The organism is Paratractidigestivibacter faecalis (genome assembly GCF_003416765.1).
Taxonomy (GTDB): domain Bacteria; phylum Actinomycetota; class Coriobacteriia; order Coriobacteriales; family Atopobiaceae; genus Paratractidigestivibacter; species Paratractidigestivibacter faecalis.
Map to the genome: position 1 here is coordinate 749076 of NZ_QSNG01000001.1, position 56226 is coordinate 805301.

The 56226-nt window shown below is 67.0% G+C and carries 55 protein-coding genes (2 of these 55 running past the window's edge); 46 read left to right on the plus strand and 9 right to left on the minus strand.

The genetic code is table 11. The features are described 5' to 3' along the window. From DXV50_RS03145 to holA, 12 genes are all read left to right on the plus strand, one after another. Positions 1 to 512: the 3' portion of an aspartate carbamoyltransferase catalytic subunit gene (locus DXV50_RS03145; protein WP_117204752.1), read on the plus strand. The gene continues 424 nt to the left of window position 1, outside the view; 512 of the gene's 936 nt are visible here — the last part of the coding sequence; its start codon lies beyond the left edge, outside the window; it ends in the stop codon at positions 510 to 512. Beyond that, positions 496 to 1797 carry a dihydroorotase gene (locus DXV50_RS03150; protein ID WP_117204753.1) on the plus strand — a complete coding sequence of 434 codons (1302 nt, stop codon included), beginning with the start codon at positions 496 to 498 and terminating at the stop codon, positions 1795 to 1797. Before DXV50_RS03145 ends, DXV50_RS03150 begins: the two co-directional genes overlap by 17 nt. Positions 1798 to 1806: 9 nt before the next feature. After that, positions 1807 to 2598 (plus strand): dihydroorotate dehydrogenase electron transfer subunit, encoded by a 792-nt coding sequence (locus tag DXV50_RS03155; RefSeq protein WP_117204754.1) that lies wholly within the window; start codon positions 1807 to 1809, stop codon positions 2596 to 2598. Beyond that, positions 2598 to 3527 (plus strand): dihydroorotate dehydrogenase, encoded by a 930-nt coding sequence (locus DXV50_RS03160; RefSeq protein ID WP_232817437.1) that lies wholly within the window; start codon positions 2598 to 2600, stop codon positions 3525 to 3527. The genes DXV50_RS03155 and DXV50_RS03160 overlap by 1 nt, the downstream gene beginning before the upstream one ends. Beyond that, a complete protein-coding gene (pyrF, locus tag DXV50_RS03165; RefSeq protein ID WP_174233334.1) occupies positions 3521 to 4243 on the plus strand; it encodes an orotidine-5'-phosphate decarboxylase in 723 nt (240 codons plus the stop codon). The genes DXV50_RS03160 and pyrF overlap by 7 nt, the downstream gene beginning before the upstream one ends. 161 nt (positions 4244 to 4404) lie before the next feature. Next, a complete protein-coding gene (gene mihF / locus DXV50_RS03170; protein ID WP_117204755.1) occupies positions 4405 to 4713 on the plus strand; it encodes an integration host factor, actinobacterial type in 309 nt (102 codons plus the stop codon). A 1-nt stretch (position 4714) separates the two neighbouring features. Next, complete coding sequence (gmk, locus tag DXV50_RS03175) at positions 4715 to 5293, plus strand: guanylate kinase (RefSeq protein WP_174233336.1); 579 nt, start codon at positions 4715 to 4717, stop codon at positions 5291 to 5293. 1 nt (position 5294) lies between these two features. Continuing rightward, a complete protein-coding gene (locus tag DXV50_RS03180) occupies positions 5295 to 5579 on the plus strand; it encodes a DNA-directed RNA polymerase subunit omega (protein WP_117204757.1) in 285 nt (94 codons plus the stop codon). A gap of 2 nt (positions 5580 to 5581) precedes the next feature. After that, positions 5582 to 6853, plus strand: coding sequence for a tRNA uracil 4-sulfurtransferase ThiI (gene thiI / locus DXV50_RS03185; RefSeq protein WP_117204758.1), 1272 nt, complete (start codon positions 5582 to 5584; stop codon positions 6851 to 6853). 315 nt (positions 6854 to 7168) lie between these two features. Then, entirely contained in the window at positions 7169 to 7825 is a 657-nt protein-coding gene (locus tag DXV50_RS03190; protein ID WP_117204759.1) for a ComEA family DNA-binding protein, read from the plus strand. Continuing rightward, positions 7818 to 10223 (plus strand): ComEC/Rec2 family competence protein, encoded by a 2406-nt coding sequence (locus DXV50_RS03195; protein ID WP_117204760.1) that lies wholly within the window; start codon positions 7818 to 7820, stop codon positions 10221 to 10223. Before DXV50_RS03190 ends, DXV50_RS03195 begins: the two co-directional genes overlap by 8 nt. A 62-nt stretch (positions 10224 to 10285) precedes the next feature. Beyond that, a complete protein-coding gene (holA, locus tag DXV50_RS03200; RefSeq protein ID WP_117204761.1) occupies positions 10286 to 11251 on the plus strand; it encodes a DNA polymerase III subunit delta in 966 nt (321 codons plus the stop codon). Positions 11252 to 11377: 126 nt separating this feature from the next. Here holA and rpsT read toward each other — a convergent pair whose 3' ends face one another. Then, positions 11378 to 11641 carry a 30S ribosomal protein S20 gene (gene rpsT / locus DXV50_RS03205; protein ID WP_117204762.1) on the minus strand — a complete coding sequence of 88 codons (264 nt, stop codon included), beginning with the start codon at positions 11639 to 11641 and terminating at the stop codon, positions 11378 to 11380. Positions 11642 to 11748: 107 nt separating this feature from the next. Here rpsT and lepA point away from each other — a divergent pair, with 107 nt between their 5' ends. From lepA to hflX, 29 genes are all read left to right on the plus strand, one after another. Further along, complete coding sequence (lepA, locus tag DXV50_RS03210) at positions 11749 to 13560, plus strand: translation elongation factor 4 (protein WP_117204763.1); 1812 nt, start codon at positions 11749 to 11751, stop codon at positions 13558 to 13560. Beyond that, a complete protein-coding gene (dusB, locus tag DXV50_RS03215) occupies positions 13560 to 14660 on the plus strand; it encodes a tRNA dihydrouridine synthase DusB (protein WP_117204764.1) in 1101 nt (366 codons plus the stop codon). Before lepA ends, dusB begins: the two co-directional genes overlap by 1 nt. Next, the gene (locus tag DXV50_RS03220) at positions 14653 to 15915 is read left to right on the plus strand and encodes a coproporphyrinogen-III oxidase family protein (protein WP_117204765.1); all 1263 of its coding nucleotides are present in this window, start codon (positions 14653 to 14655) and stop codon (positions 15913 to 15915) included. Before dusB ends, DXV50_RS03220 begins: the two co-directional genes overlap by 8 nt. 69 nt (positions 15916 to 15984) lie before the next feature. Continuing rightward, entirely contained in the window at positions 15985 to 16455 is a 471-nt protein-coding gene (locus DXV50_RS03225) for a deoxycytidylate deaminase (RefSeq protein WP_117204766.1), read from the plus strand. 113 nt (positions 16456 to 16568) lie between these two features. After that, entirely contained in the window at positions 16569 to 17660 is a 1092-nt protein-coding gene (locus tag DXV50_RS03230; protein WP_117204767.1) for a DnaJ domain-containing protein, read from the plus strand. A 135-nt stretch (positions 17661 to 17795) separates the two neighbouring features. Continuing rightward, complete coding sequence (gene dnaJ, locus DXV50_RS03235; RefSeq protein WP_117204768.1) at positions 17796 to 19052, plus strand: molecular chaperone DnaJ; 1257 nt, start codon at positions 17796 to 17798, stop codon at positions 19050 to 19052. Next, positions 19049 to 20338 carry a MiaB/RimO family radical SAM methylthiotransferase gene (locus DXV50_RS03240; RefSeq protein ID WP_232817438.1) on the plus strand — a complete coding sequence of 430 codons (1290 nt, stop codon included), beginning with the start codon at positions 19049 to 19051 and terminating at the stop codon, positions 20336 to 20338. The genes dnaJ and DXV50_RS03240 overlap by 4 nt, the downstream gene beginning before the upstream one ends. Positions 20339 to 20417: 79 nt before the next feature. Continuing rightward, positions 20418 to 21365: a PhoH family protein gene (locus DXV50_RS03245; protein ID WP_117204769.1), complete on the plus strand. Its 948-nt coding sequence runs from the start codon at positions 20418 to 20420 to the stop codon at positions 21363 to 21365. 18 nt (positions 21366 to 21383) lie between these two features. Continuing rightward, entirely contained in the window at positions 21384 to 21890 is a 507-nt protein-coding gene (gene ybeY, locus DXV50_RS03250) for an rRNA maturation RNase YbeY (protein ID WP_117204770.1), read from the plus strand. Further along, on the plus strand, positions 21890 to 22270 hold the full coding sequence (locus DXV50_RS03255; RefSeq protein WP_117204771.1) for a diacylglycerol kinase family protein: 381 nt from the start codon (positions 21890 to 21892) through the stop codon (positions 22268 to 22270). Before ybeY ends, DXV50_RS03255 begins: the two co-directional genes overlap by 1 nt. A gap of 68 nt (positions 22271 to 22338) precedes the next feature. Beyond that, a complete protein-coding gene (gene era, locus DXV50_RS03260; RefSeq protein ID WP_117204772.1) occupies positions 22339 to 23250 on the plus strand; it encodes a GTPase Era in 912 nt (303 codons plus the stop codon). A gap of 3 nt (positions 23251 to 23253) precedes the next feature. Next, positions 23254 to 24003 carry a DNA repair protein RecO gene (recO, locus tag DXV50_RS03265; protein ID WP_117204773.1) on the plus strand — a complete coding sequence of 250 codons (750 nt, stop codon included), beginning with the start codon at positions 23254 to 23256 and terminating at the stop codon, positions 24001 to 24003. Positions 24004 to 24151: 148 nt separating this feature from the next. Continuing rightward, on the plus strand, positions 24152 to 24427 hold the full coding sequence (gene rpsO / locus DXV50_RS03270) for a 30S ribosomal protein S15 (RefSeq protein WP_117204774.1): 276 nt from the start codon (positions 24152 to 24154) through the stop codon (positions 24425 to 24427). 138 nt (positions 24428 to 24565) lie between these two features. Beyond that, the gene (locus DXV50_RS03275; RefSeq protein WP_117204775.1) at positions 24566 to 26806 is read left to right on the plus strand and encodes a polyribonucleotide nucleotidyltransferase; all 2241 of its coding nucleotides are present in this window, start codon (positions 24566 to 24568) and stop codon (positions 26804 to 26806) included. 245 nt (positions 26807 to 27051) lie between these two features. Beyond that, entirely contained in the window at positions 27052 to 28716 is a 1665-nt protein-coding gene (locus tag DXV50_RS03280; RefSeq protein WP_117204776.1) for a ribonuclease J, read from the plus strand. A gap of 6 nt (positions 28717 to 28722) precedes the next feature. Then, positions 28723 to 31350, plus strand: a complete 2628-nt coding sequence (locus tag DXV50_RS03285) for an FtsK/SpoIIIE family DNA translocase (protein WP_117204777.1) — start codon at positions 28723 to 28725, stop codon at positions 31348 to 31350. 3 nt (positions 31351 to 31353) lie between these two features. Beyond that, positions 31354 to 33033 (plus strand): RodZ domain-containing protein, encoded by a 1680-nt coding sequence (locus DXV50_RS03290; protein ID WP_117204778.1) that lies wholly within the window; start codon positions 31354 to 31356, stop codon positions 33031 to 33033. A gap of 56 nt (positions 33034 to 33089) precedes the next feature. After that, positions 33090 to 33587: a YajQ family cyclic di-GMP-binding protein gene (locus DXV50_RS03295; RefSeq protein ID WP_117204779.1), complete on the plus strand. Its 498-nt coding sequence runs from the start codon at positions 33090 to 33092 to the stop codon at positions 33585 to 33587. 9 nt (positions 33588 to 33596) lie between these two features. Next, a complete protein-coding gene (gene rimO, locus DXV50_RS03300; protein ID WP_269801600.1) occupies positions 33597 to 34949 on the plus strand; it encodes a 30S ribosomal protein S12 methylthiotransferase RimO in 1353 nt (450 codons plus the stop codon). 2 nt (positions 34950 to 34951) lie between these two features. After that, the gene (pgsA, locus tag DXV50_RS03305; RefSeq protein ID WP_117204780.1) at positions 34952 to 35551 is read left to right on the plus strand and encodes a CDP-diacylglycerol--glycerol-3-phosphate 3-phosphatidyltransferase; all 600 of its coding nucleotides are present in this window, start codon (positions 34952 to 34954) and stop codon (positions 35549 to 35551) included. Positions 35552 to 35553: 2 nt separating this feature from the next. Continuing rightward, positions 35554 to 36072: a CinA family protein gene (locus DXV50_RS03310; protein WP_117204781.1), complete on the plus strand. Its 519-nt coding sequence runs from the start codon at positions 35554 to 35556 to the stop codon at positions 36070 to 36072. A gap of 218 nt (positions 36073 to 36290) precedes the next feature. Further along, positions 36291 to 37388 (plus strand): recombinase RecA, encoded by a 1098-nt coding sequence (gene recA / locus DXV50_RS03315; protein ID WP_117204782.1) that lies wholly within the window; start codon positions 36291 to 36293, stop codon positions 37386 to 37388. A gap of 8 nt (positions 37389 to 37396) precedes the next feature. Further along, entirely contained in the window at positions 37397 to 38071 is a 675-nt protein-coding gene (locus tag DXV50_RS03320) for a regulatory protein RecX (protein ID WP_117204783.1), read from the plus strand. A 261-nt stretch (positions 38072 to 38332) separates the two neighbouring features. Beyond that, positions 38333 to 39889 carry a ribonuclease Y gene (gene rny, locus DXV50_RS03325; RefSeq protein ID WP_117204784.1) on the plus strand — a complete coding sequence of 519 codons (1557 nt, stop codon included), beginning with the start codon at positions 38333 to 38335 and terminating at the stop codon, positions 39887 to 39889. 11 nt (positions 39890 to 39900) lie between these two features. Continuing rightward, entirely contained in the window at positions 39901 to 40983 is a 1083-nt protein-coding gene (locus tag DXV50_RS03330) for an ATP-binding protein (protein WP_117204785.1), read from the plus strand. 77 nt (positions 40984 to 41060) lie between these two features. Next, positions 41061 to 41378 (plus strand): stage V sporulation protein S, encoded by a 318-nt coding sequence (locus DXV50_RS03335; RefSeq protein WP_117204786.1) that lies wholly within the window; start codon positions 41061 to 41063, stop codon positions 41376 to 41378. A gap of 1 nt (position 41379) precedes the next feature. Then, positions 41380 to 42747, plus strand: coding sequence for a tRNA (N6-isopentenyl adenosine(37)-C2)-methylthiotransferase MiaB (miaB, locus tag DXV50_RS03340; RefSeq protein WP_117204787.1), 1368 nt, complete (start codon positions 41380 to 41382; stop codon positions 42745 to 42747). Then, positions 42744 to 43697, plus strand: a complete 954-nt coding sequence (gene miaA, locus DXV50_RS03345) for a tRNA (adenosine(37)-N6)-dimethylallyltransferase MiaA (protein WP_117204788.1) — start codon at positions 42744 to 42746, stop codon at positions 43695 to 43697. Before miaB ends, miaA begins: the two co-directional genes overlap by 4 nt. Further along, positions 43694 to 45010: a GTPase HflX gene (gene hflX, locus DXV50_RS03350; protein ID WP_117204789.1), complete on the plus strand. Its 1317-nt coding sequence runs from the start codon at positions 43694 to 43696 to the stop codon at positions 45008 to 45010. The genes miaA and hflX overlap by 4 nt, the downstream gene beginning before the upstream one ends. Here the strand turns inward: hflX and DXV50_RS03355 are convergent. Next, the gene (locus DXV50_RS03355) at positions 45007 to 45750 is read right to left on the minus strand and encodes a heparan-alpha-glucosaminide N-acetyltransferase (RefSeq protein ID WP_117204790.1); all 744 of its coding nucleotides are present in this window, start codon (positions 45748 to 45750) and stop codon (positions 45007 to 45009) included. The two genes, hflX and DXV50_RS03355, sit on opposite strands and share 4 nt — an antisense overlap. 6 nt (positions 45751 to 45756) lie before the next feature. Beyond that, positions 45757 to 46401, minus strand: coding sequence for a transcriptional repressor LexA (lexA, locus tag DXV50_RS03360; RefSeq protein WP_117204791.1), 645 nt, complete (start codon positions 46399 to 46401; stop codon positions 45757 to 45759). 190 nt (positions 46402 to 46591) lie between these two features. Between lexA and DXV50_RS03365 the strand changes: the two genes are divergently transcribed. From DXV50_RS03365 to DXV50_RS03385, 5 genes are read left to right on the plus strand one after another with little or no spacing between them, the layout of a single operon-like run. Then, a complete protein-coding gene (locus tag DXV50_RS03365; RefSeq protein ID WP_117204792.1) occupies positions 46592 to 47023 on the plus strand; it encodes a LysM peptidoglycan-binding domain-containing protein in 432 nt (143 codons plus the stop codon). Between the two features lie 55 nt (positions 47024 to 47078). Continuing rightward, positions 47079 to 47528 carry a transcriptional regulator NrdR gene (gene nrdR / locus DXV50_RS03370; protein ID WP_117204793.1) on the plus strand — a complete coding sequence of 150 codons (450 nt, stop codon included), beginning with the start codon at positions 47079 to 47081 and terminating at the stop codon, positions 47526 to 47528. After that, positions 47525 to 47974 carry a dUTP diphosphatase gene (gene dut / locus DXV50_RS03375; protein WP_117204794.1) on the plus strand — a complete coding sequence of 150 codons (450 nt, stop codon included), beginning with the start codon at positions 47525 to 47527 and terminating at the stop codon, positions 47972 to 47974. Before nrdR ends, dut begins: the two co-directional genes overlap by 4 nt. 45 nt (positions 47975 to 48019) lie before the next feature. After that, positions 48020 to 49288, plus strand: a complete 1269-nt coding sequence (locus tag DXV50_RS03380; RefSeq protein ID WP_198666398.1) for a hypothetical protein — start codon at positions 48020 to 48022, stop codon at positions 49286 to 49288. A 54-nt stretch (positions 49289 to 49342) separates the two neighbouring features. Beyond that, positions 49343 to 50305 carry an NAD(P)/FAD-dependent oxidoreductase gene (locus DXV50_RS03385; RefSeq protein ID WP_117204796.1) on the plus strand — a complete coding sequence of 321 codons (963 nt, stop codon included), beginning with the start codon at positions 49343 to 49345 and terminating at the stop codon, positions 50303 to 50305. A 79-nt stretch (positions 50306 to 50384) separates the two neighbouring features. Here DXV50_RS03385 and DXV50_RS03390 read toward each other — a convergent pair whose 3' ends face one another. The 6 genes from DXV50_RS03390 to DXV50_RS03415 all read right to left on the minus strand — a co-directional run. Then, positions 50385 to 51983, minus strand: a complete 1599-nt coding sequence (locus tag DXV50_RS03390) for a ClC family H(+)/Cl(-) exchange transporter (protein WP_232817439.1) — start codon at positions 51981 to 51983, stop codon at positions 50385 to 50387. Positions 51984 to 51989: 6 nt separating this feature from the next. Then, entirely contained in the window at positions 51990 to 53231 is a 1242-nt protein-coding gene (locus DXV50_RS03395) for a coiled-coil domain-containing protein (protein WP_117204797.1), read from the minus strand. Between the two features lie 31 nt (positions 53232 to 53262). Beyond that, positions 53263 to 54459, minus strand: coding sequence for a coiled-coil domain-containing protein (locus tag DXV50_RS03400; RefSeq protein ID WP_117204798.1), 1197 nt, complete (start codon positions 54457 to 54459; stop codon positions 53263 to 53265). Between the two features lie 129 nt (positions 54460 to 54588). Beyond that, the gene (locus DXV50_RS03405) at positions 54589 to 55125 is read right to left on the minus strand and encodes an adenine phosphoribosyltransferase (protein WP_117204799.1); all 537 of its coding nucleotides are present in this window, start codon (positions 55123 to 55125) and stop codon (positions 54589 to 54591) included. Positions 55126 to 55166: 41 nt separating this feature from the next. Further along, positions 55167 to 55898 carry a transcriptional regulator FtsR gene (ftsR, locus tag DXV50_RS03410; RefSeq protein WP_117204800.1) on the minus strand — a complete coding sequence of 244 codons (732 nt, stop codon included), beginning with the start codon at positions 55896 to 55898 and terminating at the stop codon, positions 55167 to 55169. Between the two features lie 5 nt (positions 55899 to 55903). After that, a protein-coding gene (locus tag DXV50_RS03415) for an FHA domain-containing protein (RefSeq protein WP_117204801.1) crosses the window boundary here: on the minus strand, positions 55904 to 56226 show its 3' portion. Its footprint extends 109 nt past the window's final position; only the last 323 of its 432 coding nucleotides appear in the window; its start codon lies off the right edge, out of view; it ends in the stop codon at positions 55904 to 55906.

Here is a 56226-nt window from a genome sequence, read left to right on the forward strand (position 1 = left end):
ACCTCTACACCATGCGCAAGAACTTCGGCCACCTGGACGGCCTGAAGGTCGCCATCGTGGGCGACCTCTCCCACAGCCGCGTCTGCGGCTCCCTGGTGCCGGCCTTGAAGACCGTCGGCGCCGACGTCACCCTCGTCGGCCCCCCGACCTTCCAGGTCGACGACCCTGACTACTACGGCGTGCCGCAGACCGCCGACTTCGACTCCGTCATCCCCGAGGTCGACATCGTCTACATGCTGCGCGTCCAGCTCGAGCGCATGGAGGGCGCGTCCATCCCGTCCCGCCGCGAGTACAACCGCCTCTGGGGCCTGGACATGGCCCGCGTCAACAAGATGCGCCCGGAGGCCATCATCTGCCACCCCGGTCCCATGAACCGAGGCATGGAGATCAACGCGGACGTCGCCGACTGCGCCCGCTCCAGGATTCTGACCCAGGTCAACGCCGGCGTGCTCACCCGCATGGCCGAGATGTACCTGCTGCTGGGAGGAGAGAACAATGGCATTTCTGCTTAGGGGCGCCCGCGTCGTAGACCCGCAGGAGGGCATCGACGACGTCCTCGACGTCCTCATCGACGGCGAGAAGATTGCATGCGTCGGCAAGGACCTCGAGGCTCCCGCCGACGCCGAGGTCATCGATGCCGCCGGCAAGTACCTCGTTCCCGGCCTGGTGGACATGCACGTCCACTTCCGTGACCCGGGCTTCGAGTACAAGGAGACCATCGAGACCGGCTCCGCGGCCGCGGTCCACGGCGGCTTCACCGACGTGGCCACCATGCCCAACACCGACCCGGTCACCGACACCGGTGCCGAGATCCGCTACCAGATCGACCGCGCCCACGCCGCCGGCCTGTGCCACGTCCGCCCCATCGGCGCCATGACCCGCGGCGAGAAGGGCGAGTCCCTCGCCGAGATCGGCGACATGGTCATCGAGGGCGCCGCCGCCTTCTCCGACGACGGCCACGGCGTCCAGAGCGCCGGCATGATGCGCACCTGCATGGAGTACATCGCCCAGTTCGACCGCGTCGCGCTCGCCCACTGCGAGATCGAGTCCCTCTCCGGCCACGGCGTCATCAACGAGGGCCGCGCCTCCACGCGTCTGGGCATGTTCGGCTGGCCGGCGCTGGCCGAGGAGCTCGAGATCTACCGCGACATCGAGCTCGTCCGCCTCACCAAGTGCCCGCTGCACATCTGCCACATCTCCACTCGCAAGGGGCTTGACCTGGTGCGCGCCGCCAAGGCCGACGGCCTGCCCGTCACCTGCGAGGTCACCCCGCACCACCTCTTCCTCTGCGAGGACGACATCACCGACGCCTATGACACCAACCTCAAGATGAACCCGCCCCTGCGCACCGCCGACGACGCGGCCGCGCTTCGCGAGGGCCTTCTCGATGGCTCCATCGACTGCGTGGTCACCGACCACGCGCCGCACGCCCCGCACGAGAAGGACTGCGAGTGGGAGATCTCCTTCTTCGGCATCGTGGGCCTCGAGACCTCGCTTCCGCTCATGCTGCAGAACCTCGTGGCCAGCGGCAAGATGAGCTGGGCGCGCCTCGTCGAGGTCATGGCCGTCAACCCGCGCCGCCTGCTGCGCCTTGACCCCGTCAGCGTCAAGGCCGGCTCCGCCGCCGACCTCACCCTCATCGACCCGGCCAAGTCCGTCACCGTGACCCCCGAGTGGATGCAGAGCCGCTCCAAGAACTCCGCCTGGCTTGGCCAGACGCTTACCGGCGTCGCCACCGACGTCTTCGTCTCCGGCAAGCGCACGCTCACCGACGGCGTCGTCACGCCGCGGCACTAGGGGACAAAGATGACCCTCATGTCCAGGGTGCGAGAGCACGCCTACACGGTGCTCGAGAACGAGGCGGTCGGTGACGGTATCTGGCGCATGGTCTTCAGCGCGCCGGAGCTCGCCGGCTCCCTCGAGCCCGGCCAGTTCATGAACTTCCTCGTCCCCGGCGCCAAGCAGATCCTGCGCGTGCCCCTCTCGTTCGCCTCCGCGGACGCGGAGTCAGGCACCGTAGAGGTCATCTACGCGGTCGTCGGCGACGCCACCCGCGCGCTCACCAGGATGGCGGCGGGCGAGTCCTCCTCCGTCCTCGGGCCCTCCGGCAACGGCTGGGTCGTCCGCAAGGGGCAGGGCCGCTCCGTCGTCGTCGGCGGCGGCGTGGGCGCGCCCCCGGCCGTCGCCGCGGCCGGCCTCCTCGCAAAGAAGGGCGTCGCCTTCGACGGCGTTCTCGGCGCGCAGACCGCCTCCAAGCTCTGGGGCGTCGAGCGCCTGGGCGAGCTCGGCGCAGGCCTTGCGCTTGCCACGACCGACGACGGGTCCTTCGGCATCAAGGGCTTTACCACCGACGCCCTGCGTGAGCTGCTCTCGCAAGGAGACTACGACACGGTCTACACCTGCGGTCCGCAGGTCATGATGCGCGGCATCGCCGCGATTTGCCGTGAGGCGGGCATCAAGTGCCAGGTCTCCATGGAGCGCATGATGTCGTGCGGGTTCGGCGCGTGCAACACCTGCAACGTGCTCATGGCCGACGGCACCTACAAGTCGTGCTGCATGAACGGCCCCGTCTTCGACGCCGAGGAGGTGGCGTGGTAATGGCGAAGAGCTGCGTGAACATGGCCGTCGACCTCGGCGGCGTGAAGATGCAAAACCCCGTCAACACCGCGTCGGGCACGTTCGGCTTCGGCTGGCAGTTCGAGGGCTTCTTCGACGTGTCGCGTCTCGGCGCCATCACGACGAAGGGGTGCTCCGCCGAGCCCTGGCTCGGCAACCCCGAGCCCCGCATGTGCGAGGTGCCCTCCGGCATGATGAACACCGTCGGCCTCGCCAACCCCGGCGTCGGCGGCATGCTCGACGCCTGCGGCGACTATCTTCGCGAGCTCGAGGGCCGCGGCTGCCGCGTGATCTTGCAGGCTGCCGGCCACTCCCACGAGGAGTACATCGCCGCCGTCGAGAAGATCGAGGAGCTTGCGCCGTGGTGTTCCGGCATCGAGCTCAACATCTCCTGCCCCAATATCGCACGCGGGGGCGCCCTTGTGGGCGGCACCCCGGAGTCCGCCTCCGAGGTCGTCGAGGCGGTGCGCGACCGCGTGCACAGGCCCCTCTTGGTAAAGATGGCCCCGGTGCGCGTGCCCGAGATCGCCCGCGCGTGCGAGGCGGCGGGCGCAGACGCCCTGTGCCTCATCAACACCATCAACGGCATGCACCTCAACGTCCACACGCGCAGGAGCATGCTCTCCAAGCCCACCGGCGGCGTCTCCGGCCCCGCCATCCACGCCATCGCCGTGCGCATGGTCTGGGAGGCCGCCAATGCCGTGAAGATCCCCATCAACGGCATGGGTGGCGTCGCCACCTGGGAGGACGCGGCCGAGATGATCTTGGCTGGCGCGACTTCCGTCACTGTGGGCACCGCCAACTTCTACGACCCCTGCGCCGCTAGCAAGATCGTGGACGGACTGGCCGGCTGGGCCGTCGAGCAGGGAGTATCCGACATCAACGAGCTGATTGGAGCCGCAGAATGCTGACGTATGAGCAAGCCTCCGACAAGGTCATCATCGCACTGGACTGCAGCCGCGAGCGCGCCTTCGAGCTTGCGGACATGCTCGCCGGCAAGGCCACCTGGGTCAAGGTCGGCATGACTCTCTTCTACGCCGAGGGCCCCGCCATCGTGGAGGCCATGCGCGAGCGCGGCCTCAGGGTCTTCCTGGACCTCAAGGTCCACGACATCCCGTTCCAGGTCCAGGGCGCCGTGCGCTCCGCCGCCATGACGGGAGCCGACATCATCTCCATCCACGGCCTGGGCTCCTCCGCCATGGTCTCCGCCGCCCGCAAGGGTGCCGAGGAGGCCGCCGAGAAGTGCGGCCGCGAGCGCTGCCGCCTTGTCGCCATCTCGGTCCTGACGAGCATGGACCAGGACGCCCTGGCAGAGATTGGCGTCACGTCCCCCATCGCCGAGGAGGTGGCGCGTCTCGCCAGCCTTTCCTATGGCGCTGGCGCCGACGGCATCGTGTGCTCCCCGCAGGAGGCCGCCCAGATGCGCGAGCTGCTTGGCCCCGACGCGCTCATCGTCACCCCGGGCGTGCGCCCGGCGGGCTCCGCGGTGGGGGACCAGAAGCGCATCGCCACGCCCGCGGCCGCCATCCAGGCCGGCTCCTCCAAGCTCGTCGTCGGCCGCCCCATCACCGCCGCCGACGATCCGGTGGCCGCCTTTGACGCCATCTGCGAGGAGCTCATGGCCTAGGGGCTTCAGCTTTTTGCACAAAACAGACCGTTTAGCTGCGGTTTTTGAAAATAGTGCTTGCATTGCCGCAGCTAAATGGGCAAACTATCACAGTGCAAAGCCGACCGAGTGTGTTTCCGCAGGTCAGCGGCAATCAAGTGTTTTCGATGTTTGGAGGAACCATGGCTCTACCCCAGCTTACCGACGAGCAGCGCAAGGCCGCCCTCGAGAAGGCTGCCCAGGCCCGTCACGAGCGCGCTGAGCTGCGCGAGAAGATCAAGAGCGGCAAGGTCACCCTGGAGGAGGTCCTCGACTCCGACGACCCCATCGCCTGCCGCATGAAGGTCTCCACGCTCATCGAGTCCCTCCCCGGCTATGGCAAGGCCAAGGCCGCCAAGATCATGGACGAGCTCGGCATCTCCGCCACCCGTCGCGTCAAGGGCCTCGGCGCCCGTCAGCGCGAGCAGCTCATCGAGCAGCTCTCCAAGTAAGTTGGCCAGAAGAGCTCGCCTCTTCGTGGTCTCGGGGCCGTCAGGTGTGGGCAAGGGTACCCTGGTCGCGCGTCTGCGCGAGCAGGAGCCGGGCCTGGGCCTGACGGTCTCGGCCACTACGAGGGCACCCAGGGAGGGCGAGGTAGAGGGCACCTCCTACTACTTCCTCACCGAGGACGAGTTCGACCGCCGCGTGGCGGCCGGCGAGTTCCTGGAGTGGGCCCACGTGCACGGGCACCGCTACGGGACGCTGCGCGCCGAGGCACAGCGCCTCATGGACCAGGGTCGCTCCGTCGTTCTTGAGATCGACGTGCAGGGCGGCATTAACGTCCGCCGCGTTCACCCCGACGCGGTTCTCGTCTTCATCGAGCCCCCCTCAGCGGAGGAGCTCGAGAGGAGGCTTCGGGGCCGTGGCACCGAGGACGAGGCGTCCATCCAGATGCGCCTTGCCAACGCCACCAAGGAGTTGGGCTACGCGGACTCCTACGACGTCCGGATCGTCAATGACGACCTCGACCGCGCCGTGGCTGAGCTGGCCCATGTGATCGATACGTACGAGACTGACGGAGGTCCCTTCTAAGATGTCTGTTACCAAGCCCCAGATTGACGGCCTGCTCGAGAAGACCGAGCAGAACCCGTTCCTGCTGTGCTCCCTCGCCTCCAAGCGCGCCTGCGACATCAACAACATGATTCGCGGCCAGCACCTGCGCGTGGCTGCCATCCAGGACTTCGATGACATCACCACCATGGTCTCCGGCAAGGACACCGTCTCCATTGCCATGGAGGAGATCAAGGATGGCACCCTGAGCTTCGTCAAGGAGGACTTCGACGAGGACATCAAGGGCGCCAACACCATCTCGATGTAGCCATGACCCAGAGACTTTGCCTGGTCCACTACCACGAGATCGGCCTCAAGGGCAAGAACCGCGCGACCTTTGAGAACCAGCTCGTGACCAACCTTCACCGTGCGCTCAAGCCGTTCGACGTGGCCAACATTGGCCGCATCTCCGGCTACATCGTCGTGGAGGCCGCCGACCACCGCGCCACCGACGCCATGGCCGCGGCCATCCGCCAGGTGCCCGGCGTCGCTCGCGTGAGCCTTGCCTACAAGTGCGGGCTTGACGAGGACGAGTACAAGGCGGCCGCCGTCCAGGCGCTCTCCGAGGCGGGGGACTTCTCCACCTTCAAGGTGCATGCCAGGCGCTCCTCCACCACCTATCCGGTCCACACGCTGGAGATGAACCAGCTCGTGGGCTCGGTGCTGTGCGAGGCCTTCCCCCAGAAGAAGGTCGACGTGCACAACCCGGACGTCACCGTGGTCGTCCACGTGGTCCAGGGCTCCACCTACGTCTACGCGGCCTCCGCGCCGGGCGTGGGCGGCCTTCCCGTGGGCACTGCTGGCAAGGTCGTGACGCTGCTCTCCAGCGGCTTCGACTCGCCGGTCGCCACCTGGATGGTCGGCCGTCGCGGCGCCACGTGCATCCCGGTGCACTTCTCGGGGCGTCCGCAGACCTCCGACACGAGCGAGTGGCTCTGCCAGGACATCGTTGACGCCCTGGCGCCCTCCGGCGTCGTCGGGCGCCTCTACGTGGTGCCCTTTGGCGACAGGCAGCGCGAGATCTCCCTTGCGGTGCCGCAGAGCCTGCGCATCCTCATGTACCGTCGCGTCATGTTCCAGGTGGCCGAGCGTATCGCGCAGCTCGAGGGCGCCAAGGCCATCGTGACCGGTGAGTCCCTGGGACAGGTTGCCTCCCAGACGCTGGAGAACATCACCGCCGTCAACGAGGCCGTCACCATGCCCGTCCTTCGTCCGCTCATCGGCTCCGACAAGCAGGAGATCATCCGCCGCTCGCAGCAGATCGGCACGTACGAGATCTCCAGCCAGACGGCCCCGGACTGCTGCACGCTCTTCATGCCGCGCCGCCCGGAGACCCACGCCCGCATGCGTGACATCCACGAGGCCTGGGAGAGCTTTGACCACGAGGCCATGGTCGCGGATCTCGTGGAGCACATGGAATACCGCGACTACTCGCAGTGCCCCAGCTACCATGCACCCAAGGGTAGGCTTCGCGCCCACCACTCGGAGCTGGCTCCCATCGAGCCGGAGCTCTCGGACGTGGAGAGGCCCGAGGGCGAGTAGCCCTGGCACCCGTTGTGTTGAATGGCCCCTTCCCTTTGGGAAGGGGCTTTTTGGTGCCGCTTGCACCTTTGGCGCATGGGGCTTTGACGTTGCTCGGCGAGAGGTGCGATTGAGCCTGCGAGCGGCGTTCACTGCGGGCGAATCGGTGATGACTTTCTGGTATGTACCAGTTGATTTCGACCTTGCCTTTATGCGGAAACGCGAATGGCCGCAAGCATGCCGTCAGCTTGCGGAAAGCCTGCCGAAAGGGGACTTTGCCGACCGGGGCCTCCCTGCCGCTGACCTTGCCCCAGAGTTGTGCCAGGGGGTGGTCGCATGCAGAGGGCTGCAAAGGGAGGCCTTGCAAGAAGGCTTCTGGCGGGTAGGGTCCCGGCGCTGATGACGGCTCTGGTCGTCATCTGCCTTGCGGGAGTGCTTCTGACGCTCGGGCGGGGCGGCGGGGTGACCATAGAGCGCTCCGACGGGGTAGAGGCGGCGGCCGGCCAGGAGGCGGACGCCTCGGAGGGAGGAGAGGCCGCCGAGACGGTGGCTCCCGTCCTCGTCGTTCACGTCGACGGCTGCGTGGCCTCGCCGGGGGTCTACGAGCTCGCGGGTCCTGACCTGCGCGTGAACGACGCCGTGGAGGCGGCGGGAGGCCTTCTGCCCGAGGCCGACACGAGCCAGATGAACCTTGCGGCTGGGCTTGCCGACGGGCAGAAGGTGCTCGTCCCGGCGCGGGCGGAGGAGGGCGCGGCCGCCGCTGCGCCAGGGGGAGGCACCGCCTCGCAGACGGGCGCAGGCTCGCTCGTGAACATCAACCTTGCCACGGCAGACCAGCTCCAGGCGCTCTCGGGCGTCGGCGAGGCTACGGCGCGGGCCATCGTGGAGGACCGCGAGGCCCACGGCCCCTTCTCGTCGGTCGAGGACCTCATGCGGGTCTCTGGCATAGGGCAGAAGAAGTTCGACAAGCTCAAGGGGCAGATCTGTGTCTGAGGGGCGCGTTCGGAGGGAGTTTCCCAGCCGTCCCGCGGTCCCGCTTGCCCTGCCGGCGCTGCTGGTCGTTCTCGCGGTGGAGCGCCTGACTATGACGGGGGTCGTGACCTGGGGTCCATTGGCGCTTGGAGTCGTCCTTCTCCTTGCGGGGTTGCTCGCGCGGGCCGCTTCCTCGTCCGCACAGAGGGGCGAGGGCGGACTGCGCGCGCTCGCGCCTGTGCTTGGGGCGGCGTGCGTGGCGGCGGCCCTCGCGGGCCTGTCCTGCCGGGCGTCGGTGGCGTGCGTCTCGGAGGCGCTTGCGTCGTCTTCCGTCTCAGGGTGGAGGTTCGAGCTCGTCGGCGACATGTCGCCCACTACGACGGGCACCTGGCGGGGCCGCGCGCGTGCGGAAGGCGAGGCGTGCTCTGGCTACGTCTGGCTCACCTCCCCGGACGAGCTGCTCATGGGAGACCGGATACGCTGTGTCGGGAGGTTCTCGCCCAACGCTGACGACGAGTGGGGCAGAAGCTCGGCCGCGCAGGGCCTGTCCGGGTCCGTTCGGGTGGTGCTCGCGACCGAACGTGACGAGCCGGAGGGGCTGGCGCTTCTGGCCAGGCGCATCAGGTGGGCCGCCCTTGACGTGCTGCGGCCCGGGGAGTCTGACTCTGGGGCGCTTCTGGCCGCCTGCGTGTGCGGGTATGCGCCACCCATGAGGGCGCGAGGTCTCTCCGAGGAGTTCTCGCGGGCGGGAATATCGCATCTGGCGGCCGTGTCCGGCTCCCACCTGGCGCTCGTCGCCTCGTGCGTATCCGCCGTTCTCGAGGGGCTTTGCCTTGGGGTCCGGGTGCGCTCCGTGGCGTCGATCCTTGTGACGGGTGGGTTCGTGCTGCTCTGCGGCCTGCCTGTCTCGGCCGTTAGGGCCTGGGCCATGGCGTGCGTCTCCCAGGCGGTCGCCCTTTCCGGCAGGAGGGGCCACCAGCTCTCTTCGGCAAGCCTGGTTGGGCTGGCCATGGCGCTCCTTGATCCCAACCTCTCGGGGCAGCTGGGCTTTCTCCTCTCGGTCTCGAGCGTCGTTGGCATCGGGCTCTTCTGCCCATACGCGCGTTTTGCCCTGGGCGAGGCCGCTTTGGCGCTGGGCTCCATGGGCGCCGGGGCTGCCGGTCGGGGCGTGCCGCGGCCTCTTGGGCAGGCGCTTGGAAGGTTCGGGCGTGTCGGCCGCGGCGCACTGGATGCCCTGGCCGTATGCGTGGTCTGCCAGGCGTCAACGTTCGCGATCGGCGCCTCGTCGTTTGGGAGCGTCTCACTGGTGGCGCCGCTGGCAAACCTCCTCGCCGCTCCCGTCCTGGGCATCCTCATGCCCCTGGGGCTTGCCGTGGGGGTCGCAAGCCCGGCCCCCGTTGCGGCCGATTACCTTGCGCGCCTTGCCGGGGCGGTGGCCCAACCCATCCTCGCGGGGGTCTCCTGGCTCTCTTCTCTGGGCCTTGCGAGCGTCCCCGTGTCGGTGGACCTTGGGCTGGCCCTCCTGGTCACCGTTCTTCTGTCTGCGGTCCTTCTCGTTGCGTGGCCCAGGCCCAGCGGCCGCCTGCTTGCGGGCGGGACGCTCGTTGCGCTTGCCCTGGCGGGGGCCGTTCTCCTCCGCCTGCGCTGGCTTGCGCCGCCGCGCGTCTGCGTCCTTGACGTGGGGCAGGGCGACGCCATCCTGGTGCAGGACGGGGGTAACGCGATCCTGGTGGACGCGGGGCCCGGCGATGCCGTGGAGGCGGCCCTTGCAAGAAACGGCGTCCTCCACCTCGACGCCGTCCTGGTCACGCACCTTCACGACGACCACTACGGAGGCCTCTCCGCGCTTGGCCCTATGCTTTCCGGAGGAGAGGTCCTGTTCGGGCAGGGCGTCTCCGGCTCGCTGACCGACGAGGTCAAAGGCGAGCTCTCGGCGCTTGCCCCGGGCTCCGTGTCAGAGGTGTCCCACGGTGACGTTCTGCGTGTCGGGCGCTTCTCGCTCAGGGTGGTCTCTCCGGTCGGGCCCACGGACGGGTCCCAGAATGCGGACTCGGTGCAGCTGGCCCTCTCGTTCGAGGACGGCCCGCGCAGCCTCTCCGGTCTCCTCACCGGCGACGGCGAGAAGGACGAGCTCGCAGCCGAGCTGGGACGCGGGGACGTCGGGGACATCGACTTTCTCAAGGTCGGGCACCACGGGTCCGCCGTCTCTCTTGGCGAGGCCGAGGCCATGGCCCTAAGCCCTGAGGTCTCCATTGCGAGCGCGGGCGCCAACAACCGGTACGGTCACCCTCGGCAGGAGTGCGTGGACGTCCTGGAGAAGGCCGGGTCCGCCTTCCTCTGCACGATGGACGTCGGTGACGTGACCGTGGAGCCAGGGGAGTTGGGACCGCGCGTCACCACCGCCCGCGCGGCCGCCTGACCCGGCGTGCGCGGATGCGCCGTTTGTGGCAAAGTTGGGTATTCGAAGCGAAGGGAGCGAGCATGGCGGGTGCGACAAGGCTTCTTCCGGCCTACCTGGTGGTTGGTCCGGACGAGCTCAAGAGGAAGCAGACGGTGACGAGGCTGCGTGCCCACGTGGAGGGCTCCTTTGCCGACTTCAACCTTGAGGAGCTCGTCGCCTCCGCGGACATGGAGCCCGTGGGGGTGCTCTCGTCCCTCAACACGCTGCCCATGGGGGGAGACCTCCGCGTCGTCATCATCGAGAACGCCGGAAAGCTCCCAAAGCCCGTCTCGGAGGCCATCATCGAGTACCTCAAGGCCCCAAACGAGAGCTGCACGCTCCTGCTTGTGGCGGAGACCCTCGCCAAGTCGACGCGCCTCTACAAGGCCGCGGCAAAGGTCGGTCCCCGGTCCGTCATCGAGTGCGGCGCCCCCAAGCGGCGTGACCTCACGCCCTACGTGCAGAAGCTCGCGGCGGCCCATGGCGTCGGGATTGACGCCGACGCCGCGTCCGAGCTCGTGAGCCGCGTCGGCGAGTCCACCACGATGCTCGACAACCAGCTCTCCGCCCTCTCGGCGCTCTTGGGCGGGCGGGGACAGCTCACCCGCGCCTTCGTCGAGCAGAACGTCGCCAGGACGGCCGAGGTCAAGCCCTGGGAGTTCCTCGACCGCATTGCGGAGAGGGACGCGCGCCGCTCCTTCGAGCTTCTCGCCCTGCTGCGCGGCAACTCCGCCATCGGCCTCCTGAGCCTGGTGACGGGCCGCATCCGCGAGCTCATCTGCGCCAGGGCCCTCATGGCGCGGGGGGACGCCCGCGGCATCGCGGCTGCGTTGGGCAAGGCCGACTGGCAGGTGCGCGGCCACGCCAGGAACGCCGGCCGCTTTGCGGAGGGGGAGCTCGAGGGCCTTCTGGTGGAGTGCGCCCGTGCCGACCGCGCCCTCAAGACCGGTGCCGACGCCGATGCCACCATGGCCGTCCTCGTGGCGCACATCTGCGGCGTCCGCTAGGCACGGCTTTGCCGGATGCCCGCCCCGTCCGTCTGGCCGGTCTTCTCGCCTGGGCGCAAACCGTTTGAGCACAAAAAAGGACCTCGACCGAGGTCGGGGTCCCAAGAAGCCACTTTGTGGCAGAAGCTACTTGATGGAGTTGACGAGCTTCTGGGCGCCGGACTTGCGCTGGGCAGCCTGGTTCTTGTGGATGATGCCCTTGGAGGCAGCCTTGTCGAGCAGACGGCCAGCCTTGTTGGCAGCGGCCTGGGCGGCCTCGACGTCATTGGCCTCAACGGCGGCGCGGACGGCCTTGATGGCGGTCTTGAGCTCGGAGCGGACAGCCTTGTTGCGCTGACGCGCCTTCTCAGCGGTGATGATGCGCTTCTTCTGAGACTTGATGTTAGCCACGTGCAGTTCCTTTCGGTTTCTAATATCTGAGGCCTCTGTGCTGAGACACGGCGAGGTCAACTTCGCGAGTATAGCATGAAGACTCGGAGTTCGCTATCATTCACCTTATGTCTACTAACGATACCTCACATATCCGCAACTTCTCGATTGTTGCGCACATCGACCACGGCAAGTCGACCATCTCTGACCGCATCCTCGAGCTCACCCATACGGTGCAGGAGAGGGACATGGAGTCCCAGCTCCTGGACACCATGGACATCGAGCGCGAGCGCGGCATCACGATCAAGTCGAACGCCGTGAGGGTGATGTATGACGCCGATGACGGCCAGACCTACCAGTTCAACCTCATCGACACCCCGGGACACGTCGACTTCACCTACGAAGTCTCGAGGTCCCTGGCCGCGTGCGAGGGCGCGGTCCTTGTCGTGGACGCCACCCAGGGCGTGGAGGCCCAGACGGTCTCCAACGCCAACCTGGCCATGAACGCCAACCTGGACATCGTCCCGGCCATCAACAAGATTGACCTTCCGAGCGCCCACCCCGACGAGGTCAAGGAGGAGATCGAGGAGGACCTTGCCATCCCGGCAGACGACGCCGTGTGCGTCTCCGGCAAGACGGGCGAGGGCATCCATGACCTTCTGGAGGCCATCGTCTTCCTGGTCTCGCCCCCCAAGGGTGACGCGGACGCGCCGCTCAAGGCCCTCATCCTGGACTCCTACTTTGACGAGTACCGAGGCGTCGTCGCCACGGTGCGCGTCTTTGACGGCTCCATCTGCAAGGGCCAGACGCTGCTCATGATGCAGTCCGGCATCGACTTCCTTGTTGACGGCGTAGGCGTCAAGCGCCCTGCCGAGCAGCCCGTCGGCGAGCTGGGCGTGGGTGAGGTCGGCTACGTGGTCACGGGCCTCAAGGACCCCGACGCGGTGCGCGTGGGAGACACCCTCACCCTGGCCGAGCGCCCCACGGCAGAGCCCCTGCCGGGCTATCGCGAGGCCAAGCCCATGGTCTTCACGGGCCTCTTCCCCGTGGACAACAAGGACTACGAGAACCTCCGCGACGCCCTGGACAAGCTTCACGTCAACGACCCGTCCCTCACCTGGGAGCCCGAGACCTCCGTGGCTCTGGGCTTTGGCTTCCGCGTGGGCTTCCTCGGGCTTCTCCACATGGAGGTCGTCAAGGAGCGACTCGAGCGCGAGTTCAACCTCTCGCTCATTGCCACGAGCCCCTCGGTGGACTACCACGTCTACAAGACCGACGGCACCATGATGGAGGTCAGGAGCCCCCAGGACCTGCCGGACGTCACGCGCATCGACCACATCGAGGAGCCCTACCTCAAGGCCAAGATCATCGTTCCGCCCGAGTACACGGGCGCCGTCATGCAGCTTGCCATCGAGCACCGCGGCATCACCCAGGACATGGTCTACCTCACGGAGAAGTCCGTGGAGATGCACTTCGACATCCCGCTGGCCGAGCTCATCCTTGACTTCTTCGACCAGCTCAAGAGCCGCACCAAGGGATACGCCTCCCTCGACTACGAGTTCAACGAGTACCGTGCCTCCGAGCTCGTCAAGCTGGACATCCTGCTTGCCGGCGACGAGGTGGACGCGCTCTCGTTCATCGTCCACAAGGACAAGGCCTACTCGCTGGCCCGCGGCCTGTGCGACAAGCTGAAGGAGATCATTCCCCAGCAGCTCTTCGAGGTGCCCATCCAGGGCGCCATCGGCAACAAGATCATCAGCCGTTCCACCGTCCGCGCCCGCCGCAAGGACGTCCTCGCCAAGTGCTACGGCGGAGACATCTCGCGCAAGCGCAAGCTGCTCGAGAAGCAGAAGGAGGGCAAGAAGCGCATGAAGCAGATCGGCAGCGTGGAGGTGCCGCAGGAGGCGTTTCTCGCCGTGCTCAAGGTGGACGACGAGTGATGGCGCCCACGCAGACGCAGTCCCCAGCCGACGTCCTGGCCGCCCTTGGCCCGGGCGTCGGCCTTTGCGGGGAGCTTGCGCCCTTTGCGGGCGGCAGTGCGGGCCTCCCGCTTGCCCAGAGACTTGCCGAGCATCCGCTGCTCATGGCGCCCATGGCCGGCGTGACGGACTCGGCGTACCGCATGATGGCCCGGGCCGGCGGGGCAGACCTCGCCTACTCCGAGATGGTCTCGTGCGCTGGCCTGCACTACGGCGGCGAGAAGACCTGGGAGCTCGTTGACGTGGCTCCCGGGGAGCCCGACCTCGCCGTCCAGCTCTTTGGCACCAAGCCCGAGCTCTTTGCCGAGGCCGCGGCCGGCGTGGCCGAGCGCCTGGGCGAGAGGCTCGTCCTCATCGACATCAACATGGCCTGCCCCGTGCCCAAGGTCACCAAGAAGGGCGAGGGCGCGGCGCTCATGGAGACGCCCGAGCTTGCGGCTTCCCTGGTGGCGGCCTGCGCGGGCGCCGTCGACGTGCCCGTGACGGTAAAGATCCGCCGCGGCCGGCGCGACGGCGCCGAGGTCGCGCCGGAGTTCGCCCGCCGCATGGCAGACGCCGGCGCGCAGGCCGTGGCCGTGCATGGCCGCTATGCCACGCAGTTCTACCATGGCGAGGCGGACTGGGACGTGGTGCGCAGGGTCGTCGAGGCCGTTGACGTGCCGGTCATTGGTTCCGGAGACGTGAGAGACGCCCGCGAGGCGGCCCGCATGCTCACCGAGACCGGGGCCACGGCAGTCATGGTCGCGCGGGGAAGCTATGGCAACCCGTGGGTCTTCTCGCAGGCCAGGGCACTCCTGTCTGGCCATGAGCCCGAGCCCGTGAGCCTGGTGAGGCGCGTCGACGCCTTCGAGTGTCACATGCGCCTCCTCGCCGCCACGGGAGCCCACCTCAAGCGCGGGCGCAGCCTTGCCACCTGGTACCTGCGGGGTATGCCCGAGGCCGCCTACTGGCGCGGGCGGGCAAACGAGTGCTCCACGCTTGAGGAGTTCCTCGGCGTGACGGCCGAGCTTCGTCGGGCCATGGCTGAGGCCGACGCCTCAAAGGACGCGGCTCATGAGTGAGCGGGGCTGGGACGGCCGCCTGAGGACGTCTTCGGCCCAGGCCCTCTACCTGCACGTGCCCTTCTGCGCCCGCAAGTGCGCCTACTGCGACTTTGCCTCCTGGGACACGCGGGCGCAAGACCCGCTCATGGCCGCCTATGCTCATGCCCTCTCCGTTCAGATCGACGAGGCCGAGGGCCTGGGGCTTCTCCAGGACGCCGACACCGCCTACGTGGGCGGAGGCACGCCAAGCCTTCTGGGCGAGGGGCTGGCCCCCCTCGTCTCCCGCGTGGCCGCACTGGGCGTCTCCGAGCTCACCTGCGAGGCCAACCCCGACTCCCTGACCGACTCCCTTCTCGAGGGCCTTGCTCGCGCCGGGGCCACGCGGCTGTCCGTTGGCGTCCAGAGCCTGGAGGACGCCGAGCTGGCCGAGCTTGGCCGCCTCCATGACGCGGCGTGCGCCAAGGAGCGCGTGGCTGCCGCGGTGGCCTCGGGCCTGGACGTCTCCTGTGACCTCATGTGCGCCACGCCATGCCAGACGGACGCCTCATGGGGGCGGACGCTGCGGCAGGCGGCCGCGCTTGGCGTCGGCCACGTGAGCGTGTACCCCCTCATGATCGAGGAGGGGACGGCGCTTGACCGTCGGTACGCCCATGACCCCTGCGCGTGGAACTCCGACGAGGTTCAGGCGGCCAGGATGCAACAGGCTCAAGTTCTGCTTGAGGGTTACGGCTACCGCCGCTATGAGGTCGCAAGCTATGCAATGCCTGGTAAAGCGTGTCGTCACAACAAGGCCTATTGGACAGGTAGACCCTACCTCGGGCTAGGCACCCAAGCCTCAAGCATGCTCACCCTCAATGGTTACTCGAGGCTTCGGGGACTGGCGCGGCAGCTGCCGGAGCCTCCCTGCGGCACGGCTCGGGTGCGCCTGACCATGACGTCGGAAAGAGGGCGCCTCGCACAGGCCCCCTCGCTTGCGGGCCAGCCCTTCTCGCTTGAGTTCCTCGGCGAGGCGCAGGCGGTCGCCGAGGACCTCATGCTTGGTGCTCGCCTCGTCGAGGGGCTGGACCCCGGGCTTCTTGGCCACGCGCGGGAGGTGCTTTCGGCGGGCGCACTCGACGCCTGCCTGGAGGGGCTCCTCGCGGACGGCCTGCTGTCGGAGCGTGACGGCCGCCTTGCCCCCACGGAGTCCGGCTGGCTTCTGGGCAACGAGCTCTACGAGCGGCTCTGGGACCTCGCCCCTGGCGAGGTCGCATCTGTGGATTGCGGCGCCTGAGGCGGTCCTCTCCGGCGCTCTTGTGGCATCCTAGCCACTGACCAGACGGGACCCAGGAGGGGAGAGGCAATGCCGGGAAAGCGCGACGACGTCATCAGTTGGGACGAGTTCTTCATGCGGGTGGCCATTGCGGCCAAGCTGCGCAGCAAGGACCCCAACACTCAGGTCGGCGCCTGCATCGCCGACACGCACCACCGCATCCTCTCGGTTGGCTACAACGGCACCCCGGCCGGTCTCGACGACGACGAGTTTCCCTGGGAGTCCACGGGAGACCCGCTGACCGACAAGCACAACTACGTCATCCACGCCGAGGCCAACGCCATCCTCAACTACCGCGGGTCGCTCAAGGACATGGCGGGCGCCACGGTCTACGTCACGCTCTTCCCCTGCCACGAGTGCGCCAAGACCCTCGTGCAGGCGGGCATAGGCGAGGTGGTCTACCTCGACGACAAGTACCACGACACCGAGGACGGCGTGGTGTCCCGCTCTATCCTGGACCGCTGCGGCATCTCCTACCGCCAGGTGGTCGTGGCCGAGTAGACCTGCCGCCCGGCGTGTTTAGACCGGACGCGCCGCGGATATAATTCCAACCATGCGCCGGCGGGCCCGCCCCCGCCGGCCCTCATCCCACCCCGGACAAAGGGACCAGCCACATGGCATCCATGAACGACAAGGACTACTACGCCATTCTCGGCGTGTCCAAGGACGCCTCCACGGAGGAGATCCGCAAGGCCTTCCAGCAGAAGGCCAGGAAGCTTCACCCCGACGTCAACAAGGAGCCCGACGCGGAGGAGCGCTTCAAGGAGGTCTCCGAGGCCTACGCCGTCCTCTCCGACGACGAGAAGCGCCGCCGCTACGACGCCATGCGCTCCGGAGTGCCCTTCGCCGGCGGCTACTCCGGCCAGGCCCCGCGCGGCGGCTATGGCGACCCCTTTACCGGCGGCCCCTATGCCTGGGGCCCCTTCGGCGCCTCCACGCGCAGGCAGTCCAGGGCCTATCGGCCCCGTCAGGGAGCCGACGTCGTCATCGACGTCACTGTCGGTGCGGAGAAGGCCGCGACCGGCATGCGGCGCGGCGTCACCTACCAGCGCTATGCCGCCTGCGACCACTGCCACGGCACGGGCTCGGTCGAGGCCGAGCACTCCGAGACCTGCCCCACCTGCGGCGGTCGGGGCCGCATCTCCGTGGACCTCGGCTCTATCTTCGGCATCGGCGTCATGGAGATGGAGTGCCCCGAGTGCGAGGGAACGGGCCGGGTGGTGGCGGACCCCTGCGACGTCTGCGGCGGCACCGGGCGCACCCTCACCGCCTCCGAGGTCGTCGTGGACATCCCTGCCGGGTCTCATGACGGCGACGAGGTCCGCGTGCCCGGAATGGGCAACGCCGGCACCAACGGCGAGGCCGCGGGTGACTTCGTCTGCCGCGTCTGCGTGCCGGAGGAGCGCCTCACCCCCTCGCAGGCCAACGGCTTCGCCCTCATCGGCTTTGCCGTGCCCTTCGTGGTCTTTGGCCTGCTCACGCGCTCGCTCGGGTCCTTCTCGCTGTTCATCGCCGCACTTGTGGTGGCCGGCCTGGTCATGGTCGTGCGCGGCGGTGTCAAGCTGAGCCGCCGCTGGTGGAGAAACGCGGGCATGGCGCTGGGCAACGGCGCGAGCCAGGGCTTCACCATCGCGCTGTTCGTCACGCTGATGTTCTCGTGCACGGCCGGACTCGGTCGGGTCGGGTACATGGGACGTGGCTTCTAGCCGCGCGCGCCGGGCCGCCAGCTGATAAGATTTCCTCTGCGCAAACCTTCGTCGGGGGCCATCGGCCCCCGACTTTTTGGGTATCAGGTGTTGGGTAACTGAACGTTTCTTGGCTTTTGTGGGAGATAGGTCAGATTGGAACCGAAGAAGGACTACTACGAGGTGCTCGGCGTCGACCACGACGCGGACGCAAAGACCATCAAGCGCGCTTTCCTGAAGCTTGCCCGCAAGCTTCACCCGGACGTCTCGGACGCCCCGGACGCCGAGGAGCGCTTCAAGGAGGTCAACGAGGCCTATACGGTCCTTTCCGACGACCAGAAGCGCGCCAACTACGACCGCTACGGAGACCCCAACGGCCCCGCCGGCTTTGGCTCCGACTACGTTGACGTCTCCGACATCTTCGGCGGCGGTGGCTTTGGCTTCGGCGACATCTTCGACTCCTTCTTCGGCGGCCAGGGTCGCGGCGGCGCCCAGGCCCGCACGCGCGGCCGCGACATGGGCATCCATCTGAGGATCACCCTTGCCGAGGCGGCCGCCGGCTGCAAGAAGACCGTCTCCTACGAGCGCCTCGCGCCCTGCGACGACTGCGGCGGCACCGGCGTCGCCGAGGGCGGCCACGCCAAGACCTGCGACCGCTGCCACGGCTCCGGTCGCGTGGTCGAGGTCCAGCGCACCATCTTCGGCCAGATGCAGTCCCAGTCCACCTGCCCCGTCTGCCACGGCAGCGGCAAGGTCGTGGACAAGCCCTGCGAGACCTGCGAGGGCCAGGGCCGCACCCCTTCCCGCGAGAAGGTCGAGGTCCAGGTGCCGGCCGGCATCCACTCCGGCCAGACGCTCACCGTCGAGGGCAAGGGCGAGGCCGGCATGAGGGGAGACGCCTCCGGCAACCTCGTCGTCTCCGTCGAGATTCTCCCGGACGAGCGCTTTGAGCGTCAGGGCGACGACCTCTACTGCACCGTCGAGGTGGACGCACTCGAGGCCATCCTGGGCACCACGGTCCACATGGACGGCATCCTGGAGGGCGAGCGCGTGACCGTCGAGGTCCCGGCCGGCTGCCAGTTCGGCCAGCAGATCATCGTCGAGCGCCGCGGCATGCCGCGCGTCGGCATGATCGCCCGCGGCAACCTCGTGGCCGTCGTCCAGGTGAGGACGCCCAGCGACCTCACCAAGAAGCAGCTGCTCGAGGTCGCCTCCATCGTGGCCGAGCGCACCATGTCGGACGAGGGCGACGGCGCCGCCGAGGCCGAGGAGGGCCCCGAGGGCGCGGCCAAGGAGCCCGGCGTCGGCTCCAAGCTCAAGGAGGAGATCGAGGAGGAGGTCGCCGAGCACTTCTCGTCCGACAAGTGGCACGCGCCCAGGAACCCGTTCAAGGGCAAGGGGAAGCGCAAGTGACGCCTGGCGCCCCCGCGAGCGGGCGTCCCGGCGTCTGCCTGCTCAACCTCGGCTGCCGCGTGAACCGCGTGGAGCTAGACCTCATGGCCTCCGAGCTCGAGGCGGCCGGCGCCGTGCTGGTGGACGAGGCCGAGGCCGACGCCATCGTGGTCAACACCTGCGCGGTCACGGGCGAGGCGGAGGCCAAGACCAGGAAGGCCGTCCGGCGCGCCGCCGGCATGCCCAAGGCTCCCGCCGTGGTGGCAACCGGGTGCGTGGCCTCGCTCTTCTCGGCGGAGCTCTCGGAGCTTGCGCCCAACGTGGTCGTCGAGGCCAACAAGTCCCTGGTGGCCGGACGCGTGCTCGACCTCCTGGGCCTGGCCGCGGGCTCCGTCACCGACGAGGGCGGCCTTGTGTCCGCGCCGACGCCGACGGGCCGCACCCGCCCCGGCGTCAAGATCCAGGACGGCTGCGACAACCGCTGCACCTACTGCATCGTCTGGAAGGCCCGCGGGCGCGGCCGCTCGCTCGCGCCCGAAGATGTCCTCGCGGGCATCCGCGCCGCACAGGCCAGGGGCGCCCACGAGGTCGTGCTCACGGGCATCAACCTGGGTAGCTACCACTGGGAGCGCGACGGTGCCCCCGACCTGCGCCTGCCGGGGCTGCTTGACCTCATCATGGAGAAGACCGACGTGGAGCGCGTGCGCCTCTCGTCCATCGAGCCCCCCGACGTCACGCCCGAGCTCTGCGATGCCATGGCGCGTTCGGGGGAGCGCGTCGCCCCCTTCCTGCACGTGTGCCTGCAGTCCGGCTCCGACCGCACCCTGCGCCGCATGGCGCGCGTCTACCGGACCGACCTCTTCCGGCGCGCGGTGGAAGAGGCGCGCTCCCTCGTGCCGCGCCTTGCCCTGGGCACCGACCTCATCGTGGGCTTTCCGGGCGAGACGGACGAGGACTTTGCGGACTCCCTGGCCTTCTGCGAGGAGATGCGGTTTGCCAAGATGCACGTCTTTCGCTACTCCCGCCGTCCCGGCACGCCCGCCGCTGACTTCCCCGACCAGGTCGACCCCCATGTCATGGCCGCCCGCGGGGCGCGGATGCGCGACCTTGCGAGCCGGATGCGCCGCGAGGAGGCGGCCTCACTCGTGGGCACGGACGACCTCGTGGTGGTGCAGTACCCCGGCCGCGGCGTCTCCGGCGGCCTCTTTGACGTGCGCGTGCCCGAGGAGGTGCCGCTCGACACGCTGCTGCCGGTGAGGCTCTCCGAGGTCCTGCCGGACGGCACGCTCGTCGGCGTCCCGAGGTGACCGGGGCCGCGTTTGCGGCTATCATCGAGTCCTAGCGAAGCTGCCGGGTCGCGCCAGCGCCATCTGACCATGGAGGAACATGCAGCCCACGAGCATCAGACTCAGCATTCCCGACTCCATAGACCCCACGCGCCTCATGGGGCCCGCCGACGCCAACCTGCGCCGGATCGAGGCCGCCTTCGAGGCACTCGTCTCCGTGCGTGGAAACCAGGTGCTGGTCTCGGGCTCTGCCGAGCAGGTCGACCTCGTGACGCAGGTCTTCTCGCGCCTCATCAGGCTCGTCGAGGCGGGGGAGTGTCCCCAGGCGTCCGACGTCGACCTCCTGGTGGACCAGGTCTGCCATGGCGCCCAGCGGGCCGACCTCCTCTCCGACGACATCCTGCTCACCTACCGCGGACGGGCCCTGAGGCCCAAGACCGCCGGCCAGAAGCGCTACATCGACGCCATCCGCAGGAGCACCATCACCTTCGGCATCGGCCCCGCTGGCACCGGCAAGACCTACCTGGCCATGGCCATGGCGGTGGCGGCCCTCAAGCGCAAGGAGGTCGGCCGCATCGTCCTCACGCGTCCGGTGGTCGAGGCCGGCGAGTCCCTCGGGTTTCTCCCCGGCACGCTCCAGGAGAAGCTCGACCCGTACGTGCGGCCCCTCTACGACGCCCTCTTTGACATGACCGACATGGAGCGCGGAAACGCCCTCATCGAGCAGGGCGTCATCGAGATAGCGCCCCTGGCCTTCATGCGCGGGCGCACCCTGAACGACGCCTTCGTCATCCTCGACGAGGCGCAGAACACCACCCCCGAGCAGATGAAGATGTTCCTCACGCGCCTGGGCTTTGGCTCCAAGTTCGTGGTGACCGGCGACGCCTCCCAGCGAGACCTTCGCGGCTCCTCCGGCCTTGACTCGGCCCGCCGCGTGCTCGCCGACGTCGAGGACATCTCCTTCGTCGAGCTCGACCGCAACGACATCGTGAGGCACACCCTGGTGGCGCGCATCGTGGACGCATACGACCGCTCGGGCGAGGCCTAGGCCACAAGGAGGCTTGTCATGGAAAACGACTACGACATCGCAAACGAGGACGGCCTGGACTTCCCGCTGGGCGACGACGAGGTGGCCTCCTGCATCGACGCCGTGCTGGCGCACGAGGGCGTGGGAAGGCCCTGCATGGTCTCGGTCTCCGTCGTCTCCGACGAGCGCATCCGCGAGGTCAATGCCGAGTGGCGCGACGTTGACGCCCCCACCGACGTGGTGAGCCTCGAGTGCGAGCGTCCTGACGACCCCGACCTCGCTCCCGGCGAGCCCTGCGAGCTGGGGGACATCGTCCTGGCGCCGGCCTACATCGCCGCGCAGGCCGCCCGCTTTGGCACCACGGCGGCGGACGAGTGCCGCCTGCTCCTGGTCCACGGCACGCTCCACCTCCTGGGCCACGACCACCTCGTCGAGGAGGACGCCGTGGCCATGGAGGCCCTGGAGGACAAGATCCTCTCGGCCATGCCCACCGACGGGACCCTGGGGCACGTGGTCATCACGCGGCACCGCACGGAGGTGGACTGATGATTCCCGGGTCGGACTCGGACCACCCGAGCTTCCTCAAGAGCTTCCTCTTTGCCGTGCAGGGCTTCCGCTTCGCCGTGCGCAGCGAGAGGAACATCAAGGTCATGCTCTGCGGGGGAGCGCTCGCCGTGGTGGCGGGGCTGGTCCTTCAGCTCGACCTGCTGAGCTGGGGCATCATCTTCCTCTGCTGCGGCGTCGTGATCTCCGCCGAGCTCGTGAACACCGCCATCGAGACCGTCGTGGACCTCGTCTCCCCGGAGTTCCACCCGCTGGCGGGCCGGGCCAAGGACATCGCGGCCGCCGCGGTCTGGGTGCTCTCGCTCATGGTGGCCCTCGTCGGCCTCGCCGTCTTTGCCAACGCGCTTCTCGCCAGGCTGTAGCGCGCGGGTGCCGGCCCGACTCCCCACAGAACCCACTAGACCAGGGCATCGGCCCAGGAAGGTTGCAAATGACTGACACCACCCCCGCCTTCAGGAGCGGATTCGTCGCCCTCGTCGGACGCCCCAACGCGGGCAAGTCCACCCTCGTGAACGCCTGCATGGGCGAGAAGATCGCCATCACGAGCCCCGTCGCCCAGACCACGCGCCGTCGCATGCGCGCCGTCGTCAACACCGAGGCGAGCCAGCTCGTCATCATCGACACGCCGGGCCTCCACAAGCCCAAGGACGCCCTGGGAAGCGAGCTCAACAAGGCCGCGCTGGCCGAGCTCGCCGACGCCGACGTGGTGGCCTTCCTCGTTGACGCCACCAAGCCGGTTGGCACGGGCGATGCCTGGGTGGCGGGCCACGTCGCCAAGGCCGACGCTGACTACAAGCTCCTGGTGGTCACCAAGGCAGACATCGCCGGTCCCCAGAAGGTCGCCGAGCAGCTCGAGGCCGCCCGCGCGCTTGCCACCTTCGACGACGAGCTCGTGATCTCGGCCAAGGAGGGCTTCAACGTCGACGCCTTCCTCCAGCTGGTCTCCGCCCACCTGCCCGAGGGCCCCAAGTGGTTTCCCGACGACATGGACACCGACACCACCGACGAGGACCTCGTGGCCGAGTTCGTCCGCGAGAAGCTCTTCCTCAACCTGCGCCAGGAGCTCCCGCACTCGGTCGGCGTGCTCTGCGACCAGATCGAGTACGCCGACGACGGCCACGCGTCCATCTGCGCGACCATCCTCGTCGAGCGCGAGGGCCAGAAGGGCATCGTCGTGGGTCGCGGCGGCCAGATGGTCAAGAAGGTGGGCACCGAGGCCCGCCACGACATCGAGAAGCTCCTCGGGTGCAAGGTCTTCCTGGAGCTGCGCGTGCGTGTGGAGCCCCAGTGGAGGCGCAACGCAAACATCATCCAGCGCCTGGGCTACGGGGAGCAGGAGTAGAGCTTGGCGGGTGCCCGCACATACCACGCCCGCGCCCTCGTGCTCGACCGGACCAAGCTCGGCGAGACGGACCTCATCCTGACGCTTCTTGCCCAGGACGGCCGACAGCTGCGCTGCGTGGCCAAGGGCGCCAGGAAGCCCGGCGGCCGGCTTGCCGCCCGCGTGGAGCTCTTCTGCGAGTGCGACTTCCTGGTGGCACGGGGGCGCAGCCTGGACGTGGTCTCGGAGGCCGGCCTGGTTGACGCCCACGCCCGCCTGAGGGGCGACCTCGCGCGCGTGAGCGCGGCCTCGGCCGTCTGCGAGGTGGCCCGCCTGACCTGCTACGAGGACGCGCCGGACCCGTTCCTGCACGCCATCTGCGCCCGGGCCCTGCGCGCCTGCGAGGAGGCAGCCGACCAGGCACACCTTGACCTCGCGGCGGCCGCCTACGGCCTCAAGGTGTGCGCGCACGCCGGCTGGAGGCCGGTCCTGGACGCCTGCTGCGCCTGCGGCGACCCCGCCCCCTCGCGCCTCTCGGCCCTTGCGGGCGGGCTTCTCTGCGAGAGCTGCGCGCGCGACGTGGCGGGCGCGGAGGAGGTGAGCCCCTCACAGGTGGCCTGGCTGCGGGCCCTTCTGGGCTCCACCTTCGACGAGCTCTTGTCCGCCCCGGTGGACGACTCCTGCGCCGCGTGGCTCCTGGGATGCGCCCACGTCTGGTGCGCCACGCACCTGGAGGCGAGGCTTCGGGCCATGGAGTTTGCCCTCAGCGTGTAGGGTACGCGCGCGTCCTTGTGTTCTTGTCGTGCAGACGCCTTGCCTGTGATAGACTTCACCAGGTTTTGTACGCACCCCGTACCTGGTTGCCCGCCCCACCGACGGCACACCCGGTTAGGGGCCAGTCCCAAGAAAGGTGGATCAAAGCATGATCACCAAGGAGCAGAAGGCCGAGCTCATCAAGCAGTACGGCAAGAACGAGCACGATTCCGGTTCCGCCGAGGTCCAGGTCGCCATCCTGACCGCCCGCATCAAGGAGCTCACCGAGCACATGAAGTCCCACAAGAAGGACTTCCACACCCGTCGCGGCCTCCTCATGCTGGTCGGCAAGCGTCGTCGTCTCCTCTCCTACATCAAGAAGAACGACATCGAGAACTACCGTAACCTCATCAAGAGCCTCGGCATCCGCGACAACATCCAGTAGTCACAGAGCGAGTCTTAACGGGGGCGCCTGAGGGCGCCCCTTGTTGTGTTCGGGGGGACTGGCCCCTCGCGCACGGCGGGGAAGGGCCCCGCAAGATGGCCCGTCTGCAATGGGGCAGGCGGAGATAAGGGAAAAGACATGGCAAAGGTAACTCACGAGTTCGATCTCTACGGCAAGCACTACGTCCTTGAGACCGGCGAGCTCGCCAAGCAGGCCACGGGCGCCGTCCTGGTCAAGTGCGGCGAGTCCACGGTGCTTCTCACCGCCGTGGTGTCCAAGGAGCGCAAGGACTACGACTTCTTCCCCCTGACGGTTGACTTCATCGAGAAGATGTACGCCGTCGGCCGCATCCCCGGCGGCTACCTCAAGCGCGAGGCGCGTCCGTCCGAGAAGGCCACCCTCACGGCCCGCATGATCGACCGCCCGCTGCGCCCGAGCTTCCCGGCCGGCTTCCGCAACGAGGTCCAGGTCGTGGCCACCACGCTCGTCGCCGACCAGGTCAACCCCGTCGACACCATCTGCGTCATGGCCGCCTCCGCCGCCCTCACCGTCGGCGGCGTGCCCTTCGAGGGCCCGCTGGCCTGCGTGCGCATCGGCCGCGACCGCGAGACCGGCGAGTTCATCGTGAACCCCACCTACGAGGAGCGCGACAACTCCGACCTCGACCTCGAGCTCGGCGGCGCGTCCGACTTCATCTCCATGCTCGAGGCCGGCGCCGACGAGATCTCCGAGGAGGACATGCTCGCCGCCATGGCCTTCGGCCAGGAGGCCATCGCCGCCTTCTGCGAGGAGGAGAAGAAGTTCTTCGCCAAGGTCGAGGAGGCCAACGGCCCCATCCAGCAGCGCGAGTACATCCTCGACGAGCCGCTGCCTGAGGTCCACGACCGCATCTTCGCCCACTACGACGAGATGGAGGCCGCCCTCAAGGACGCCGACAAGCTCTCCCGCATCGGCAAGGTCGAGGCCCTGAAGGAGTCCATCCGCGCCGAGTTCACCGAGGAGGAGCAGGCCCAGTGGAGCCGTGCCATCCCCGTCGAGCTCAAGGCCCTCGAGAAGCACGCCATGCGCCTCATGGTCGTCGAGACCGGCGAGCGCGTCGACGGCCGCACCCCCACCGAGGTGCGCCCGCTGATGGTCAAGCCCGACTACCTGCCGCGCGTCCACGGCTCCGGCCTCTTCCAGCGCGGCCAGACCCAGGTGCTCTCCGTCTGCACCCTGGGCATGCTCAACGAGTGGCAGCGCCTCGACACCATCGAGCCCGTCGACGGCAAGCGCTACATCCACCACTACAACTTCCCGCCGTTCTGCACCGGCGAGACCGGCCGCATGGGCAGCCCCAAGCGCCGCGAGATCGGCCACGGCAACCTCGCCGAGCGTGCCCTTCTCCCCGTGATCCCGTCCGAGGACGAGTTCCCCTACACCATCCGCGTGGTCTCCGAGGTCATGGAGTCCAACGGCTCCTCCTCGATGGCCTCCACCTGCGGCTCCACGCTTGCCCTCATGGACGCCGGCGTGCCCCTCAAGCGCCCGGTCTCCGGCGTTGCCATGGGCCTCATCCAGGAGGCGGGCAAGACCGTCGTCCTGACCGACATCCAGGGCCTCGAGGACTTCCTCGGCGACATGGACTTCAAGGTCACCGGCACCACCAAGGGCATCACCGCCATGCAGATGGACAACAAGGCCACCGGCCTCACGCCCGAGATCTTGCGCTCCGCGCTCATGCAGGCGCACGAGGGCCGCATGTTCATCCTGGACACCATGCTCGACGCCATTCCCGCCCCGCGCGAGTCCACCAAGGACTGCGCGCCGCAGATCATCAGCCTGCAGATCCCCACGGACAAGATCCGCGAGGTCATCGGCAGCGGCGGCAAGGTCATCCGCGGCATCCAGGAGGACACCGGCGCCACCATCGACATCCAGGAGGACGGCACCGTCTTCATCGCCGGCGTCAACGGCGCGGGCGACGCCGCGGCCGAGCGCATCAAGGCCATCGTCAAGGTCCCCGAGGTGGGCGAGGAGTACACCGGCCGTGTCGTCGGCATCCAGCCCTTCGGCGCCTTCGTCGAGCTTCTCCCCGGCAAGGACGGCCTGCTGCACATCAGCCGCGTCGCCCAGGGCCGCGTCGACAAGGTCGAGGACGTCCTCAACATCGGCGACGAGGTCAAGGTCCGCGTCCTCGAGGTCGACGAGAAGGGCAAGATCAGCCTCGACCGCATCGACAAGCCCGAGGCTCCCGCCGGCTCCGGCAACGGCGGCCGTCACCACGACGGCGAGGACCGTCGTCCCCGTGAGCACCGTGCCCTGCGCCGCCGTCCCGGCGACAAGGGCGAGGGTGCCGGCAACGGCGGCCGTCAGCCCCGTCGTCACCACGACGCCTAGTCGCGCGTAGCGTAGCAACCTGGGGGAGGCCCTGGACCAGAAGCGTCCGGGGCCTCCTCTTTTTTTGGCGGCGCGGGGCCCACGAGCCGTGAAACACCTATGGAACCACCGTTCGCCGAGCGCTTCTCGACTACAATGGGAAAGTATGCCTTTGAGCATCGCATGGTTGCGGTCGGGCGTCTCAGCAGCGCCTAAGACCGTGTACATATACTTTGAACTGCGCAAACGAAAGGAATTCCATAGGAATGCCCAAGAAAGACACGGCACTGAAGATCATCCCGCTCGGCGGACTCGACGGCATCGGCAAGAACATGACGGCCTTCGAGTACGGCGACGACATGGTCCTGGTGGACGCCGGCCTGATGTTCCCCGAGGACGACCAGCCCGGCATCGACCTCATCCTTCCCGACTACACCTACGTGCTGGAGAACGAGCACAAGCTCCGCGGCATCGTCATCACCCACGGCCACGAGGACCACACGGGCGCCCTGCCGTACCTTCTCATGGACCTCACCCGCAAGGTGCCCATCTACGCCGCCAAGCTCACCCTGGGCATGATTGCCGGCAAGCTGGAGGAGCACAACATTCGCCAGCCCAAGTTCCGCGAGGTCCAGGACGGCTCCAACGTCACGCTTGGCGCCCTCAACCTCACGTTCTTCGCCATGACGCACTCCATCCCGGGCGCGCTCGGCGTCTTCATGAACACCCCGGCCGGCACCCTCATCCACACGGGCGACTTCAAGCTCGACCAGACGCCCATTGACGGCCGTCGTCCCAACTACCAGGCAATCTGCAAGTTCGGCGCCCTGGGCGTCGACCTGCTGCTGGCCGACTCCACCAACGCCACCAGGCCCGGCTTCACCCAGTCCGAGGCCGCGGTCGGCCCCAACCTGCGCCACATCATCAAGAACGCCAAGGGCCGCGTCTTCGTCGCGTCCTTCTCGAGCCACATCCACCGCCTGCAGCAGGTCTGCGACGCCTCCGTTGCCGTGGGCCGCAAGGTCGTGGTGACGGGTCGCTCCATGGTCAACAACACCAAGGTCGCCCGCGAGCTCGGCTACCTCAACATCGCCGACGAGGACATCATCGACGCCTTCGACGTCGACCGCATCGACGACGACAAGATCGTCGTGCTGTGCACCGGCTCCCAGGGCGAGCCGCTCTCCGCGCTTGCCCGCATGGCCAACGGCGAGCACAAGTCGCTCTCCATCACCGCAAACGACACGGTGATCATCTCCGCCACGCCCGTCCCCGGCAACGAGAAGAGCGTCCAGGGCATCATCAACTCGCTCTCCAAGATCGGCTGCGACATCTACGACAAGAGCCGCGCCCTCGTGCACGTCTCCGGCCACGGCTCCCAGGAGGAGCTCAAGCTCATGCTGGCCATGGTCAAGCCGAGGAACTTCATGCCGGTCCACGGCGAGGCCTGCCACCTGCGCGCCCACGCCGAGCTCGCCGTCAAGATGGGCGTCCCCGAGAAGAACATCTTCGTGCTGGACAACGGCGACACCCTCGAGATGCGCCACGGCAAGGTCCGCCGTGGCCGCGCCGTGGAGTCCGGCGTGGTCTACGTCGACGGCGGAAACGTCACCGACGCCAACCCCGTGGTCATCCGCGACCGCCAGAAGCTCGCCCAGGACGGCGTGGTCTCCGTGACCGTGGCCATCTCCGGCAAGCGCAAGAACGTGTCTGCCGTCGAGGTCACGTGCCGCGGCATCTCCTTCGGCTCCGACGAGGAGCTCATGGAGGAGGCCCGCGCGACCGTCCGCGCCCAGGCCGACAAGCTCGCCAACTCCGACGGCGCCAGCATCGACTCGCTCCGTCGCAACGTGCGCAACTCCGTGTCCAACCTCTTCTGGAACAAGACCCACACCAGGCCCATGGTCATTCCGGTCGTGCTGGAGGTCTAGCACCGCATGCCATCCAACCGCAGCAAAAACGCACCCAAGAAGAACTCGGGCGCGAGGGGCTCGTCCTCTCGCGCCTCCAAGGCGGCCCAGACCCCCGAGAGGGGCTCGGTCACCGGTGACCTCGTGGGCATCGCCCTGGCCGTTGTCGCCATCGCCATGGTGGTCTCCATCGTGGCGCCGTCCTCTGCCGTCATAACGAGCGCCGTGGGCAACGGGCTCGAGCTCGCCTTCGGTGCGGGCGCCATCCTGTTCCCGCTGGCGCTTCTCGTCTTCTCGGCAACCTTCTTCGTAGAGGACGGGACCCTGGTCTCCGGGCGCATCGCCGCCGGCCTCACGCTCGTCGTGCTGGCCGTGCTTGCCATGCTCTCGCTCAACCTGCCCGGGGCGGAGTCCATGCCCGAGAGCGTGGTCTGCGCAGCGGTGGTCAAGGGCGCCGGCGGCTATGTGGGCGGGTTCATCGCCCTCGCGCTCCTGCGCTTCCTCGGCGTCATCGTCGGCAACGTCGTGCTGGTGGGCCTCGTGGTGACGGGTATTGTCATCTGCGGCTTCTCCATCTCCGACGCCGTCTCCAGGATCAACTCGCGCCTCGCCCTCGCAGGCGAGCTCCACCGCGCCCGCGCCGAGGCAAAGGCCCAGGAGCGCGAGCTTGCCGCCCAGGCGGGCGACGCCACCCGCGAGCGCGCCCCCAAGGGACGCCGCGGCAAGGTCGAGGTCCCCCAGGCCTCGCTCTTCGATGAGACGGGGGAGGGGGAGACCACCTTCATCGGAGACCGCAAGACGAGCGTCCTGCGCCGCCGCGGAAAGGCCGCCGGCGCCGAGGCCGCGACCGCTGCAGACGAGCCGGACGCGCCCGTCGAGTCCTCCGCCGACGGCACCTCGCTCTTTGACGTCGACCTTCCCTGGGACGAGCCCCTCGACGACGAGGGGGAGCCGGCCCAGACCAAGCTGCTCAAGGGCCGCAGGAAGTCCCGTGGCCGCAAGGCCCAGGGCGAGGCGGCCCCAGGCGAGGCGTCCTCCCAGACGTCCGCAGGTGTTGCCGAGGAGTCCACGGACGGCTCCAAGGCGGCCGTGCCGGAGTTTCTCGCCGGCGTGAGGGGGGAGCGCGCCCACATGCCCGCCCCGGCCCCCACTGGCGACAAGATTAGCCGCCCCGGAGACTCCCAGGCCGACTACGAGCTGCCGCCCCTCTCCATCCTGCGCAAGAACGATGCCACCGACGGCAGCTACGCCGACGACTCCGAGCTAGCCAAGACCGCCCAGAGGCTCCAGGGCACCCTGGGGGAGTTTGGCCTCACCTCGCGTGTCACGGGCTGGATCGCCGGCCCGTCGGTCACCACGTTCAAGATCTCCATGGGCGAGGGCGAGCGCGTGAGCAAGATTGTCAACCTTGAGGACGACATCACGCTTTCGCTGGCCGCAAAGTCCGTCCGCATCTTCGCGCCCATCCCGGGAACCTCCCTGGTGGGCATTGAGATTCCCAACGAGAAGCCCCAGCCGGTCTTTCTCTCCGACGTGCTCCCCTACGCCCAGGGCGGACCCCTGGAGTGCGCCTTCGGCCGCGACTCCGAGGGCAAGCCCATCGTGGTCGACCTCGCGGGCCTGCCGCACCTCCTGGTGGCCGGCACCACCGGCTCCGGCAAGTCGGTGCTCCTCAACGCCATCATCATGAGCATGCTCATGCGCTCCACGCCCGAGCAGGTCAGGCTCATCATGGTGGACCCCAAGCGCGTCGAGTTCACCGGCTACGCGGGCCTGCCCCACCTCTACGTGCCCGTGGTCACCGAGCCGCGCCAGGCCGCGAGCGCCCTGCAGTGGGGCGTGACCGAGATGGAGCGCAGGCTCAAGGTCTTCGAGCACTACAAGGTGCGTGACATCAAGACGTACAACGGCAACGTCGACGGCGGAAAGTACGCCGACATGGAGAACCCGCCCAAGCACATGCCGTACTTCGTCATCGTGATTGACGAGCTCGCCGATCTCATGATGGTCGCCGGCAAGGACGTGGAGAGCTCCATCGTGCGCATCGCGCAGCTGGGCCGCGCTGCGGGAATCCACCTCATCGTGGCCACGCAGCGCCCCTCCGCCGACGTCGTCACCGGCCTCATTCGCGCCAACATCGACAACCGCGTCGCGCTCTCGGTTGACAACGCGCTCAACTCGCGCATCATCCTCGACCAGAAGGGCGCCGAGCAGCTCCTGGGTAGGGGAGACATGCTCGTCAAGCTGCGCGGCAAGAAGCCGAGGCGCGCACAGGGCTGCTGGGTCTGCGACGAGGAGATCGAGCAGACGGTAGCCTTCGTTCGCGAGCAGGTCACGGCCGACTACCACGAGGACATCCTCACCGCCGTGGTGCCCAACACGCCGGGCGCCCCGGGCGCGGAGGTCGGCAAGGACGACGACCCTCTCGTCTGGGAGGCCGCGCGCATAGTTGTGGAGTCACAGCTTGGTTCCACGTCCGGCCTGCAGCGCGCCCTCTCCGTGGGGTACGCTAGGGCGGGCCGCATCATGGACATGCTCGAGGCAAAGGGCGTCGTCGGTCCGGCCAACGGCTCTAAGCCGCGCGAGGTGCTTCTCGACAAGGAGGCCCTCGAGGATCTGAAGGTTCAGGAAGCTGCGTACAGGGAGGTCGAGTAGCAGGTGCCACGTCCGCGTTTCAGCGAGATGCTGCTTCAGCGCCGGCGCCAGCTCGGGCTCACGTGCGAGCAGGCGTCTCGCATCCTCAAGCTGCGAGAGGACGTCCTCATCGCGTTTGAGGAGGGGGACTTCGAGAGCATGCCCCAGAGCGGCTACGCCCAGGGAATGCTCTCTTCCTATGCTCGCTACCTGGGCCTCAACGCCCGCGAGGTGGTCGACCTCTTCCAGGAGGAGCTCTACGAGTACGTCAACGGCTCCGGGTCGCACGAGCTGCGCCGCCGCACGAGGGACACCATCGCCGGCAGGGGCATCTCCGGCTACGACGTGGTCAACGAGGCCGGTTCGCGGCCCAAGGCCTACGTCGAGTACCACGGCCTTCTCCCCACCGCGGGAGGGCCGGCCGGCGACATGGGCAACTTCGCGACGGTGACGCCCGCCCGCCCGAGGCAGTCCGTGCCCCTGGCTGGGCTGGGCCCCTCGGCCGTCGCGGCCTACGGGCGCGAGGACCATGCCTACCAGCAGCCGCGCCAACAGCGCCCCTACAACTCCGGTCAGGCCTACGAGTCAAGGCAGCAGAGAAGCACGGCCCGCAGGCGCGCCTCCGGCCAGCGCCGCCCGCAGTCCGACCCCGCCGGCCGCCTGCTGCGCGAGGGCCAGCAGGGCGTCGTCGACCGCGACCGCGACCTCGTCGCGCCTCGCGGGCGCGCGGGGCAGGCCCGGACGCAGAGGCTCTACCAGAGGGACGACGTCAGCACCCGCAGCGTGCGCCGTGGCGAGTACCGCGACGACCTCCGCTACGACGGCGTCGCCAGCCCCTACGAGCGCGCCTCCACCATCTCCGGGCGCCGCTCCTCAAGGAACATCGCCTCTGTCGAGCGGCCCAACGTGAGGCGCCGCCAGCCTTCCGAAAGGTCCGGTGCCCAGGGGGGACGACGCCGGCAGCCGGCCCGTCGCGGGGGCGTCGCCGGGTTTGTCGACGCCTTCCTCTCGGACAGGCGCCGCGCCCTGCTGCTGCTCCTTCTGGTCCTCGCCGCGGTCCTCACGCTCATCCTGGTCTTCTCCGTCAAGTCGTGCACGGGCTCTGCCCAGTCAGCCCAGACCGGGTCCAAGACGGTCAACGTGACCACTGCTCAGGGCTCCGGACAGGACTCCTCGCAGGGGTCCGGCTCTGGCTCTGACACCTCGTCGTCCGCCTCCGACTCCAAGCAGGGCCAGGCCGCTTCCGACGCCTCGGGCTCCGGCTCCAAGGCCACGGGCGACGCGGCCTCCGGCGACCAGGCCCAGGCCGACGCCGCCGCGACGCCCGAGCAGACCATCGTCCAGGTGAGTCTCGCCTCCGGCGAGGCGTCCTGGGTCGAGGTCACGGTCGACGGCAAGAGCGTCGTCGCCGACAACCTCACCGGAGCCTGGTCCCAGACGTACACGGTGACCGACAGCATCGCCATCCAGGTGAGCAACGTCGACGCCGTGACCGTCACCAACAACGGCAAGAAGGTGGACTTCTCGTCCAAGACCTCCGGCGTGGGCACGCTCACCATCAAGGGCACGCCCGCCCCGGCCACCGACGAGACCGGGGGCGACGCCTCGGCGGGCTCTTCTGCCGGCACCTCCGCCACCGTCTCCGGCACGAGCTCGTCCGCATCCGCAGCTTCGACAAAGTCCTCTGGCTCCAAGAGCCAGTAACCACTCCCAACCACCGCAAGAGCCAGGCGCCGAGGGGGCGCCCGAGAGGAGCACTCATGGCCAAGGAATCAAGCTTCGACGTCGTCTCCACCGTTGACATGCAGGAGGTCGACAACGCCTATCAGCAGGCCGCCCGCGAGCTCACGCAGCGCTACGACCTCAAGGGCACGGGTGCCACCCTCGAGCTCTCCAAGAAGGACGGCGCCTTCAAGATCGAGGCCCCCTCGGAGTTCGTGGCGAGCCAGGTACGCGACATCCTGGGCTCTAAGCTGGTGAAGCGCGGCATCGACCTCTCCGCCATCCGCTGGGCAGACCCGCAGGCCGCCACCGGCATGTCCGTCCGCCAGGCGGGTACCATCGTCCAGGGCATCGACCAGGACACCACCAAGCGCATCGCCAAGGACATCCGCGACCTCAAGGTCAAGGCCAAGGCGACCGTCGAGGGTGACAAGCTCCGTGTCTCCTCCGCCTCGCGCGACGTGCTGCAGTCCGTCATCGCCGCGCTCAAGGGCAACGACTACGGCCAGCCCCTCCAGTTCGTCAACTACCGCTAGGAGGCAGCCGTGGCAGAGCAGACCCCAATCGCCTCCGTCCTCTTCGTGACCCTCGGGTGCGCCAAGAACGAGGTCGACACCGACCGCATGCGCGCCCTTCTCCTCAAGGCCGGCTTCTCCGAGGCCGCAGACCCCGAGGAGGCCGACGTCGCCATCGTCAACACCTGCTCCTTCCTGGCCTCGGCCACCGAGGAGTCCGTCGAGGCCACCCTCGAACTGGCGGAGGGCCGCGCCGAGGGCGTTCGCGAGTGCCCCATCGTCATGTGCGGCTGCGTTCCCTCGCGCTATGGCGACGAGCTGCCCGAGCAGCTCCCCGAGGTGGCTGCGTTCGTGCGCTCCGAGGACGAGGACGGCATCGTCGGCGTCGTGGCCGACGTCTTGGGCGTCCAGGCCAACCTCGCTCCCGTCGACTTCTCCGGCACCCTGCGCACCATCGACGGCGCCTCCTCCTTCGTCAAGATCTCTGAGGGCTGCGACCGCTTCTGCGCCTTCTGCGCCATCCCGTACATCCGCGGCCGCTACCACTCCCGTCCCGCCGACCAGATTTGCGCCGAGGTCGCCGACCTCATGGAGGGCGGCGTCCGCGAGGTCGTCCTCATCGGCCAGGACACCGGCATCTGGGGCTCAGACTTCGAGGGCGACCAGACGCTCGCCAAGCTGCTTCGACAGGTGGCGGAGGTCGTGCGCCCCTACGACGGTTGGGTGCGCGTGCTCTACCTGCAGCCCGAGGGCATGACCGACGAGCTCATCGCCACCATCCGCGACGTTGACGAGGTGCTGCCCTACATCGACATCCCCATCCAGCACTGCTCCGAGCGCGTGCTGGCCTCCATGGGGCGCTCCGGCTCCACCGAGCAGCTCCGCGAGCTCTTCGCGCGCCTGCGCCGCGAGATTCCCGGCATGGTCCTGCGCACCACGGGCATGTGCGGCTTCCCCGGCGAGACGGACGAGGAGGCCGACGAGCTCTACGACTTCATCCAGGAGGAGGAGTTCGACTACACCTCCGTCTTCGCCTACTCCCAGGAGGACGGCACCAAGGCCGCCCGCATGGAGGACCAGGTGGACGAGGACGTCAAGCTGGAGCGCACGCAGCGCCTCATGGACCTCGTCGAGCAGCTGGGCTTCTCGGCCACGGCCAAGCACGTGGGCGAGCGCGTGAGGGTCATCATCGACGGCGCCGAGGAGGGCGAGGACGGCCCCGAGCTCATCGGCCACGCCTGGTTCCAGGCTCCCGACTGCGACGGCGCCGTGCACATCGCCGCGGGCGAGGTCTCCGTGGGTGACATCGTGACCGTGGACCTCGTGGACTCCTTCTGCTACGAGCTCGTCGGAGAGATCGTCGAGGAAGGGGAGGCCGAGTAGCCTTGTCTGCGAAGAAGAGCATCTGGACCCCCGCCAACGTCGTCACCTGCGCCAGGGTGGTGCTCGTGCCCCTGTGGCTCGTGATTGCCGAGCTGGTGGGCGTCCCCTCGGGCGAGACCCTGAGCTGGTCCGCCATGGGCGTCTTCGCCTTCTTCCTGCTCATCTCGCTCACCGACAAGGTGGACGGCTACCTCGCGCGTTCTCGCAACGAGGTCACGACCTTCGGCAAGTTCCTCGACCCCATCGCCGACAAGCTCGCCGTGGTGGTTTCGCTCTGCTTCCTGCTCGAGCACGGCGTGGTGGGAAGCTGGGTGCTTCTCGTCGTGGTCGCGCGCGAGTTTCTGGTCTCCGGCCTGCGCATGGTCGTGGCCTCCAGGGGCGTGGTCATCGCGGCCAGCAACCTCGGCAAGTGGAAGACGGCCACCACCATGACCTCCATCTGTGGCCTTCTCTTCGTCTGTGCCCTTCCGGCGGAGAGCTGCGCTGCCCTGCCGCTGGCTTTGGCCTTCCAGCTGCTCCTCGTCGTCGCCATGGCGCTCACGGCCTGGTCCGGCATCGACTACTTCGCCAAGTCCTGGAAGTACCTCGTGGAGGAGGACTAGCCGTGGGCGTTGAGATCCTTCCAGAGAGCGAGTGCCTCTACGAGCTCGCCAGTCAGGTAGTAGAGAAGGGCTCCGAGCTCGGGCTCACCGTGGGGACCGCCGAGTCCTGCACCGGAGGTCTCGTGGCGGGCTGCCTCACGGCCGTCCCCGGGTCCTCCTCGGTCGTGCGTGGCGGCGTGGTGAGCTACGCCGTCCCGGTCAAGCACGAGGTCCTGGGCGTCAGCCAGCAGGTCCTCGACGAGCCCGGCGTCGGCGCCGTCTCCTCCGAGTGCGCCTGCCAGATGGCCGAGGGCGCCCGTCGCGTCCTCGGGTGTGACGTGGCCGTCTCGCTCACCGGCATCGCCGGCCCTGGGGGAGAGGAGCCCGGCAAGCCCGTGGGCACCGTCTGGATGGGGCTCTCCACGGCTGCCGGCGTCAGAAGCGTGCTTCATCGCTTTGGCGGAGACCGTGCGCAGGTCCGCTCCGCCGCCGTGGCCAGGGCTCTTGAGCTTCTTTGTGAAGGCCTTGTGGAAAGTTCCTAGACCTGCCAATTGCCCGCAGGCCGGGTCGTTTCTGTTTGACGTTGCGTTGCGGCTGCTTGGTGGCCGTCGCTGAAAGCGCGCGGTACGCTGGCCGAAAGTTTGCGGTATGCCAGGTGTCCGCCAGCCGCAAGTCCTCAAGCCTAAGGTGTGCCCAGGGATGTTGACTTAGAACGGGTGTTCGTCTAACATCAAGGCAACAAGACAGCAAGGGAGCGCACATGGCCAAGACCAAGGGAACGTCCAAGGAGATCCTGCCCGCCACCACGGGCGAGGAGCGCGAGAAGGTCCTCAAGGCAACCGAGGACGAGATCATCAAGAAGTTCGGCAAGGGCTCCATCATGAGGTTCGGAGACGACGGACCCAGCATGGAGGTCGAGGCCATCCCCACGGGCTCGCTCGCCCTTGATGCCGCGCTGGGCATCGGAGGCGTTCCCCGTGGCCGCATCGTCGAGATCTACGGCCCCGAGTCCTCCGGCAAGACCACGCTCTCTCTCGAGATCTTGGCTGAGGCCCAGGCCATGGGCGGCGTCGTTGCGTTCATCGACGCTGAGCACGCCCTCGACCCCGGCTATGCCGCGCGCATCGGCGTCGACATCGACGACGTCCTCATCTCCCAGCCCGACACCGGCGAGCAGGCGCTCGAGATCTGTGACATGCTCGTGCGCTCCGGCGCCATCGACGTCGTGGTCGTGGACTCCGTCGCGGCCCTCGTGCCCCGCGCCGAGATCGAGGGAGAGATCGGAGACACCACCGTTGGCCTGCAGGCCCGCCTCATGAGCCAGGCCCTGAGAAAACTCGCCGGCTCCCTCTCCAAGTCAAACACCACCTGCATCTTCATCAACCAGCTGCGCGAGAAGATCGGCGTCATGTTCGGCAACCCCGAGACCACGCCTGGCGGTCGCGCCCTCAAGTTCTTCGCGTCCGTCCGCATGGACATCCGTCGCATCGACAGCATCAAGGTCAACGGCGAGAACATCGGCAACCGCGTCCGCGTCAAGGTCGTCAAGAACAAGGTCGCCCCTCCCTTCAAGCAGGCCGAGTTCGACATCATGTATGGAAAGGGCATCTCCAAGGAGGGCTCGCTTCTGGACATGGCCGTCGAGTACGACATCGTCAACAAGTCGGGCTCCTGGTTCACCTATGACACAGAGCGCCTCGGGCAGGGCCGAGAGGCGGCCAAGGAGTTCCTTGCCACCAACCCTGACCTCATGGCGGAGATTGACCACAAGGTGCGCGTGGCCTGTGGCCTCGAGCTGGGCGACGAGCCTGCCGGCATGCCCGTTGAGGACGCTGACGCTGGCAGCCTGACCGAGTAGGCAAGAAGGTGTGCAACCTCAGCTTCAGCTGGGACGTCGAGCTTCCCGAGCGGGGTTCGGCCTCGCTCGGGGGGCGTCGCCCCCTTGCGATCCTCGTCATCTGCTCTGAGTCCCACGGGCAGGAGCGCATTCCAATTCCCAAGGCGGTAGGCAGGAGGCTCGTTTCGCTTCTGGAGTCCGACGGCGAGCAGCCGTCTGGGCGCTCGGAGCTCCTCTATCGCGTGCGGGCCATCTCGCTCGAGCAGGCCCGGTCCAAGGCGGAGGACCTTCTCAACAGGAGGGACTACTCATCGAGCGAGCTTGCGGCCAAGCTCGGGGAGACCGGGTTCCACCCCTCCGTGGCCGACGAGGTCGTTGCGAGGTTCGTCGAGGTGGGCCTTCTTGATGACGGGCGGTTTGCGGAGCTGTTCGCCCGCTCCAAGGCCGCGGCCGGATGGGGGCGCATCAAGATCGAGCGCGAGCTGGCCCGTCGTGGCGTCGACGCCACACAGCTTGAGGGGTGGCCTTCCGGCTATCTTGAGGAGGACGAGTCCGAGACAGCGTTTGCCCTTGCCTCCCGCAGGCGTCTTTCAGGCAAGAACGACTTCCAGAAGCTCGTCCGCTTCCTCTGCGGGCGCGGTTTTCCCATGGGTGTAGCCATGGATGCCGCAAAGAGGGTCCTTGCGGAGGCCGAGCAGGGCTGAGGCGGGGCCACCACCGTCCACCGACCGAACATATGATTTGACAGTTTGCCCTTGTGGAATATAGGATGAAGGTTGCCATCGAGGCTCAATCTCTTCCGCTGGGCTACCAGCAGATGCTTATATCGTCCTACTCGTTAGCTGTAGTACATAGTTTTATGCAACGGACCGAGCGGCGGACTGTCCTCAGATGGCGGGTTCCGTGGCCTTGTGGCCATGGTCTCCTGAACTACGCAGAAGCTTGCCATCTTTGAGGAGTACAACATGGAAGTCGCAATCATTGTCGGCGTCGTGTGCCTGGCATTGGGCATCGGCGTCACCTATGCCCTGCTAGCAGGAAAGAGCACGTCCAAGCTTAAGCTCGCCGACCAGCAGATCGAGAACGCGCGCGGCGAGGCCGAGCGCATCACCTCCGAGGCCAACCGCCAGGCCGAGAACGCCAAGAAGGAGGCGGTCCTGGAGGCCAAGGAGCAGATCCTGCAGCTCAAGCAGAACTCCGAGGCCGAGGAGAAGAAGCGCAAGGGCGAGCTCCAGACCCTCGAGAACCGCATCATGCAGCGCGAGGAGTCCCTGGACCACCGCAATGACGCCCTTGACCGCAGGGAGCACCAGCTCTCCAGCCTTCAGGGCCAGTTGGACCGTCGCAAGTCCGACCTTGACGAGCTCGTGGCCAAGCAGACCTCCGAACTCGAGCGCATCGCCGGCCTCACCAAGGACGACGCCCACGACGAGCTCATCTCCCGCGTCCGCGCCGAGAGCGTGAGGGACGAGGCTCAGATCCTGCGCGAGTCCGAGCAGAACGTGCGCGCCCAGGCCGACAAGACGGCCCGCGAGATCATCTCCACCGCCATCCAGCGCTGCGCCGCCGACCAGGCCGGAGAGATCACCGTCACCTCCGTCCACATTCCCTCCGACGACCTCAAGGGCCGCATCATCGGCCGCGAGGGGCGCAACATCCGCACCTTTGAGCAGGTGTCCGGCGTCTCCCTCGTGATCGATGACACGCCCGAGACCGTCATCCTCTCCAGCTTTGACCCGGTTCGCCGCGAGACGGCCCGTGTCGCCCTCGAGAACCTCATCGCCGACGGTCGCATCCACCCGGCTCGCATCGAGGAGCTGTACAAGAAGGCCGAGGACCTCGTGAACGAGCGCGTCCGCGAGGCCGGCGAGCAGGCCGCCTTCGACGCCGGCATCCACGACCTGCACCCCGAGCTCGTCCGCACCCTGGGCGCCCTGCGCTATCGCACCTCCTTCGGCCAGAACGTCCTGCAGCACTCCATCCAGGTCTCTGCACTCTGCGGCATCATGGCCTCTGAGCTTGGCCTGGACGAGGCTCCCGCCAAGCGCGCCGGCCTTCTCCACGACCTGGGCAAGGCAATCGACCACGAGGTCGAGGGCCCGCATGCCGTGATCGGCGCCGATCTGGCCCGCCGCTACGGCGAGCGCCCCGAGATCGTGCACGCCATCGAGGCTCACCACGCCGACGTCGACCCCGACACCGTGCTCGACGTCCTGGTCCAGGCCGCCGACGCCATCTCCGCCGCCCGTCCGGGCGCCCGCCGCGAGTCTGCCGAGAACTACATCAAGCGCCTCGAGAAGCTCGAGGAGATCTCCAACGCCCACGAGGGCGTCGAGCGCACCTATGCCATGCAGGCCGGTCGCGAGCTGCACGTCATGGTCGAGCCCGAGAAGATCTCCGACGCCGAGGCCACCGTTCTCGCCCACGACATTGCCAAGCAGATCGAGGACGAGATGGAGTATCCCGGCCAGGTCCGCGTCGTGGTCATCCGCGAGTCTCGCGCCCTCGGAATCGCAAAGTAGGAACCGTCTCCATGGCTGATGGCAGCGACGACCTCCTTGGCTTCGTCGCCTCCATGGGAGGCGAGCGTGCCCTTCGCGTCGAGGAGAACCTCGGCGAGGGGTACGTTCGCCTTCGTGTGGCCGAGGCCGAGAGGCGCCAGGCCAAGCACGACGTTCGCTGTGTCGAGGACGTCGTCATCGAGATGCTCCGCAACGCGAGGGACGCCGGCGCTCGGCACATCTACGTGGCCACTACGCGCGAGGGAGACCTGAGGTCCCTCGTCATGATCGACGACGGCTCCGGCATCCCGGAGGACATGCAGGACCGCATCTTCGAGGCGCGCGTCACCTCCAAGCTCGAGAGCGTCCACATGGACCGCTGGGGCGTGCACGGCCGCGGCATGGCGCTGTTCTCCGTGAGGGAGAACGCCGTCAGCGCTGCTGTGGCGTCATCTGGCGTGGGCCTTGGGTCTTCTATCAAGGTGGTCACCGACGCCACGCAGCTCTCCGAGAGACGCGACCAGTCCACCTGGCCCTCAGTCGGCGTGGACGAGGACGGAGTTCAGTCCTGCGTGCGCGGCCCGCACAACATCATCAGGACCTGCTGCGACTTTGCCCTCGAGGAGCGCGGCACCTGCGAGGTGTACCTCGGCTCCCCGGCAGAGATCGCCGCCACGGCTCGCATGAGGGCCGCCTCCTCCGTCGATGGCGCCGACCTTCTCTTCATCGACTCCCTCTCGGAGCTTCCCGTGCTCGAGCGCCTCAAGGTCGCCGCCGACGCGAGCGAGCTTCTCGACGTCTGCCGCGCCCTTGGGCTCGAGATGTCAGAGCGCACGGCGCACCGCATCGTGGCCGGGCAGATTAAGCCCCTGAGGAGCGTCCTCTCCCGACTCACCCACAAGGCCGAGCCCGCCGAGCGCCGCGAGGTCGACCTCAGGCGCGACCGGCGCGGCCTCAAGATCTCCAGGGACGACGCCGAGGAGTTCTCGCGCATCATGGAGCGGGGCTTCTCGTACGTTGCCAAGCGCTACTACCTGTCGCTTTCCGCCGAGCCCAAGGTGAAGGTTTCCCCCCATAGAATCACCGTGACCTTCGACCTTGACGAGAGCGACTGACGCTAGGCCTCGCTCCACCCATCACGACACCCGACTCGAACAACCCCCATACCAGAAACGTGCCACAGGAGCCACAAATGGATTTCCTCAAAGTCTCAAGCAAGTCGTCGCCCGCGTCGGTCGCGGGCGCCATCGCCGGCATGGTGAAGGACGGCGTCCCGGTCAACATGCAGTGCGTTGGCGCAGGCGCGGTCAACCAGGCCATAAAGGCCGTCGCCATTGCCCGTGGCTTCCTCATCCCCACCGGCGTGGACATCTCCTGCGCACCGACCTTCTCGGACGTGGAGATCGGCGGCGAGAGCCGCACGGCAATCCGGATTGCGGTCTACGTCCACCGCATCAACGCCCAGGCGGGCGCCCTAACCGTTGACGATACCCTTGGGATGGTGTCCTAGCATGGCCGACCTCATGACCCTTGTTGGCAAGACCTACGTCGTCAAGACCTTTGGCTGCCAGATGAACCTGCACGACTCCGAGCGTGTGAGCGGCCTTCTTGACCAGTGCGGCTGCATCTGCGTCGATGAGACCGACCAGGCTGACATCGTGGTCTTCATGACGTGCTGCGTCCGCGAGAACGCCGACCAGCGCCTCTACGGCCAGGCCTCGGCCATGGTGAGCGCTCCCAAGCCGCCCTGCGGCCGCAGGGTCGTTGCCATCGGCGGCTGCATCGCGCAGCGCGACGGCGAGAAGATTCGCAAGAACATACCCGCGGCGGACGTCGTCTTCGGCACCTCGGCGCTCGCGAGCCTGCCCGAGCTTCTCGCCGAGGCGTTTTCCGACGACGGCTCCGTCGTCGAGGTGGACACCGGCGAGGAGGGTCGCGGCTTCTCCGCCGACCTTCCCAGCAGGCGCGCGCAGCGCTTCCACGCCTGGGTGCCCATCATGCAGGGCTGCAACAACTTCTGCACGTACTGCATCGTCCCGTATGTCCGCGGACGCGAGAAGAGCCGTACGCTCGAGGCCGTCGTGGCCGAGTGCGAGAAGCTCGTGGCCGACGGCGTGCGCGAGATCACGCTCCTGGGGCAGAACGTAAACTCCTATGGCCGCAACATCTACGGGGAGCCTCGCTTCGCCGAGCTGCTGCGCGCCGTCGGGCAGACCGGCGTCGAGCGCATACGCTTCACCTCGTCCAACCCCAAGGACCTCTCCGAGGAGGCCATCCGCGCCATGGCGGAGGTCCCCGCCGTGATGCCGCACCTTCACCTGGCCGTCCAGAGCGGCTCCACCCGCGTGCTGAAGGCGATGAACCGCAGCTACACTCGAGAGGAGTACCTGGACCTGGCGAGGCGCCTCAAGGAGGCCATCCCCGGCCTTGCCCTCTCGACCGACATCATCGTCGGCTTCCCCGGCGAGACCGAGGAGGACTTCGAGGAGACGCTCTCCCTCGTCAAGGAGGCGGGCTTCTCGTCTGCCTTCACGTTCATCTACTCGCCGCGTCCCGGCACGCCTGCCGCCAAGATGCCCAACGACACGCCCCACGAGGTCATCCAGGAGCGCTTCGACCGCCTTGCCGACCAGGTGGCGCGTCAGGCGCACGACGCCAACCAGGCCGACCTGGGAGCCCTCTCGACGGTCCTCGTCGAGGGAACCTCCAAGCGCGACGACTCCGTCCTCGTCGGCCACAGCGAGAAGAACCAGACGGTCCACTTCTGCCTGCCCGAGGGGCTCAGCGCAAAGGACCTCATCGGAAAGATCGTCGACGTCCGCGTGCGCGAGGCCAAGACGTGGTATCTGCGCGGCGAGGTCGAGGGCGACCCTCGATGAGCGAGGCCTCCAAGGTCGTGTGCATCGTCGGCCCCACGGCCTCGGGCAAGAGCTCTCTTGCCGAGGCCGTGGCCCTGCGCCTCAAGAGCGCCGTCGTCTCCGTCGATGCCATGCAGGTCTATCGCGGCATGGACGTGGGCACCGCAAAGACCCCGGCGGGGGAGAGGCGCTGCCCGCTTCTGATGGTCGACGTCTGCGACCCCACCGAGAGCTACTCCGTCCAGCGCTTTCAGGCTGACGCACGCTCCTGCGCGGACGGCCTCCTTGCAGATGGGCGCACTCCGGTCCTGTGCGGTGGCACGGGGCTCTACCTCGATGCCGTCATCGACGAGATGGACTTTCCGGCTGGCGAGGTCGGCGGACGCGCCCGCAGCGCCTACGAGGACCTGCTTGCGGAGCGTGGTCCCGAGGGGCTCCACGCGCTTCTCGCCGAGCGAGACCCCAGGAGTGCGGAGCTCATCCACCCCAACAACTCCCGTCGCGTGGTGCGGGCGCTCGAGATGCTCGACGAGGGGGTCTCGTATGCCCAGAAGCACGAGGGGCTCAAGCGCCGCAGCCCTCACTACGCGGCATCGATCTGGGCGCTCTCCATGAGCCGTGACCGTCTTTACCAGCGCATTGACCAGCGCGTCGACCTCATGATGGAGCAGAGGCTCCTTGACGAGGTCGCTGCGCTCAGAGACGACGGACTCGTGGCCGACTCCACCGCGGGGCAGGCCATCGGGTACAAGGAGCTTCTCTCCCACCTTGCGGGGGAGTGCTCCCTCGAGGAGGCTGTCCAGACCATCAAGCGCCGCACGCGCAACTACGCCAAGCGGCAGCTCTCCTGGATCAGGCGAGACGGTCGTGCCAGGGTCCTTGACATGGACGCGCTCTCCACTGAGGAGGCCTGCGAGCTTGTGGTTTCCGGGCTCGGCGTTGGCCAGGACGACGATGGGGGTGGCAGATGAGCAGGTCTGCGGACAGGTTCAAGCCCATCAGCACGGCGCCGGTGCCCGAGCGCGCAATTCTCGTGGGCGTCGATCTCGGCGGGTCCGACTGGTCGTGCGAAGAATCGCTCGCAGAGCTTGCGCGCCTTGCGCAGACGGACGGGGCCGAGGTGGTCCTCACCATGAGCCAGCGGCTCGACGCTCCCGTGCCTAAGACGTTCATCGGCAAGGGCAAGGTCGAGGAGCTGGTGAGCTACGTCCGCAATATGGATGCGGACGTGGTCATCTTTGATGAGGAACTCACCCCCTCCCAGCAGTCCAACCTTGAGCGCATCGTTGGCGAGCCGGTCAAGATCATCGACCGAACCGCGCTCATCCTCGACATCTTTGGGGTCCATGCTCGGACGCGCGAGGGACGCCTGCAGGTGCAGCTTGCGCAGCTCCAATACGTCCTGCCCCGTCTCAGGGGCATGTGGAGCCACCTCGTCGGCGAGCAGACCAGGGGTGGAATCGGCAGCCGCTTTGGCCAGGGCGAGAGCCAGCTTGAGGTTGACCGTCGCCTGGTGAGGGACAAGATCTCCAACCTCAGGCGGGAGCTCCAGCGGCTCGAGGTGAGGCGCGGGGTCCAGAGCAAGGCGCGCTGGGACTCGGGAGTCTACCGCGTGGCGCTGGTGGGCTACACGAATGCTGGCAAGTCGACGCTTCTCAACCGGCTCACGGGGTCCGAGGTCTATGCCAAGGACGAGCTCTTTGCGACGCTCGACCCAACGACGAGGTCCATGGTCCTCGACGAGGGCCGCAAGATCACCGTTACGGATACGGTCGGCTTCATCCAGAAGCTCCCGACGACCCTGGTGGAGGCCTTCAAGTCGACGCTTGCCGAGGTCAGGGCCGCGGATCTGGTACTTCTGGTGGTGGACGCGTCGGACCCGCACTGCGAGCAGGAGATTGCCGCCGTGAGGGGCATCCTCTCCGAGATCGGCGCAGAACAGATCAGGCAGGTCATGGTGCTCAACAAGTGCGACCTTCTGGACGAGGACCAGATGGCAGAGAGGCTCTCCGCTCACCCTGACGCCGTCCAGGTCTCTGCCATTGAAGGCACGGGCGTGGCCGGTCTTCTCTACGCCATCTCCTCCGTTGCGTCTGAGGGAGACGTCTCCATGACCGTGCTCGTTCCCTACGAGAAGGGCCTTCTTCTCAAGATGGTCCACGAGAGGTGCCAGGTCATGAGGGAGCGCTACGTTCAGGGAGGCCTTCTTGCCACGGTCAAGGCCTCCGCTCGCATGAGCGCCACGCTGGCCCCCTACGAGGTCGATGAGGAGGCCCTGGCCTAGAGGAGGCTCCTTCTGGACACAAGCGACGCTATGACCAGCAACACCGGTTGGTGAGCCGCATAGACGAGAAGCGCGTGCCTTCCGAGCCATTCAAGTGGCCTAAGGCCAAGGTCTCTGACACGGCCGCTGCAAAAGGAGTCCTTCAGCGAGGGGCCTGCGCTGGCGCCAGCAAGGTACATGAGCAGGTAGGGGAGAACCGGGTAGTAGTCGCCCGAAACAAATCCCGGACCTGGGAACCCAAGCCAAGAGAGCCAAGGGGTCGCATAGAGCTCTTGTGGTAGGGCCATCCGCGTGAAACCAAGGTCGAGGTAGCCTGAGGGTACGTGCAGCAGCGCAAGAAAGGCGGCAACGCATGCCGCGCCAGCCACAAGGCCCCCGGGACGAATCCGGAGGGTCTCCAGGATGGCGGTGACAAGCGTGCAGGCTGCCATGCAGAAGATGATTCCGAACGAGATGGCATCGTCAACGGCGGCGATCGCCGTCACGGCAAAGATGGCAAGGGCGAAGAGGGCGTATTTGGCTGCCCGTCGATAGTTGTTCCTTGAGTAGGAGCTCATCACTCCGGCTAGAAACAGGAACACCCAGGAGATGGTGGCCCTCCATATGTCCTGGAAGGTTCCCTGGAACCAGGGGAGGGAAAGCCCGGCCAGGTACCTCAGGTCATAGCAGAGGTGAAAGCCCACCATGGACAGGACTGAGAGGCCCCTGAGCGAATCGAAGAAGCGGACGCGCCTAGCCATGGCCGCCTACATGGAGCGGATGAGGGCGGTTACCCTGCCGAGAATGACCGGGTTGTCGGCGTAGATGGGCTCCATGCTGTCGTTCTCGGGCTGGAGCCTGATGCGGTCCTTCTCGCGGTAGAAGGTCTTGACGGTGGCCGAGTCATCTATGAGGGCGACGACGATCTCACCGTTGTGGGCCTCGTGCTGCTCCTTGACGATGATGTAGTCACCATCGAAGATGCCGGCGTTGATCATGGACTCTCCGCGGACCCTCAGGATGAAGGAGCTTGCGTCGCCAACGATGCTGGTCGGCAGCGTGAGGGTCTCCTCGACGTTCTGTTCGGCGAGGATTGGCGTACCTGCGGCCACCCTGCCCACGACGGGCAGCGAGATGAGGTTGTGGTTGAGGTCCTGGGTCACCTCTGCCAGTCGCTGGGGCTGGGGCTCCTCCTTCTGGACGACCTCGATGGTGCGGGGCTTCTTGGAGTCCCTGCGGATGAGCCCCTGCTCCTCGAGCTGCTTGAGGTGCATGTGAACCGTGGAGGGGGAGGCCAGCCCGACCGCAGTGCCTATCTCCCTGACCGAAGGTGGGTAGGCGTGCTCCTCCGTGTATGACTTGATGTAGTCATAGATTTCCTGCTGGCGCTTGCTGATCTTTCCCCTGGGCATTGTGGCCCCCTTTCGACACCTTCATCTTAGATGAATCTCCGCCGCGATGCAAACAATTGTTCGTAGATACTTGACACGAACGAATGTACTTACATAATAGGGTACAAGCGTTCTAATTCAAGCCTTCAGTTTCTGTCCGATGCCTCCCGTATAAATTCCACAGACAGAAGCGGAAGAGAGGAAACCCAAGATGAGCAACCAGTCAAGCGCCTACTGCTACGGATCTGCCGCAATCAAGATTGATGCTCCGTTCCTGGTCCTCCACGAGGGCGGTGCCAGCCGCACGGCCAGGCGTTCCGAGTGCCAGCACAACGCAAAGCCCCTCGGACTCGGCGTTCTTCTCGCTGGGGTTCTTGTTTGCCTTGCCGTAATTGGCGGCATTTACTTTGCCCAGGCGCATTCCTCGCAGGTCGTTGCAAGCGCCCTCGGGCAGGCGCAGGCCTCGGAGCGCGTGGTGCGCGACGGAGAGAGCCTTTGGCGCATCGCCCAGGAGTGCGACGTCCCCGGCACCTCAACGCGTGACGTCGTGGATTGGATCGAGGCGGCAAACTCCCTTGACGGTGGGGCCGTCTATGCGGGTCAGCGCATTCTCGTTCCCAGTGGGGTCGTCTCAGCCCGGTAAGGCTCGCGGCGCTGTGCTATGTTTCCTAGATGGACAAATTCTTCTAGGAGGTCTCATGCGCTGTCCCAAGTGCGGTTGCGAGGAGTCAAAGGTCGTCGACTCCCGACCCTCTGAGAGCAACGACGCCATTCGCAGGCGCCGTGAGTGTACCAGGTGCGGCTTCAGGTTCACGACCTACGAGAGGTGCGAGGAGACGCCCCTTCTTGTCGTCAAGAAGGACGGCCACAAGGAGACGTTTGACAGGCAGAAGCTCATGAGAGGCCTTGTTGCGGCCACGGTCAAGCGCGACATCCCCATCAACACGCTCAACTCGCTCATCGACGGCATCGTCTCCGAGCTTCGAGACAAGGGCTGCATGGAGGTTTCTTCCGAGGACCTCGGCAGCATGGTTCTCAAGCGGCTGATGGACATGGACAAGGTCGCCTACATCCGCTTTGCCTCCGTCTACCGGGACTTCAAGGACATTGACGAGTTCAGCGAGGAGCTAAGGAGCCTTCAGAAATGACGCTCGACGCCATCGACCTTCCTATTAAGCGGCTTGACGCAACGGTCGAGCTCCCGGCCTATGCCTACGAGGGTGACGCTGGCCTCGACCTGAGGTCTAACGAGGACGTTGTGCTGGCTCCCTTAGAGAGGAGACTTATCGGCACCGGTCTTGCCATCGCCATTCCCGATGGCTATGCAGGCTTCGTGCAGCCCAGAAGTGGTCTTGCTCTCAAGAAGGGGCTCTCCATGGCCAACACCCCCGGGTTGGTGGACGCCCACTATCGGGGCGAGCTCAAGGTCTGTGCCATCAACCTCGATGCCCATGAGCCCATCGTCATCTCCAAGGGCGAGCGCATTGCCCAGCTTGTCATCCAGCGCGTCCCCCAGGTGCATCTCCGCGAGGTCGAGCAGCTTGACCAGACGGACCGCGGCGAAGGTGGCTTTGGCTCCAGCGGCGTCAACTGATTGGCAGGTGGCCTCCCGTGTGAGGGCCTTTCCTTGGGGGATGAGATGAGAGAGCGACGAATCGAAGGCCTAGTTTCTGAGATGGGCTCTTCCGGGCTCCTTTCTCGGCTCGGCACTGTGATTCTTGCCGCGGTGCTGGCATCTCTCGTCGTCGCTCAGCTTGGGCTTACCATGACCTCCGTTGTCACGTCTGCTTGCGCCTCGCTTGCCGTGTCTTGCGTGCTGGTCTACGTGGGTGGACTCAGGCCCGACAGCGCCGCGCCGACGCTCTGCGGTCTGCTGGCGCTTTGTGCCGTGCTGCCGTCCGAAGGAGCTCGCGATTACGCCGAATTGCTTGGCGTCTCGCTTGCCGTGGGGGTGGCCCTTCTTCTGCTTTCGATTGCTCCGGTAAGGAACAAGGCGGTCTCGGGCATTCCCGCCCACCTTCGCGTTGGCATGTCTGCGCTTCTGGGAGTCCTCTCGGTCGAGTTTGCCCTCGGGCTCTGCGGTGTGGTCGCAGTGAACTCAAACGGAGCTCTGGGCCTTGTGGGCATATTTGACCCCGCCTTCGTCGATGCGAGCATCTCTCTGCTGGCGACGGTCATCCTTAGGTGCTCTGGCGTTCCCGCGGCTGGCATTCTTGGCCTTTGCATCGCAACCTTTGCCGGCATCCCGCTCGGCCTGACCCAGGCTCCCGCCGGGTTCCTCGCGGCCCCTGACGTCACGTTGATTGCGTCCTCATCCTCGGGTCTCGTGGCCGGGGCGGCCCGTCTTCTCCAGGGCCTATTCTCCGCTCGGTCCCTTGGGCTCATCCTTTCCCTTGCACTCTGCCTGCTCTCGGCCTCTGACGCGGAGCCCGGGGACGCGTCTGGAAGACGCTCCGGCCAGGTTCTCGGTGCTCTCGGCATGCTGGCCTCTGCGTTTCTGGGAATACCAATGATCGGACTGGCTGCTGACCAGCCTAAGGAGAGCCGCCGGCGACCCCTCAAGGAGGGGGCGTGCCTGACGGCGTCTGCCCTGGTGCTGGCCTGTCTGTCCCCGCTTGTGGCTTGCATTCCCGTCTCTGCCGCCTTTGGCCCTCTGCTCGCCTGCTGCCTGCGCCCGATTTCTCGCGTTGCCTGCATTGACCTCAAGGACCTCGGGACCTCCGTTCCCGTTCTGGCCATGGTGTCTTGCGGGTTGGTCTCAGGAAGCCCTGCCTGGGGCGTTGCTGCGGGCGTTCTTGTTGACACCTGCATCCGTCTGGGGTCTGGTAAGGTGCGTACCCTGAGCGGCGCCTCTCTTGTCCTTAGCTTGGCTTCGCTCGCGTTTGTGCTCGTTGCAACGGGTCTCTGATTCGTGCCGATTGGGTATGTCTAGCAAGAGACACGCGAGGCAAAGGAGGCTCATATGAACCCGATTGACGTCTTGGTCATTGGCGCTGGACCCGCAGGGCTCACGGCGGCTATCTATGCCAGAAGGTCCCTGCTCGATACGGTCGTTCTTGAGCAAGAGGCCCCTGGCGGCCAGATGCTTCTGACCCCTGGCATCGAGAACTACCCGGGCTTTGGCAACGTTGCGGGCTACGAGCTCGCCGAACGCATGGAGACCCAGGCAAGAGACCTCGGGGCACGGTTCCTTTCGGACAGGGCATCTGGCCTCTCCCCAGTGCCTGACGGGCTCATTGACTGCATCCTCGAGTCGGGCCAACGCTTGACGTCGAGGTCGGTCATCATTGCCTCCGGAGCCAGCGCAAGAAAGGCTGGCTTTATCAACGAGGCCCAGTTCACGGGACGTGGGGTCTCGTATTGCGCAACCTGCGACGGACTGTTCTTCAGAAACAAACATGTGTTCGTAGTTGGTGGGGGAGACTCGGCTGTCGTGGAGGCCCTGCACCTGGCGAGGGTGGCGCGATTCGTGACTATGGTGGTCAGAAAGCCCCATCTTGCCGCCAGCGGGGCTCGCCAACGGGAGGTCCTGGAAGAGCCCAAGATCTCGGTGAGGTTCCAGGCCGTCATTGAGTCCGTAGACGGTGCCCATTCCGTAGAGACCGTCGCGCTCAGGGACCTCAGGACCGGCCAGACTGAGACGCTCGACTATGGGGACGAGGGCTGCGGCGTCTTTGTCGCTGTGGGCAGAAAGCCCTCCACCGAGTTTCTGTCGAAGGACCTCGGCATCCTTGACGAGCAAGGTCACGTCGTCACGGACCATCACATGAGAACCGCCGTGCCCGGCGTCTTTGCCGCGGGTGACGTCAGGGCCAAGTCCATGAGACAGGTGGTGACCGCCTGCTCGGACGGTGCCATTGCGGCAGAGAGCGCCTCCTCGTATCTGGCCAATCCGCAAAGCTTCCAAACGATAAAGCCGCGATAATATATCTTATGTAAAGTAGAGATTCTAAGCCATTCTGACGGAGCCCAAATCTTCCCAATCAGTGACTCTGAATCTGAACCTAGACCCTCTGCTCGCTCATCAACCCCACCTTGAGCATGACGTCGTCCTCGAATTCGGAGTCCATGATGAGCAGAAGCCCGTCTAGCGCGAGCAGGCGTGTCTCGCCGTTGGGTACGATCTCTTGTCCCGTGCGGTCAATGGTCACGATGCGCGTCCCGTCAGGCCAGGGCACCTCGCTCACGCGCATCCCCTCGAGCCTTGAGCCGGAGCCAACGTAGACGGTCTTCAGAACCTTCTCTCCCGGCTCGCCGTTGAGCGAGGGATCGTCGGGCGTCACGCCAAGGAGGTCGGCAAGGAGGTGCTCGTAGTACGGGTCCACTCGCAGCAGGTTTGCGACGACGTACGCCAGGATGGAGACGATGGTCACGGAGAGCAGCGCGTCGAGTGAGCCCGTCAGCTCAAAGACCAGCACCACGGCCGTGACCGGAGCGCGCACGGCTCCCGAGAAGAGCCCGGCGATGCCCAGCGCTATGAAGTTTGGCAGGTATGCGTCGGTCAGGCCCGTCGCGGCAGAAGCGCCAAGGCCGAAGATGGCCCCGATGAGACCGCCCATGACCACCATCGGAAACAGCGTCCCGCCGGGGGCGCTCGAGCCAAATGCAAGCGTGGTCATCAGGTACTTTCCCGCAAGTAGGGCAAACATCGTCGCGAGCGTGAGCGTACGGGGCGCCATGAGCTTCTCCACGATGGCGTCGCCGCCGCACATGAGGTCTGGGAAGGCAAAGGCGCAGACTCCGGCTAGGGCAAACGGTACGGCAAGCTTCCACTGGGCAGCCCGGCCACCCAGCCGGTTGTAGAGCGCCTTGCAGGCAAACATACCGCGGTTGTGGAGCGCACCCAGCAGACCGCAGGCAAGGCCGAGGAGCACCACGGTGGCGTAGTCGGCGTGCGGAAGGTTTGCCGCAAAGGCGAGGCTAATGACCGGCCTGATGCCAAGGACCTGCGAGACCAGGAAGTCCGCCACCACAGAAGACGTCATGACGGAGATTATGAGTGGTGCAGTGAATTCCTTGTGGATTTCCTCGATGGCAAAGAGAACCCCCGTGAGGGGTGCGTGAAAGGCCGCGGACATGCCTGCTGCGGCTCCGCAGGTCACGAGCAGACGCTCTTCTCCCCTCTTGCGATGCAGGATGCGAGAGACGGCCTTTCCGGACATGCCACCGAGCTGGACCGAAGGACCCTCTCGGCCCATGGAGAGACCGGCAAATGTGAGCAATGTGCCCTCGCAGAATTTGGCGAGAACGACGCGGTGCCAGGGCATGTCCATGCGTCCCATGACCTCTGCGTCTACCTGGGGAATCCCGCTGCCTGACGTGGCAGGCTCCCAGCGCATCAGCGCCCGCACCACAAGGAGGATGCCAAGAAGGGCCACAGCCCAGGCGGCCATGAGCGGGGCGTTGCCCGCTGCGGCGCCCGTGACATGCCTGAGCAGCCTCTCGGCGGCCGAGAGCGAGAGGCGGTAGAGCGTCACCACTCCCCCGCCGATGAGCCCGACGAGGGCTCCCTCGCCGACCAGGTTTACCTGGAACCTGCGAGAGAGCCTGCGCCCGACCTGGCTGTCTGAACCTGTGCCCTTCTGAGACGAAATGCCGTCCAACGTCTGTCAGCCTCCGAAGCCACCGCCGATGCAGGCGTACACGTTGGCGTAGCAGACGTACTTGCCCGGTACGGGTGCGTGAATCATGGTGCTGCCACCCGCGTAGATGGCGACGTGGCCCGGCGAGCAGAAGATCACGTCGCCGACGGCGAGGACGTCCTGGTAGTTGGAGAGGCTGCAGCTCTTCCAGTTGCCGCGCCCCTTGATGTAGCTCATGAGGCCGCCCACAGTGGTGGCGTACGGCAGAGAGTAGCCGGCGAGGTGGTAGGCCGTGGCAACGAGGCCGCAGCAGTCAAAGCCGTCGGCGTTGGGGCCGTAGTTGACTCCCTGGTAGTAGCTCTTGTACGGGTAGCCGAGGAATTGCGCCGCGCATGAGACGATTCCCGGGTGGGCGGTTCCCTTGGAGGGCGCGGAGCTGCCGGTTTCGCCGGAGCCGCCGCCCGTGGAAGGCGCGCTCTCCTCGTGCGAGGGGGCGTTTCCGGCGTTGGTGGCGTTGTCGGTGTTTGCCACGCCGCCGTTGTTCTGGGCGGCGTTGGTGTTCTCGACCGTGCTGACGGCGTTGGAGATGCCACCGGCAGCTGCGCCATGGGAGGCCTGCTCGGCCTGACGGGCCGCCTCCTCGGCAGCCTCCTTCGCGAGCGTCTCCTGAACCTGGGAGTCGAGGGAGTTGTAGTAGCTCTGCGCACGCTCGACCTCGGACTCGTAGCTGCTGAGGTTCTGCTGCGCCTCCGCGGCCTGGGCCTCCTGCTCGCTCTGCTGGCTCTCGAGATCGCTCATCTGCTGCTGGAGCTGCTCGGTCAGGGAGCGCACCTCGTCGATGGCGTTGGCGTCGGAGTCGTTGACCTTGTCGAGGTAGTAGACGCGACTGACCAGGTCCTCGACGTTGGTGGAGCCCAGGATGACGTCAAGCGCGCTCTCGGAGCCGCCCTTGTAGGCGCTCCTCATACGGTCGGAGAGGACTCCCCTCTTCTGCGTAAGCTCCGCGGACGTGGCGTCTATCTTCTCCTGGGTCTCGGTCACCTGGGAGCGGGTGGCCTCGAGTGCCTCCGACGTTGTGGAGAGGGCGTTCTGCAGCGTGGCGAGCTGATCGCCCATGGACTCCAGGTCCGCCCTTGCCTGGTCAAGCTGGGCCTGGAGCTGCGTGGAGCTTGGGTCTGCCCAGGCCGGGGTGGACAGAAGGCCCGCCCAAGTGGCCGCCATGCCGGCGGTGGCGAGAAGGGCCCGTCTGCTCAGGTTCTTGTTGGTCATGCGATAAGCACTGCCTAGTCTCTTGGGTTGCCTAGTAGGGGCCGCCGCCGACGAAGGACCAGATCTTGTCCTTGACGACGCCGCGGCTGGGGTTGGCGGCGTGGATGTACTCGCCGTTGCCGACGTAGACGCCCACGTGGCCGCCGTTGGCGTACGGGAAGACGAGGTCTCCCACGGAGAGCTCGTCGATGGAGGTCTTCCAGTTGCCGGAGGCGCGGACGCCGTTCATCATGGCCGAGGCGCTGTGGCCGTACTTCCAGCCGTAGATGTAGCAGATGAGGCCGGAGCAGTCGAAGCTGCTGGGGCCGGCGGCGGCGTAGACGTAGGGGCATCCGAGCGCCGCGTAGGCCGCGGCAACGCCGCCGCCCTGGGGGACGCTCGCGCCGGACCCGGAGCTGGGGCCGCCGCCCGTGGTGCCGCCAGAGGTCGTGCCGCCGGTGGAGCTCCCGGTGGTGCCGGTCTGACCGCCAGTGGTGCCGCCCTGCTGCTGGTTGCCCGCCGAGGTGCCGTTCTCCTTCTGGCCGGACGTCGTGGAGCCCTGGGAGGTCTGCGAGTTCTGGATTGCCTCAACCGCGGTGGAGACGTTTGTGGTTTGGTTGGCCTCGGCAGCGCGGGCTGCCTCCTCGGCAAGCTGGGCCTTGACCTGGGCGTCCAGGGAGTCGTAGTAGGTCTGGGCCTCGTTCACCTTGGCCTGGTAGGCGTCAACCTCGCCCTGCATGTCCTCGACGGCGCGCTGCTGGCTTGCCTGCGTGTCCTCGAGCTCGCCCTTCTCGGCCTCAAGGCGCTGCTCGGTGCCCAGGACCTCGGAGATGGTCTGCGCCTGCTGGCGAGAGATGCGATCGAGGTAGTAGACGCGGCTGACCAGGTCCTCGACGCTCGTGGAGCCGAGGACGACGTCGATGACGCTCTGGGAGCCCTGCTTGTACGTCGACCTCATGCCGTCACCCAACTGGGACTTGAGGTCCCCAAGCTGGGCCGTGGTCTCGTCAATCTGTGCCTGCTTGTCGGTGATGGCGACGGCGGTGCTCTCCAGGGAGTCCGTTGCCTCCTGCAGCTGGCTCTGCATGGTCGCGAGCTCTGCGCCGAGCGACTCGAGCTGTGCTGCGGCAGCGGAGAGGTCGTCGGCGGGGTCTGCGATGGCAGGCGTCGCGGGAAGGGCCGCGAGGGCGCACGTTCCCGTCAGGGCAAGGGCGAGCCCCGCCGAGATGACACGATGCCTGAAGTTCATGAGACGTTCCTTTCGGCCTATGTCTCAGCATGGGACGCTTGTCCCAGTGCGCTTTCATACAAAGCCACGTTACCACAGACGTGGGAACGTGGTCCCAGGTGCTCAGTATCAACGCAAATGCAGCGCAGGTCACGCAACCTGAACGAGACTGTAGAAGTCCACGGAGGGGTACTTCTCGGCAAGGGCCTCGCGCGGCTTCAGGAAGGCGAGCTCGAGGATGAACCCAAAGCCGGCGACGGTGGCGCCGCTCCTCTCGACAAGGCGGGCCGTCGCAAGGGAGGTGCCGCTGGTGGCCACGAGGTCGTCGACGACAAGGACCCTGTCGTCGGGCGCGAGGGCGTCGACGTGCATCTCGAGCTCGTCGGTTCCGTACTCCAGGGAGTAGGTCTCCGAGAAGGTCTCGCGCGGCAGCTTGCCGGGCTTGCGGGCGGGCACGAAGCCGGCACCGAGCTCGAGCGCCACGGGGGCGCCCAGCATGAAGCCGCGGGCCTCAGCGCCGACGACCTTGGTGATGCCGGCGTCCCTGAAGTGGTCGGCGATGTCCTTTACCAGGGCCTGGAAGGCCTCGGCGTCGCTGAACAGCGGCGTGATGTCCTTGAAGATGACGCCGGGCTCGGGGTAGTCCGGAATGCTCACGACCTTGCTCTCGTAGTCATAGCCTGACATGGGGGTGGTTCCCTTCGACTGGTTTGTGCTGCAAAGCGATGCTAGCCCTGGAGGTCCTTGAAGGACTCCCTCACTCTGCGGGAGACGAGCTCGTCCCTCACTGAGTCGGTAAGCGCGAGGATGCGCTGAAACGCCTGGTCAAACTGGTGGCGGGTCTCGTCGTCGGCCTCGCGCGCGACGCCGCCCTTCTTGGCAAAGACCATGAGCGCCTGCTCGAACATGGCAGACTCCCTGTTGGCCGCGATGACGTACTGGCGCAGGTTCTTGGGGCCGATGCCAAAGTGGCGGAGCTCGTCGCAGACGCGGATGAGCGGGAAGTCGTGGCCGTCGACGAGGTCCCTGCCGGCGGGCGACTTGCGCAGGTCTATGACGCCCGCCTCCGAGAGTTGCCGCACGAACGAGACCTGGACGCCCAGGAGCTCGGGCATGCGGTCAATGGGGTGCAGGCGCTCGGCGACCTTCTCGTCATCCACGGTCAGAAGGAGGGTCTCCGTGCCAAGCACGTCGGCCGAGGGAGCCTGCCCGGAGTCGACGCGGTCCAGCTCCTCCTTGATGACCGAGAGGGGCAGGAAGCGGTTCTTCTGCAGGTAGAGAATGGTCTCGAGGCGCCGGACGTCCCTCTGCGAGTACAGGCGGTAGCCACCGGGCGTCCTCGAGGGGTTCAGGAGCCCCTCGTCCTGGAGGTAGCGCACCTTTGAGACGGACAGGTCCGGGTACTGGGCCTGTAGCTTCTTGACGACCTTGCCGATTGTCAGGTAGCTGGCGTCGGCCATGGCGGCTAGGCCTCGGTCTGGATCCTGCGCGGGCGCGCGTTGGTGTGGAACACCATGCGGAAGGTGCCGATCTGGACCGTTGAGCCGTCCCTCAGGCTGGCGCGGGAGACGATGGCGCCGTCAACCCAGGTTCCGTTGAGGGAGCGCAGGTCCTCGATGGTGACGAGACCGGCGGAGACGTTGGTGAGGTCCATCTTGGCGTGGCGGCGCGAGACCGTCATGTCGTTGAGGAAGACGCTGTTCTTTGGGTCCCGGCCAAGGGTGATCTCGGCCTGGTCAAGCTCGAAGGTCTGGCCAATCTGGGGACCCTTGACGATGGTGAGCGTGG

Coding starts and splice junctions, on each gene's coding strand:
- mihF (WP_117204755.1), top strand. CDS start 4,405: ATGGCTCTACCCCAGCTTACCGACGAGCAGCGCAAGGCCGCCCTCGAG.
- DXV50_RS03295 (WP_117204779.1), top strand. CDS start 33,090: ATGGCCAAGGAATCAAGCTTCGACGTCGTCTCCACCGTTGACATGCAG.
- DXV50_RS03405 (WP_117204799.1), bottom strand. CDS start 55,125: ATGTCAGGCTATGACTACGAGAGCAAGGTCGTGAGCATTCCGGACTAC.
- holA (WP_117204761.1), top strand. CDS start 10,286: ATGGCGGGTGCGACAAGGCTTCTTCCGGCCTACCTGGTGGTTGGTCCG.
- lepA (WP_117204763.1), top strand. CDS start 11,749: ATGTCTACTAACGATACCTCACATATCCGCAACTTCTCGATTGTTGCG.
- lexA (WP_117204791.1), bottom strand. CDS start 46,401: ATGCCCAGGGGAAAGATCAGCAAGCGCCAGCAGGAAATCTATGACTAC.
- nrdR (WP_117204793.1), top strand. CDS start 47,079: ATGCGCTGTCCCAAGTGCGGTTGCGAGGAGTCAAAGGTCGTCGACTCC.
- DXV50_RS03255 (WP_117204771.1), top strand. CDS start 21,890: ATGATTCCCGGGTCGGACTCGGACCACCCGAGCTTCCTCAAGAGCTTC.
- DXV50_RS03180 (WP_117204757.1), top strand. CDS start 5,295: ATGTCTGTTACCAAGCCCCAGATTGACGGCCTGCTCGAGAAGACCGAG.
- DXV50_RS03395 (WP_117204797.1), bottom strand. CDS start 53,231: ATGACCAACAAGAACCTGAGCAGACGGGCCCTTCTCGCCACCGCCGGC.
- DXV50_RS03335 (WP_117204786.1), top strand. CDS start 41,061: ATGGATTTCCTCAAAGTCTCAAGCAAGTCGTCGCCCGCGTCGGTCGCG.
- DXV50_RS03385 (WP_117204796.1), top strand. CDS start 49,343: ATGAACCCGATTGACGTCTTGGTCATTGGCGCTGGACCCGCAGGGCTC.
- DXV50_RS03160 (WP_232817437.1), top strand. CDS start 2,598: ATGGCGAAGAGCTGCGTGAACATGGCCGTCGACCTCGGCGGCGTGAAG.
- DXV50_RS03380 (WP_198666398.1), top strand. CDS start 48,020: ATGAGAGAGCGACGAATCGAAGGCCTAGTTTCTGAGATGGGCTCTTCC.
- dusB (WP_117204764.1), top strand. CDS start 13,560: ATGGCGCCCACGCAGACGCAGTCCCCAGCCGACGTCCTGGCCGCCCTT.
- DXV50_RS03150 (WP_117204753.1), top strand. CDS start 496: ATGGCATTTCTGCTTAGGGGCGCCCGCGTCGTAGACCCGCAGGAGGGC.
- miaB (WP_117204787.1), top strand. CDS start 41,380: ATGGCCGACCTCATGACCCTTGTTGGCAAGACCTACGTCGTCAAGACC.
- DXV50_RS03365 (WP_117204792.1), top strand. CDS start 46,592: ATGAGCAACCAGTCAAGCGCCTACTGCTACGGATCTGCCGCAATCAAG.
- recA (WP_117204782.1), top strand. CDS start 36,291: ATGGCCAAGACCAAGGGAACGTCCAAGGAGATCCTGCCCGCCACCACG.
- DXV50_RS03230 (WP_117204767.1), top strand. CDS start 16,569: ATGGCATCCATGAACGACAAGGACTACTACGCCATTCTCGGCGTGTCC.
- DXV50_RS03330 (WP_117204785.1), top strand. CDS start 39,901: ATGGCTGATGGCAGCGACGACCTCCTTGGCTTCGTCGCCTCCATGGGA.
- DXV50_RS03285 (WP_117204777.1), top strand. CDS start 28,723: ATGCCATCCAACCGCAGCAAAAACGCACCCAAGAAGAACTCGGGCGCG.
- DXV50_RS03280 (WP_117204776.1), top strand. CDS start 27,052: ATGCCCAAGAAAGACACGGCACTGAAGATCATCCCGCTCGGCGGACTC.
- DXV50_RS03225 (WP_117204766.1), top strand. CDS start 15,985: ATGCCGGGAAAGCGCGACGACGTCATCAGTTGGGACGAGTTCTTCATG.
- DXV50_RS03355 (WP_117204790.1), bottom strand. CDS start 45,750: ATGGCTAGGCGCGTCCGCTTCTTCGATTCGCTCAGGGGCCTCTCAGTC.
- dut (WP_117204794.1), top strand. CDS start 47,525: ATGACGCTCGACGCCATCGACCTTCCTATTAAGCGGCTTGACGCAACG.
- DXV50_RS03190 (WP_117204759.1), top strand. CDS start 7,169: ATGCAGAGGGCTGCAAAGGGAGGCCTTGCAAGAAGGCTTCTGGCGGGT.
- thiI (WP_117204758.1), top strand. CDS start 5,582: ATGACCCAGAGACTTTGCCTGGTCCACTACCACGAGATCGGCCTCAAG.
- DXV50_RS03220 (WP_117204765.1), top strand. CDS start 14,653: ATGAGTGAGCGGGGCTGGGACGGCCGCCTGAGGACGTCTTCGGCCCAG.
- rny (WP_117204784.1), top strand. CDS start 38,333: ATGGAAGTCGCAATCATTGTCGGCGTCGTGTGCCTGGCATTGGGCATC.
- pyrF (WP_174233334.1), top strand. CDS start 3,521: ATGCTGACGTATGAGCAAGCCTCCGACAAGGTCATCATCGCACTGGAC.
- ftsR (WP_117204800.1), bottom strand. CDS start 55,898: ATGGCCGACGCCAGCTACCTGACAATCGGCAAGGTCGTCAAGAAGCTA.
- era (WP_117204772.1), top strand. CDS start 22,339: ATGACTGACACCACCCCCGCCTTCAGGAGCGGATTCGTCGCCCTCGTC.
- hflX (WP_117204789.1), top strand. CDS start 43,694: ATGAGCAGGTCTGCGGACAGGTTCAAGCCCATCAGCACGGCGCCGGTG.
- miaA (WP_117204788.1), top strand. CDS start 42,744: ATGAGCGAGGCCTCCAAGGTCGTGTGCATCGTCGGCCCCACGGCCTCG.
- DXV50_RS03275 (WP_117204775.1), top strand. CDS start 24,566: ATGGCAAAGGTAACTCACGAGTTCGATCTCTACGGCAAGCACTACGTC.
- rpsO (WP_117204774.1), top strand. CDS start 24,152: ATGATCACCAAGGAGCAGAAGGCCGAGCTCATCAAGCAGTACGGCAAG.
- DXV50_RS03400 (WP_117204798.1), bottom strand. CDS start 54,459: ATGAACTTCAGGCATCGTGTCATCTCGGCGGGGCTCGCCCTTGCCCTG.
- DXV50_RS03245 (WP_117204769.1), top strand. CDS start 20,418: ATGCAGCCCACGAGCATCAGACTCAGCATTCCCGACTCCATAGACCCC.
- ybeY (WP_117204770.1), top strand. CDS start 21,384: ATGGAAAACGACTACGACATCGCAAACGAGGACGGCCTGGACTTCCCG.
- DXV50_RS03155 (WP_117204754.1), top strand. CDS start 1,807: ATGACCCTCATGTCCAGGGTGCGAGAGCACGCCTACACGGTGCTCGAG.